The sequence below is a fragment of the Phenylobacterium ferrooxidans genome, assembly GCF_042714595.1.
GTDB lineage: Bacteria > Pseudomonadota > Alphaproteobacteria > Caulobacterales > Caulobacteraceae > Phenylobacterium > Phenylobacterium ferrooxidans.
Map to the genome: position 1 here is coordinate 1 of NZ_JAOTJD010000032.1, position 56,873 is coordinate 56,873.

General features: G+C 68.6%; 50 protein-coding genes (1 of these 50 running past the window's edge). 33 read left to right on the top strand and 17 right to left on the bottom strand.

Annotated elements, in window-relative coordinates:
* Positions 1–179: 179 nt before the first annotated feature.
* Complete coding sequence (pbpC, locus tag OCL97_RS15655) at positions 180–2,393, bottom strand: multimodular transpeptidase-transglycosylase PbpC (RefSeq protein ID WP_377370820.1); 2,214 nt, start codon at positions 2,391–2,393, stop codon at positions 180–182.
* Positions 2,394–2,447: 54 nt separating this feature from the next.
* Here pbpC and OCL97_RS15660 point away from each other — a divergent pair, with 54 nt between their 5' ends.
* The gene (locus OCL97_RS15660; RefSeq protein ID WP_304779065.1) at positions 2,448–2,912 is read left to right on the top strand and encodes a YcgN family cysteine cluster protein; all 465 of its coding nucleotides are present in this window, start codon (positions 2,448–2,450) and stop codon (positions 2,910–2,912) included.
* On the opposite strand, the gene OCL97_RS15665 is transcribed toward OCL97_RS15660, so the two are convergent.
* Positions 2,909–3,319, bottom strand: coding sequence for a DUF805 domain-containing protein (locus tag OCL97_RS15665; RefSeq protein WP_377370822.1), 411 nt, complete (start codon positions 3,317–3,319; stop codon positions 2,909–2,911). The genes OCL97_RS15660 and OCL97_RS15665 overlap by 4 nt on opposite strands.
* Before the next feature lie 147 nt (positions 3,320–3,466).
* Between OCL97_RS15665 and OCL97_RS15670 the strand changes: the two genes are divergently transcribed.
* Together OCL97_RS15670 and chrA are read left to right on the top strand one after the other, a co-directional pair.
* Positions 3,467–4,396 (top strand): DnaJ C-terminal domain-containing protein, encoded by a 930-nt coding sequence (locus tag OCL97_RS15670; protein WP_377370823.1) that lies wholly within the window; start codon positions 3,467–3,469, stop codon positions 4,394–4,396.
* Positions 4,397–4,639: 243 nt separating this feature from the next.
* Positions 4,640–6,031 (top strand): chromate efflux transporter, encoded by a 1,392-nt coding sequence (gene chrA / locus OCL97_RS15675; protein WP_377370824.1) that lies wholly within the window; start codon positions 4,640–4,642, stop codon positions 6,029–6,031.
* A 39-nt stretch (positions 6,032–6,070) separates the two neighbouring features.
* Here the strand turns inward: chrA and OCL97_RS15680 are convergent, their stop codons facing one another.
* Positions 6,071–7,147, bottom strand: coding sequence for a sensor histidine kinase (locus OCL97_RS15680; protein ID WP_377370825.1), 1,077 nt, complete (start codon positions 7,145–7,147; stop codon positions 6,071–6,073).
* 246 nt (positions 7,148–7,393) lie between these two features.
* On the opposite strand from OCL97_RS15680, the gene OCL97_RS15685 reads away from it, so the two are divergent.
* From OCL97_RS15685 to OCL97_RS15755, 15 genes are all read left to right on the top strand, one after another.
* A complete protein-coding gene (locus tag OCL97_RS15685) occupies positions 7,394–7,729 on the top strand; it encodes a PepSY domain-containing protein (protein ID WP_304779051.1) in 336 nt (111 codons plus the stop codon).
* Positions 7,730–7,800: 71 nt separating this feature from the next.
* Positions 7,801–8,493, top strand: a complete 693-nt coding sequence (locus OCL97_RS15690) for a response regulator transcription factor (protein WP_304779048.1) — start codon at positions 7,801–7,803, stop codon at positions 8,491–8,493.
* Positions 8,490–9,878, top strand: coding sequence for an ATP-binding protein (locus OCL97_RS15695; protein ID WP_377370826.1), 1,389 nt, complete (start codon positions 8,490–8,492; stop codon positions 9,876–9,878). The genes OCL97_RS15690 and OCL97_RS15695 overlap by 4 nt, the downstream gene beginning before the upstream one ends.
* Before the next feature lie 85 nt (positions 9,879–9,963).
* The gene (locus tag OCL97_RS15700; RefSeq protein ID WP_377370827.1) at positions 9,964–11,343 is read left to right on the top strand and encodes a hypothetical protein; all 1,380 of its coding nucleotides are present in this window, start codon (positions 9,964–9,966) and stop codon (positions 11,341–11,343) included.
* A gap of 507 nt (positions 11,344–11,850) precedes the next feature.
* Positions 11,851–12,930, top strand: coding sequence for a hypothetical protein (locus tag OCL97_RS15705; RefSeq protein WP_377370828.1), 1,080 nt, complete (start codon positions 11,851–11,853; stop codon positions 12,928–12,930).
* Positions 12,927–13,835 (top strand): antitoxin, encoded by a 909-nt coding sequence (locus tag OCL97_RS15710; protein WP_377370829.1) that lies wholly within the window; start codon positions 12,927–12,929, stop codon positions 13,833–13,835. The genes OCL97_RS15705 and OCL97_RS15710 overlap by 4 nt, the downstream gene beginning before the upstream one ends.
* Before the next feature lie 250 nt (positions 13,836–14,085).
* The gene (gene ccmI / locus OCL97_RS15715; protein WP_377370830.1) at positions 14,086–15,165 is read left to right on the top strand and encodes a c-type cytochrome biogenesis protein CcmI; all 1,080 of its coding nucleotides are present in this window, start codon (positions 14,086–14,088) and stop codon (positions 15,163–15,165) included.
* On the top strand, positions 15,162–15,662 hold the full coding sequence (gene ccmE / locus OCL97_RS15720) for a cytochrome c maturation protein CcmE (RefSeq protein WP_377370831.1): 501 nt from the start codon (positions 15,162–15,164) through the stop codon (positions 15,660–15,662). The genes ccmI and ccmE overlap by 4 nt, the downstream gene beginning before the upstream one ends.
* Positions 15,659–17,620, top strand: coding sequence for a heme lyase CcmF/NrfE family subunit (locus OCL97_RS15725; protein WP_377370832.1), 1,962 nt, complete (start codon positions 15,659–15,661; stop codon positions 17,618–17,620). The genes ccmE and OCL97_RS15725 overlap by 4 nt, the downstream gene beginning before the upstream one ends.
* The gene (locus OCL97_RS15730; protein WP_377370833.1) at positions 17,617–18,063 is read left to right on the top strand and encodes a cytochrome c-type biogenesis protein; all 447 of its coding nucleotides are present in this window, start codon (positions 17,617–17,619) and stop codon (positions 18,061–18,063) included. Before OCL97_RS15725 ends, OCL97_RS15730 begins: the two co-directional genes overlap by 4 nt.
* Positions 18,064–18,200: 137 nt before the next feature.
* The gene (locus OCL97_RS15735) at positions 18,201–19,757 is read left to right on the top strand and encodes a Do family serine endopeptidase (RefSeq protein ID WP_377370834.1); all 1,557 of its coding nucleotides are present in this window, start codon (positions 18,201–18,203) and stop codon (positions 19,755–19,757) included.
* A 27-nt stretch (positions 19,758–19,784) separates the two neighbouring features.
* Positions 19,785–20,456 carry a response regulator transcription factor gene (locus OCL97_RS15740; RefSeq protein ID WP_304698862.1) on the top strand — a complete coding sequence of 224 codons (672 nt, stop codon included), beginning with the start codon at positions 19,785–19,787 and terminating at the stop codon, positions 20,454–20,456.
* Between the two features lie 310 nt (positions 20,457–20,766).
* Positions 20,767–22,170 (top strand): sensor histidine kinase, encoded by a 1,404-nt coding sequence (locus tag OCL97_RS15745; RefSeq protein WP_304698864.1) that lies wholly within the window; start codon positions 20,767–20,769, stop codon positions 22,168–22,170.
* Positions 22,171–22,207: 37 nt separating this feature from the next.
* A complete protein-coding gene (locus tag OCL97_RS15750) occupies positions 22,208–22,471 on the top strand; it encodes a BrnT family toxin (RefSeq protein WP_377370860.1) in 264 nt (87 codons plus the stop codon).
* A complete protein-coding gene (locus tag OCL97_RS15755; RefSeq protein WP_377370835.1) occupies positions 22,458–22,727 on the top strand; it encodes a BrnA antitoxin family protein in 270 nt (89 codons plus the stop codon). Before OCL97_RS15750 ends, OCL97_RS15755 begins: the two co-directional genes overlap by 14 nt.
* A 361-nt stretch (positions 22,728–23,088) precedes the next feature.
* Here OCL97_RS15755 and OCL97_RS15760 read toward each other — a convergent pair whose 3' ends face one another.
* Positions 23,089–23,607, bottom strand: a complete 519-nt coding sequence (locus OCL97_RS15760; RefSeq protein WP_377370836.1) for a hypothetical protein — start codon at positions 23,605–23,607, stop codon at positions 23,089–23,091.
* Between OCL97_RS15760 and OCL97_RS15765 the strand changes: the two genes are divergently transcribed.
* Entirely contained in the window at positions 23,567–24,061 is a 495-nt protein-coding gene (locus OCL97_RS15765) for a class I adenylate-forming enzyme family protein (protein WP_377370837.1), read from the top strand. The genes OCL97_RS15760 and OCL97_RS15765 overlap by 41 nt on opposite strands.
* 188 nt (positions 24,062–24,249) lie before the next feature.
* On the top strand, positions 24,250–25,539 hold the full coding sequence (locus OCL97_RS15770) for an MFS transporter (RefSeq protein ID WP_377370838.1): 1,290 nt from the start codon (positions 24,250–24,252) through the stop codon (positions 25,537–25,539).
* A 7-nt stretch (positions 25,540–25,546) separates the two neighbouring features.
* On the opposite strand, the gene OCL97_RS15775 is transcribed toward OCL97_RS15770, so the two are convergent.
* Entirely contained in the window at positions 25,547–26,221 is a 675-nt protein-coding gene (locus tag OCL97_RS15775; RefSeq protein ID WP_377370839.1) for a DsbA family oxidoreductase, read from the bottom strand.
* Positions 26,222–26,448: 227 nt separating this feature from the next.
* Here OCL97_RS15775 and OCL97_RS15780 point away from each other — a divergent pair, with 227 nt between their 5' ends.
* The 5 genes from OCL97_RS15780 (at position 26,449) to OCL97_RS15800 (ending at position 31,327) form a co-directional block, all read left to right on the top strand.
* Positions 26,449–29,346, top strand: a complete 2,898-nt coding sequence (locus OCL97_RS15780; protein ID WP_377370840.1) for a bifunctional [glutamine synthetase] adenylyltransferase/[glutamine synthetase]-adenylyl-L-tyrosine phosphorylase — start codon at positions 26,449–26,451, stop codon at positions 29,344–29,346.
* 65 nt (positions 29,347–29,411) lie between these two features.
* Complete coding sequence (locus OCL97_RS15785; RefSeq protein WP_304779003.1) at positions 29,412–29,831, top strand: EF-hand domain-containing protein; 420 nt, start codon at positions 29,412–29,414, stop codon at positions 29,829–29,831.
* Between the two features lie 35 nt (positions 29,832–29,866).
* Positions 29,867–30,412, top strand: coding sequence for an RNA polymerase sigma factor (locus OCL97_RS15790; RefSeq protein ID WP_304779001.1), 546 nt, complete (start codon positions 29,867–29,869; stop codon positions 30,410–30,412).
* Positions 30,413–30,422: 10 nt separating this feature from the next.
* On the top strand, positions 30,423–30,845 hold the full coding sequence (locus OCL97_RS15795) for a hypothetical protein (protein ID WP_377370841.1): 423 nt from the start codon (positions 30,423–30,425) through the stop codon (positions 30,843–30,845).
* Positions 30,845–31,327 (top strand): periplasmic heavy metal sensor, encoded by a 483-nt coding sequence (locus OCL97_RS15800; protein WP_377370842.1) that lies wholly within the window; start codon positions 30,845–30,847, stop codon positions 31,325–31,327. The genes OCL97_RS15795 and OCL97_RS15800 overlap by 1 nt, the downstream gene beginning before the upstream one ends.
* On the opposite strand, the gene OCL97_RS15805 is transcribed toward OCL97_RS15800, so the two are convergent.
* The 3 genes from OCL97_RS15805 to pepN all read right to left on the bottom strand — a co-directional run bounded on the left by OCL97_RS15805 (position 31,324) and on the right by pepN (position 37,202).
* Entirely contained in the window at positions 31,324–33,855 is a 2,532-nt protein-coding gene (locus tag OCL97_RS15805) for a sensor histidine kinase (protein WP_377370843.1), read from the bottom strand. The two genes, OCL97_RS15800 and OCL97_RS15805, sit on opposite strands and share 4 nt — an antisense overlap.
* Positions 33,856–33,955: 100 nt before the next feature.
* Positions 33,956–34,474, bottom strand: a complete 519-nt coding sequence (locus OCL97_RS15810) for a response regulator (protein WP_304778989.1) — start codon at positions 34,472–34,474, stop codon at positions 33,956–33,958.
* 109 nt (positions 34,475–34,583) lie between these two features.
* Positions 34,584–37,202 (bottom strand): aminopeptidase N, encoded by a 2,619-nt coding sequence (gene pepN / locus OCL97_RS15815; RefSeq protein WP_377370845.1) that lies wholly within the window; start codon positions 37,200–37,202, stop codon positions 34,584–34,586.
* 195 nt (positions 37,203–37,397) lie between these two features.
* Between pepN and OCL97_RS15820 the strand changes: the two genes are divergently transcribed.
* Positions 37,398–38,045 (top strand): OmpW/AlkL family protein, encoded by a 648-nt coding sequence (locus OCL97_RS15820; RefSeq protein WP_304778983.1) that lies wholly within the window; start codon positions 37,398–37,400, stop codon positions 38,043–38,045.
* 4 nt (positions 38,046–38,049) lie between these two features.
* Here the strand turns inward: OCL97_RS15820 and OCL97_RS15825 are convergent, their stop codons facing one another.
* Positions 38,050–38,625 (bottom strand): hypothetical protein, encoded by a 576-nt coding sequence (locus OCL97_RS15825; RefSeq protein WP_304778981.1) that lies wholly within the window; start codon positions 38,623–38,625, stop codon positions 38,050–38,052.
* Between the two features lie 143 nt (positions 38,626–38,768).
* Here OCL97_RS15825 and OCL97_RS15830 point away from each other — a divergent pair, with 143 nt between their 5' ends.
* Entirely contained in the window at positions 38,769–39,890 is a 1,122-nt protein-coding gene (locus OCL97_RS15830) for an acyl-CoA dehydrogenase family protein (RefSeq protein ID WP_377370846.1), read from the top strand.
* Positions 39,891–39,903: 13 nt separating this feature from the next.
* Positions 39,904–41,130, top strand: coding sequence for an acyl-CoA dehydrogenase family protein (locus OCL97_RS15835; protein ID WP_377370847.1), 1,227 nt, complete (start codon positions 39,904–39,906; stop codon positions 41,128–41,130).
* Here the strand turns inward: OCL97_RS15835 and OCL97_RS15840 are convergent.
* A complete protein-coding gene (locus OCL97_RS15840) occupies positions 41,127–42,347 on the bottom strand; it encodes a glycosyltransferase (RefSeq protein WP_377370848.1) in 1,221 nt (406 codons plus the stop codon). The two genes, OCL97_RS15835 and OCL97_RS15840, sit on opposite strands and share 4 nt — an antisense overlap.
* A 101-nt stretch (positions 42,348–42,448) precedes the next feature.
* Complete coding sequence (locus OCL97_RS15845) at positions 42,449–44,128, bottom strand: vWA domain-containing protein (protein ID WP_377370849.1); 1,680 nt, start codon at positions 44,126–44,128, stop codon at positions 42,449–42,451.
* Positions 44,129–44,426: 298 nt separating this feature from the next.
* Between OCL97_RS15845 and OCL97_RS15850 the strand changes: the two genes are divergently transcribed.
* Positions 44,427–45,893: a tetratricopeptide repeat protein gene (locus tag OCL97_RS15850; protein ID WP_377370850.1), complete on the top strand. Its 1,467-nt coding sequence runs from the start codon at positions 44,427–44,429 to the stop codon at positions 45,891–45,893.
* Entirely contained in the window at positions 45,890–47,365 is a 1,476-nt protein-coding gene (locus tag OCL97_RS15855) for a right-handed parallel beta-helix repeat-containing protein (protein ID WP_377370851.1), read from the top strand. Before OCL97_RS15850 ends, OCL97_RS15855 begins: the two co-directional genes overlap by 4 nt.
* Here OCL97_RS15855 and OCL97_RS15860 read toward each other — a convergent pair.
* Both OCL97_RS15860 and OCL97_RS15865 read right to left on the bottom strand, forming a co-directional pair.
* Complete coding sequence (locus tag OCL97_RS15860) at positions 47,359–47,997, bottom strand: amidase family protein (RefSeq protein ID WP_377370852.1); 639 nt, start codon at positions 47,995–47,997, stop codon at positions 47,359–47,361. The two genes, OCL97_RS15855 and OCL97_RS15860, sit on opposite strands and share 7 nt — an antisense overlap.
* Positions 47,998–48,095: 98 nt before the next feature.
* Complete coding sequence (locus OCL97_RS15865; protein ID WP_304778962.1) at positions 48,096–48,278, bottom strand: CsbD family protein; 183 nt, start codon at positions 48,276–48,278, stop codon at positions 48,096–48,098.
* Positions 48,279–48,575: 297 nt separating this feature from the next.
* Between OCL97_RS15865 and ettA the strand changes: the two genes are divergently transcribed.
* Positions 48,576–50,243: an energy-dependent translational throttle protein EttA gene (ettA, locus tag OCL97_RS15870; RefSeq protein ID WP_304778960.1), complete on the top strand. Its 1,668-nt coding sequence runs from the start codon at positions 48,576–48,578 to the stop codon at positions 50,241–50,243.
* 3 nt (positions 50,244–50,246) lie between these two features.
* Here ettA and ygiD read toward each other — a convergent pair whose 3' ends face one another.
* Positions 50,247–51,020 (bottom strand): 4,5-DOPA-extradiol-dioxygenase, encoded by a 774-nt coding sequence (gene ygiD / locus OCL97_RS15875; protein ID WP_377370853.1) that lies wholly within the window; start codon positions 51,018–51,020, stop codon positions 50,247–50,249.
* 113 nt (positions 51,021–51,133) lie between these two features.
* On the bottom strand, positions 51,134–52,246 hold the full coding sequence (locus OCL97_RS15880; RefSeq protein ID WP_377370854.1) for a saccharopine dehydrogenase family protein: 1,113 nt from the start codon (positions 52,244–52,246) through the stop codon (positions 51,134–51,136).
* Between the two features lie 93 nt (positions 52,247–52,339).
* On the opposite strand from OCL97_RS15880, the gene OCL97_RS15885 reads away from it, so the two are divergent.
* Both OCL97_RS15885 and OCL97_RS15890 read left to right on the top strand, forming a co-directional pair.
* The gene (locus tag OCL97_RS15885) at positions 52,340–52,792 is read left to right on the top strand and encodes an Lrp/AsnC family transcriptional regulator (RefSeq protein ID WP_377370855.1); all 453 of its coding nucleotides are present in this window, start codon (positions 52,340–52,342) and stop codon (positions 52,790–52,792) included.
* A 75-nt stretch (positions 52,793–52,867) separates the two neighbouring features.
* On the top strand, positions 52,868–54,211 hold the full coding sequence (locus OCL97_RS15890) for a cytochrome P450 (RefSeq protein WP_377370857.1): 1,344 nt from the start codon (positions 52,868–52,870) through the stop codon (positions 54,209–54,211).
* Positions 54,212–54,683: 472 nt separating this feature from the next.
* Here OCL97_RS15890 and OCL97_RS15895 read toward each other — a convergent pair whose 3' ends face one another.
* Positions 54,684–55,742, bottom strand: coding sequence for a hypothetical protein (locus tag OCL97_RS15895; RefSeq protein ID WP_377370858.1), 1,059 nt, complete (start codon positions 55,740–55,742; stop codon positions 54,684–54,686).
* A gap of 288 nt (positions 55,743–56,030) precedes the next feature.
* Positions 56,031–56,873: the 3' portion of an MFS transporter gene (locus tag OCL97_RS15900; protein WP_377370859.1), read on the bottom strand. It continues 405 nt past the right edge of the window; only the last 843 of its 1,248 coding nucleotides appear in the window; its start codon lies off the right edge, out of view; it ends in the stop codon at positions 56,031–56,033.

Sequence of the window (56,873 nt, forward strand, 5' to 3'; positions counted from 1 at the left end):
GCTCGTAGAGCCGTCCCATGACAACACCTCCGCCAATGCAGGGTGTTGCACTTCGTTTGAGAACTCAGGGGACCCAGATTCATCTAGAGCAGCTCGAGATGATCCTCGGTTCGGCCGGGCGATATGAGGACCAAGCGGGCTTCATCTGGATCCCGGCCTTCGCCGGGACGAGCGGAAGACTAGAATGGAATCTCCTCGATCGACGGCGGCTCCACCGGCGGCTTGGGTTCGATGGGCTCAGGCGGGATCGCGGCCTGGGCGTCGCGGGCGGCGGCGGAGAATTCCTCGGCCAGGCCCTCATAGAAGTCGTTGCGCGGATCGGCCTCCAAATCGGGCTCGGGATCGGGCAGCAGCCAGTCGAAGTCGCGGACCGGCAGCTTGTCGTGCGCCACCATCATGAACTCCCGCCAGATGGAGGCCGACATGACCCCGCCGGTGATCTTGTTCATCGGCTTGTCGTCGTCGTTGCCCACCCAGACCCCGGCCACATAGTCGGGCGTGAAGCCCACGAACCAGGCGTCGCGCCAGTTCTGGCTGGTGCCGGTCTTGCCCGCCGCCGGCCGGCCGAAATTGGCCCGGGTGCCGGTGCCGCCGGTGATCACCTTCTTCATCATCTTCACCATCATGCTGGCGCGCGCGATGTCGTAGGCGGGCACGGGCGAAGAGGTCTGGTGCAGGAAGACCGGCTGGCCGCTGATCGTCTTGATTTCGTCGACCATGTACGGGGTGACCCGGGCGCCCCCGGTCTGGAAGACCTGGAAGCCGGAGACCATCTCGATCAGCGGCACCTCGTAGGAGCCGAGCGCCACCGACAGGTTCGGGCTGGCCGGAATGGTGGTGATGCCAAAGCGCCGCGCCAGTTCGGCCACGCCCGGACCGCCGACCTCCTGGGCCAGTTTCACCGCCACGGTGTTGATGGAGCGGGCCAGCGCAGTGTCGATGGTCACCGCGCCGCGATAGCCGCCGCCGTAGTTCTCGGGCTTCCAGTCGCCGAACTTCACCGGACCGTCGATGCGCACATCGGTGGGCATGACGCCCTTTTCCAGGGCTGCGGCATAGACGAAGGGCTTGAAGGACGAGCCCGGCTGCCGCCTGGCCTGGACCGCGCGGTTGAAGACGCTGGCGTTGTAGTCGAGCCCGCCGACCATGGTGCGGATGGCGCCCTCCGAGGAGATCGCCACCATGCTGGCCTGGGAGGCGCCGGCCGCCTTACCCTCACCGGCGATGGCCTTGCGCAGGATGTTGGCGCCGGTCGCCTGCAGCTTGGGGTCGATGGTCAGCCGCACCATCAGGTCGGGCGAGTTGGGCCCCACCAGCTTCAGCACCTCGTTGGTGGCGTAGTCCAGCGCGTAGCCCATGTCCCCGTCATTGGCCAAGGCGCTGGGGCTGATCAGCGGCGGCCGGGCGGCGGCGGTCGCGGCGTCCTCGGCGGTGATCCAGCCCTCGCCCACCATGCGCTCCAGCACCAGGCGCTGGCGCTCCAGGGCTCCGGACATGTTGCGGTTCAGCGCCATGCGCGAGGGCGCCTTGGGCAGGCTGGCCAGCAGGGCGGCTTCCGCCAGGTTCAGCTGGCTGGCGGGCTTGCCGAAATAGGTGCGCGAGGCGCCGTCGATGCCGAAGGTGTTGGCCCCGAAATAGATGCGGTTGAGGTACAGCTCCAGCACCTCGTCCTTGGTCAGCATCTTCTCCAGGCGCTGGGCCATGACGGCCTCCTGGATCTTCCGCGTCATGGTCTGGTCGGGCGTCAGGAACAGGCCCTTGGCCAGTTGCTGTGACAGGGTCGAGCCGCCCTCGACGACCCGGCCCGCGGCATAGTTGGCCCGCGCGGCGCGCAGGATGGCCCAGGGGTCGATGGCGCCGTGATGGTAGAAGCGGCGGTCCTCGGCGGCCAGGAAGGCGCGGGGCACATAGTCGGGCAACTGGTTCAGCGACACCCGGTCGCCGTACTTGGGCCCGCGCGAGGCGATCAGCGCCCCGGTCTTGTCGAAGAACTTGATCGCCGGGGCCCGGTTGATCGCATACAGCGCCTCGCGCTCGGGCAGAGCGGGGATGTCCTTCAGATAGACCTGCTGCACATAGACCGCGCCGCCCAGCACCAGCAGGACGGTGACCGCGGCCACCACCACAAGGGTGGTCCACAGCCATTTGAGGTTCCTGGCCTTGCGCGGCCCGCCGCCGCCGCCGAACCCGGAACCGCCCCCGCCGGAGCCGCCGCGCTTGGCCTTGGGCGGCTTTTCCGTCTTCACCTTGGCCTTCTTCGACTTCGGCAGATCGGCCCGGAAGTGTTCGTCGGCCGCCGGTTCAGGCGCGGGCTCGCGCGCCGGCGCGCCCGGCGTCTGCGGGCCGGGCCTGGAGTCCGGGAACTTGTAAGGGTCGAGATTCCAGTCGGGCACGGGTCAAACTAACAAGGGGCGGCAGGGACGCTTTTGGTTTAGGACGCCCATAGCATGGCGACGAGACCTTACTGGGAAACGAAATCACTCCGCCAGATGACGGGGCCGGAGTGGGAAAGCCTATGCGACGGTTGCGGGCTTTGCTGCCTCGTTCGCTTCGAGGATGAGGATTCCGGCGAGATCATCCCCACCCGCGTGCATTGCCGATTGCTCGACGCCGGGACCTGCACCTGCAGTAACTATGTTGGGCGAAAGAAACATGTCCCCGACTGCATTAAACTGACGCCGCAGAACGTCGACCAGCTCCAGTGGATGCCGCTGTCCTGCGCCTACCGGCGGATCAATGAGGGCCGGGGCCTGGCCGACTGGCACCCGCTGATCTCCGGCGATCCGGAGAGCGTCCACCGCGCCGGCGTCTCCGTTCGGGGCGAGACCATCAGCGAGGACGAGCTCGAAGACCCTGAGGACGCCATGGCCTATGTCGCCTACGACCTCATGGAAGAGCGCGGCGACGACTAGGCCTTCGTCTTGGCCAGCCCGATCCACAGGGTCGCGCCCAGGAACGCCGCCACCCCCGCCAGCGGCCCGAAGAATCCGATCATCGTGGTCGGCGCTGGGCCGCGTCCGTCCAGCGCCCCCACCAGGAAGGCGACGCTGGCCAGGCCCGCGATCAGCAGCGCCGCGGGGATCGCCGCCAGGAAGCGGGAGCGCCCGGCGTCCTCCAGCCGCTTGGCCGCCAGGCACAGCCAGACGAACAGGCAGGCCAGAGCCAGGTAGAAGCGCATCTGTAACGGATGGATCGTCCCGGCCATGTAGTTTGCGAGGTCCGCCGCGAAGGCGGCCAGCAACACCACCAGCAGGCCGCGCCAGAAGCTGAGCCGGCCGATGCGGCCCCGGGGCCAGAGGAAGAGTTTGACGATGCTCATGGCGCCCCGATCCGGATGGGTGGAGGCTAACGGTTCGGCGCCGGCCCGCGCATGTGGCATTTTTATCACATCCGCTCTTGCGCCTGGGTCCAAACAGCCTAATTGAAGGCCACGCGTTCTCCCTGCGAACTGGAAGGTTTTTCTCTCTTGGCTGGCGATCCCTATCAGGAACTTGGCGTGACCCGTGGCGCGAGCGCCGACGAGGTCCGCAAGGCGTTCCGCAAGCTGGCCAAGAAGCATCACCCCGACACCAATCCGGGGGACAAGGCCTCGGAAGAAAAGTTCAAGCGGGTCAGCGCCGCCTTCGACATCGTCGGCGACCCCGACAAGCGCAAGAAGTTCGACGCCGGCGAGATCGACGCCGACGGCCGTGAGACCTCCCGTGGCTTCGGCGGCGGCGGTGGCGGCGGGCCTTGGGGCCAGCCCGGCGGCGGCTGGAGCCCTCGCGGCCAGGCCGAGGGACCCGACGTCGATCTCAACGACATCCTTAGCGAAATCCTCGGCCGCAGCGCGCGCGGCGGCGCCCAGGGCGGGCAGGGCGGCGGCTTCGGCGGCTTCTCCCAGCGCGGCGCCGATGTGCGCGCCAAGCTCGAGATCGACCTGGAAGACACCATCCACGGCCCCAAGAAGCGCATCGCCTTCTCCGACGGCCGCACCATCGACGTCTCTATCCCCAAGGGAGCGGAGGAGGGCCAGACCCTGCGCCTCAAGGGGCAGGGCTCACCGGGACGGGCAGGGCCGGGCGACGCCTTCATCGAGCTCACCATTCGGCCCCACCCGATCTTCCGGCGCGAGGGCGACAACCTGGTGATGGACCTGCCGGTCTCGATCCCCGACGCCATCCTCGGCGGCAAGGTCCAGGCGCCGACCCCCGACGGCCCCGTCAATGTCTCGGTTCCAAAGGGCGGTGGGTCGTCCCTGCGCCTCAAGGGCCGGGGTCTGTCGGACGCCAAGGGCAAGCGTGGCGACCTCCTGGCCCGCATCGTCCTGATGCTGCCGGAGGCCATCGACCCCGAGCTGGAGGCCTTCGCCGAGACCTGGCGCGCCGAGCGGCCCTATACTCCGCGGCGGCGCTAGAGGGCGCGTTCCGGCGGCGTCCAAAACGCAGCCTCCGGTCGATCAGGACCCGTCGCCTCCCACCGGTTGCCATTCGCGTGGCTTTGCCATAGCCGTGGAAGACCGGGAGAGGGCGGTGTCCCGGACAGGCCTGGCCCAACGACCGCGCATCTCCGCAGGGAGCAGGCGCATGGCTTGTGGCCGACCATCATACTTAAGCTTCACCCCTCAGATGACGGCTCTCGCCGTTCCGAGGGCGCCCCGATGAGCGAGACCTCAGTCCGCCCGCCCGCCGTTCCATTCGGGGAGGCGGTGAAGACCTGGGCGCGCATCGCGGCCCTCAGCTTCGGCGGCCCGGCCGGCCAGATCGCGGTGATGCACCGCATCCTGGTGGAGGAGAAGCGGTGGCTCGGGGAGCGGCGGTTCCTGCACGCCCTCAACTACTGCATGCTGCTTCCGGGGCCCGAGGCCCAGCAGCTCGCCATCTATATCGGCTGGCTGATGCATCGGACGGCGGGGGGGCTGGTGGCCGGCCTGCTGTTCGTGCTTCCGGGCTTCCTGGCGATCATGGCGCTCAGCATCCTCTATGCGCTGTACGGAGGCGCGGGCCCGGTCAGCGCGCTCTTCTTCGGCCTCAAGGCTGCGGTGCTGGTGGTGGTTCTCCAGGCGGTGATCCGGGTCGGCGGCCGGTCGCTCAGGAACCCCGTCATGATCGGGCTCGCGGCCGCGGCGTTCGTCGGCATCTACGCCTTCGACATTCCATTCCCGGTCATCATCCTGGCTGCGGGACTTATCGGCTTCCTCGGCGGCCGGGCCCGGATGAAGTCGTTCCTCGTCGGCGGCGGCCACGGTCCGAAGGTGACCCATGAGGTGGCGGACGCCGACACCGTGTTGGGCGAGGAGACGCCGGACCACGCGCGACCCCACCTGATCTGGGCGCTTCAGACCGGCGCCGTCCTGGCGCTGCTGTGGCTCGCGCCCGTCCTCGGGCTCGGCCTCGCCTTCGGATGGGACAACGTCTTTTCCGAGATCGCGGTGTTCTTCTCGAAGATGGCGGTGGTCACCTTCGGCGGTGCCTACGCTGTCCTGGCCTATGTCGCCCAGGAGGCGGTGCAGACCTATGGTTGGCTCAAGCCCGGCGAGATGCTCGACGGCCTGGGCATGGCCGAGACTACGCCGGGCCCCCTGATCATCGTCACCCAGTTCGTTGGCTTCATGGGCGCCTACAGGAACGCCGCCGGCATGGACCCGCTCACCGCGGGCGTGCTGGGGGGCATCCTCACCACCTGGGTGACCTTCGTCCCCTGTTTCCTTTGGATATTCCTCGGCGCCCCCTTCGTCGAAGCCCTGCGGGGCGCCAGGGCGCTCAACGCCGCGCTGGCGGCGATCACCGCGGCTGTGGTGGGGGTGATCCTCAATCTCGCCATCTGGTTTGCGCTCCACGTCCTGTTCGCCCAGGTGGCCTCCGTCCGGATCGGCGCCATGACCCTGGACGTCCCGGACCTGGCGTCGGTGAACCTTCCGGGCCTGCTGCTGTCCTTGGCCGCCGGGGTTGCGGCGTTCCGATTCAAGGTGGGCGTCATTCCCTTGCTGCTGGGCTGCGCCGGGGCGGGTGTGGCCTATTATCTGGCGACCGGCGGGGCGCCGCCCTCCTGAACCGACGCGACAGGGCGGCGACGCGGCGCGCCCGAACCCTCAGGCCGCGTCGGCCCAGTCGAAGGTGATCTCCACCTGCATGCCCTGGCCGGGGGAGGAGGTGACGTTCATGTGCGCCCTGGCGTTCTGCAGCAGGGAGCGGACGATCAGGGCCGAGAGCTTGCCCTGCTTGGGCCAGACATAGCCCTCGGGCAGGCCCACACCATCATCAGCCACCAGGACGCGGCAGCCTCCGCCCGTCTCGCTGGTGCTGTGCAGGGTGATGGTTCCGCCGTCGCGGCCCTGGAACGCGTGCTTGAGCGTGTTGGTCAGCAGTTCGTTGACCACCAGGCCCGTGGGCATGGCGACATCGAGGGAGACCAGCCAGGTGTCCACCTGCATATCGAGGTGGATGCCCTCGACGGCATGGGCGCGCATCACCGCCGATGCGATTTCACTGAGATAGATGCCGAGATCGACGACGCCCTCACCGGCTGAATCCCCCAGCGCGCGATACAGCAGGCCCAGGGCCTCCACCCGACCGGCCAAGCGGTCAAAACCCTCGCCGGTGGAAAGATCGGTGACCCCGCGGGCCTCCACCCGGATCAGGGCGGTGATCATCTGCAGATTGTTCTTCACCCGATGCTGCAGCTCCAGCAGTTGGGTGTCCTTCTCCCTGACCTGCTCCTCCAGGGTGGTGAGCATCGAAGGGTCCCGCTTGGCGGCCGCGATCAGCGCCACCAGCCGGAAGGCGGGCTTGCCTTCGTCGTCCTCAATGATGTTGGACCAGGCGTCCACCATCATCCCGACATCGCCATGCGGCATGTTGAAGGACCCGAGATAGTCGCGCCCCTTGGCGATCGCCTCTCCCATCGACCCGGGGGACTGGGGCGGCGCCGCCTCCCCGGGGAGGCTTTGCCAGCCCTGGCCGAGCACGGTGGTGTTCAGCTGGCCCGAGAGCCGCTCGAACTCCAGATTCGCGTAGATCACCCGTTCGACAGGGCTCAGTTCCGAAACCGCCACCGCGATCGGCACCTGGTCGAGGAACTGCTTGAAACGTTCGTTTCCGAGGGCCACCGCGAGGTCAGGGCTGTCTAGCAGCTGCTCGATGCTGGTTTGGGACTCGTCTGGGGGCATCTGTACCGTGGGCCTGCCGGTATGGCGCTTCTCCCGACCTCTTCTAAGAGGTCTCGCCGGCTTAGGCTATCGGCGCCGTCGACGGCCTCCCCGCCGGAGCACGCCCATTCGAACCCGCCAGGACGGCGGCGGCCCTGTCCCCCCGCGTTCGCCTTCCGCGCGGCTTCGACGTGACAGAGCGTCGCACCGCCTGCATAACCCCTCTATTCAGGCTGGGTTCAGTCGCGGGGCTCTAAACCTCTGGGCATGAAGCGTTCACTCGCCATAGCCGTCCTTCTCCTGGCGCTCACCCCGGTGGTGTCCCAGGCGCAGGGCTATCCGGACTACGGGCGGCCGTCCTACGGCGCCCGTGGCGACCAGGACCAGGCGCGCGCCGCCGTGCGCGGCGGCCGTCAGGTGCCATTGTCCCAGGTCATCAGCCGCATCGCCGCGCGCACCCCCGGCCGTCAGCTCAACACCACCATGGGCGACTATTCCGGCCGCCCCGCCTATTTCGTTCAATGGCAGACCCCCGACGGGCGGGTGATGATCTTCATCGTCGACGCCGAGAGCGGTCAGATTCTGTCGCGCGAAGGCGGCTAGGCTTTTAGTTTGAGCGTGACGGGCGCCGAGACCGGCTTCCACTTTCGGCTGTCACGCTCTGGAGGGACTCCATGCGTATCCTACTCGTCGAAGACGATCCGGACCTCTCGCGGCAACTGAAGTCCGCCCTGGGCGACGCCGGCTACGCCGTCGATCACGCGGGCGACGGCGAGGAAGCCCAGTTCCTGGGCGAGACCGAACCCTATGACGCCGTCATCCTCGATCTCGGCCTGCCCAAGGTGGACGGGGTGTCGGTGCTGGAGCGCTGGCGGCGGGGCAATGTCGCCACCCCGGTGCTGATCCTCACCGCCCGCGGCGCCTGGAGCGAGAAGGTCGCGGGCTTCGACGCCGGCGCCGATGACTATCTCACCAAGCCCTTCCATACCGAGGAGCTGCTGGCCCGCCTGCGGGCCCTGCTGCGCCGCTCCGCCGGCCACGCCGCCCCTAGCCTGTCGGTGGGCGGCCTGCGCCTGGACCCCCGCGCGGCGCGCGCCACGGTCAATGGCGAGCCCCTGCGGCTCACCTCCCTGGAATACCGCCTGCTGCACTATCTGATGATGCATCAGGGCCGGGTGATCAGCCGCACCGAGCTGGTGGAGCACCTCTACGACCAGGACTTCGACCGGGATTCCAACACCATCGAGGTGTTCATCGGCCGGGTTCGCAAGAAGATCGGCGCCGACCGCATCGATACGGTGCGCGGCCTGGGCTACCGCCTGACCGCCCCGCCTGAAGAGCTGGAGGACCAGGCGGCCGGCGCGTGAAATTCGAGTTCCTTCGCCGTCCGTCCCTTGTCCGCCGGCTGGTGATCCTGGCCGCCGGCTGGTCGCTGGCGGTGCTGCTGGTGACGGCCCTGGTGCTCTCCATGCTGTTCCAGCAGGCGGCGATCCGCCGGTTCGACCAGGGCCTGGCCGAGTTGATCGACAACCTCACCGCCGGCGCCACCATCGACCAGGCCACCAAGCGACCGGTCGGTCCGGCCTTCACCGACCTGCGGGCCCTGCGCGCCTATTCCGGCAAGTACTGGCAGATCAGCGAGCCGGTGAACGGGGTGCTGCGGGCCCGCGTCCGCTCCCGCTCCCTGTGGGACAGCGAGCTGAAGTCGCCCCCGGATCTCGCCCTGCGGCTGGCGGCTGACCCCGGCAAGCCGATCTTCTACGACACCCGCGGCCCCCTGAACGAACCCCTGCGCGCCATGGCCACCCGGGCCGAGCTGCCGGGCGGCGAGGCGCCGGTGGTGTTCATGGCCGCCGAGGACCGCAGCCCGGTCGACCGGGATATCCGCAACTTCGTCACCGCAACGTCGGTGGCCTTCCTGCTGCTGGGGATCGGCATGGTTGCCGCCGTGGTGATCCAGGTCCGGGTGGGCCTGAACCCGCTGTTCGCCCTGCGCCACGAGGTGGCCTATGTCCGGCGCGGCAAGCGCGAGCGGATCGAGGGCGCCTATCCTACCGAACTGAAGCCCCTGGCCGATGAGCTCAACGCCCTGATGGCGCACAACCAGGAGGTCGTGGAACGGCAGCGGACCCACGTCGGCAACCTGGCCCATGCGCTCAAGACCCCGCTGTCGGTGATGCTGGCCGAGTCCCAGGCCCAGCCCGGCCCCCTGGCCGACGTGGTGACCCGCCAGTCGGAGGCTATGCGCCAGCAGGTCGACCACCACCTGCGCCGCGCGCGCGCCGCCGCCCGCACCCAGGGCTCGGGGGAGCGCACCTCCGTCGCCGATGTGCTGGACGAACTCTCGCGGACCCTGGAGCGCATCTTCCAGGACAAGGGCGTCACCATCGACTGGGACGCCGCCGACGACCTCTATTTCCTGGGCGAGCGGCAGGACCTGCTGGAGCTGGCGGGCAACGCCATGGAGAACGCCGCCAAGTGGTGCGTGGCCCGGGTCCGGGTCCGCGCCGAGATGGTCTCGCCCGAGTGGCTGAGGCTCTCGGTCGAGGACGATGGGCCGGGGCTGACCCCCGCCGAGCGCGAGGCCGCCGTGCAGCGCGGCGCCCGCCTGGACGAAAGCGCGCCGGGCTCCGGCCTCGGGCTCAACATCATTGACGAGCTCGCCCGCGCCTATGGCGGCGCGCTGAAGCTGGACCAGGCCAGGCTGGGCGGTCTTTCGGTGGTTTTGGAGCTGCCTCGGGCCGAGGCTTGATTCCTCAGTCTTTGGAAAGCCTTAACTCGCCTGGAACCATGTTCTCCAGTGACGCGTGTTCCCTGATCGCGTCTGGAGCGTTCCCATGTCCGGTCTGTCCGACCGCAAGATCGAAATCGTGCGTCACCTGGTCGAATCCGCCCCCGACAAGATCGTGGGCGGATTGCAGAACGCTTTGGCGTCGGCCTCCGGCGACTCGGTCCTGGCCGGAGTCCGCCGTCTGGTGGAGAGCGAGGTGGCCGACCGCCGCCTGCGCAACGCCGTCCTGTCCCCCATCGCCCCCCTCTGCGTGGCCCGCGCCGCCGAGCCGAACCAGATCATCTTCCCGCCCCGCGTCCTGGCCCTCATCTGGCGCGGCCTGAAGGAGACCTGCCCCACCGAGGTCCTGAAGGCTGAACGGACCCTCACCGACTATCGGGCCGACGAGACCTCCACCGAACCCTTCGACATCCTGGCGGCCGCCGCCGTCGACGCCCTGCGCGAGCGTCAGCAGCGCGACTTCGCCGCCGCCGCCGACCTGGCCGACGCCAGCCGCGAGAACGGCGCCGAGCTGCTGATCTCCTGCCTGGCCCTGTCGCCCATCATTCGCGAGGCCACCCTGCGGCTGCCCGAATGGATCAGCCGCACCACCGACGAACGCGCCGCCGCCGCCCGCCTGGCCTACAAGGACGCCGTCGCCATCTCCGACGACGCCGGCCCGCGGTTCTTCACGATGCTGGCCGCCCAGCTCGCCGAGCCCTGGACTATCCTGCGGATCGTCTCGGCGGTGATGGACCGTCCCACCGAACACTACCTGGCCGCCTCGGAGTTCTCGACCTTCGCCGAGCAGCTGATGGACGACATCGACAAGAACCTCATCAAGGTGGCTCAGCTTGACCTGGCCGGCGGGCCCCAGGCCGGCCGCGACGCCGGCGCGGTCGTCGAACTAATCACCCTGCAGATCGCCGAGATCGAGAACTCGGTCGAACTCGGCAAGGAAGGCGGCTGGGGCGGCCGCGTCCAGAAGCAGAAGAAGAGCCTGGCCGGCGTGGTCGAGGGCCGCCTGCGCGAGTGCGACAAGATCATCGGCCAGGCCCTGCCGTCCCACAGCGTGCGCGTCGCCCGCATGATGAAGAGCCTGCCCCGCCTGACCGGCGAGCCCGACGAGAAGGCCGTCACCCGAGCCATCACCCTGCTGACCTTCCTGGAGTCGGTTCGCTCCAGCGCCAACTATGGCGGCTTCGCCTCCACCCGCACCAAGGTGGTGGAGAAGGTCGGCGAGACCATCGACGACTATGTCGAGGAGGTCCTGGCCCTGTTGCGCGAGGGTGATGTCCCCGATCCCGAGGTGGCCCGCGTCTTCCTGGGCGTGGCGGCCGACTGCTCGACCCTGCTGCGCGACGCGCGCGCCGGCGACGTGATCCGCCGCCGCGCCGCCGCCGCCCTGGGGGCGGTCAAGCCCGCGGCCGACAGCGCGGCTGCCTAGGGTCAGTCTTCCTGTTTCTCAGATGCTCGCAGGGCGCTGAGAGACGCGCCGAAAAATCGACTTGCGGCGCCCTGGCCAACTTCGCTTCCCGGTCCGTCGCGGAGGTTGAAAGCGAAGCTGACTGACGTCGGCTTGGGGCTCTATGCGGACGTCGGGAACGTCCGCTCGTCGACCGGATGGAGGCCGCGCCGAGACAGGTCCGGACCGGGCTCGGAGCTGGCGTCCGCGACGTCGGCTTTCAGGCCGAATTACCGAGTGTGATGGCTTGTTGCGGAAGTGGCTAGTGAACTGTGGGGCGATTCCGCCTGTGAACAGACTTCGCTCGAGCCGCAGATGGAGGCCGCTTCGCCGGGAGTGAACGTTCGTCCAGAGCTAGGTCGTTCGGCTCAGACAGGAAGTGGCGGGCCGACTCGTTTCGGAGCCGCTATCCGGAATTTACTGCGCAGTGAATATTGACATATTTCCGAATATTCGCCATAAGTCCTATATTCACTGGACAAAAAATATATGGATTCGCTCGAACATTGGGGTCGCGACAGGCTGCTCTCGACCTTCACGGACGCGTTGGAAGAGATTTCGGCTGCTGTCGGAGTGGTCGAACGGGAGCCGCATGGCCGAGGTCAAGCGGCCGACGCGATTGTCGATGTTGAGATTGGCGATCGTCGCTTACGGCTCGTCATCGAAGTCAAGCGTACGGCCTATCCGCGCGACGTACGTGAAGCCGCCTACCAGCTCGGCCGATATCTCTCCGAAGCACAATTCGGACAGGCGATCGTGCCCGTGCTGATCGCTGAGTCTATCTCGACCGGCGGGCGTGAAATCCTGCGCCGGGAGGGGATCGGCTATTTCGACACTGGCGGCAGTCTGTTCCTCAAGGCGCCTGGCGTTTTCGTCCTGATCGATAAGCCGGTGGGCAAGACCGCCGAAAAGGCGCTGGCGACCGTCTTTACGGGGCGACGATCGCAGGCCCTGCAGGCAGTCTGGGCGATGGAAGGCCGAGCGTTCGGCGTCAATGAAATCGCCAAGCGGGCTCATGTCTCGGCGGCCACGGCTTCGGAGACCCTGACCGCGCTCGACAGGTACGATTGGGTGAGTTCCCTAGGCTCCGGGCCCTCGAAATCCCGGCGGCTCGTCAATCCTAGAGGCTTGCTAGACGCTTGGTCCGAGCACCAGCGCACCGCGAAGACGCCGCCGGTCCGTCGCTATTTCGTGCCGGGCGCAGACGTCGCAAGTCTGATCGGCCGCCTCGACGAGGCCTGCCGTGCCGAACGTAGTCGATATGCGATCACTGGAGAGGCGGCGGCGCAGGTCTATGCGCCCTATCTGTCGAACGTCTCGCAGCTGGTCTGCCGCATGCCGGCTGGGCCGCAGGCGGCCGCCGTACTGGAGCGGCTTGGAGCTCGGGCCGTTCGAGAGGGCTGGAACCTCGGCGTTATCGAGACAGATGGCGGTTTCGTTTTCGCTGAAGCCATCGAGGGCGCGTGCTTCTCTAGTCCGCTGCAGACCTATCTTGATCTCCTCCAGGGCGCCGGTCGGGCACGCGAACTCGCCGATCACCTTCGGGCACAACGTCTGGAGCGACCGTGAGCAAGCCGAAATTCGCCGACCTGTTCGACAAGCAGGTCGGTCCGGATGCCGAGCGCGTACTCGTGACCCTGCTCCGTAATCTGGGCCCCTGGCGCAAATCCATCGTCCTCGTCGGGGGCCTCGCCCCTGCTTATCTCGTAAGGCGGCGCGAGCCTGACGTCCCCGCGCATGCCGGCACGGGCGATCTGGATGTGGTTGTGGACCTGAAAATCCTCACAGAGACGGACGCTTACTGGAAGCTCGAAGAAAATCTTGAGGACATGGGGTTCAAGCGCCTCCAAAATTCTGATGGCCGGCCAGTCAACTGGCGCTGGACGATCACGCTTGAGGGCGGGCGCGTGCTGATCCTGGAGTTTCTCGCTGACCATCCAGACCCTGGTGGTGACAAGGTCCTTTCGCTACCGACCGAGGGAAAGGTCTCGGCCGTCCACATCCCATATGCCTCCATGGTGTTTGATCTTCACGATCAGATCGAGGTGACGGCCGAGTTGATCGGCGGTGGAGGTCGGGCGACGGAGACAATCGCCTACGCCAACATCGTGAGCTTTACGTGCCTCAAAGCCTTCGCTTTCGATCATCGCGCAGAACGCAAGGACGCCCATGATCTCGTCTACTGCCTTGAACATATCGAAGGCAGCGTCGATGCAGCGATCCCGAAGTTCGTGGAGGCCCTGAACGGTGTCCACCGTGACACCATCCTCAAGGCATTGGCCCTCCTGCGTTCCCGCTTTGCGCCAAATGTGGACGAGGGCCATCTCTTTGACGGACCCGTAGCGGTCGCCCTTTTCGAGTTGGGGGACGCCGATGCCGACCGAGACGCAAGGCTGCTGCGCCAGCGCGGGGCCAACGCCGTGATTGAGCGCCTTCTGGCCGGACTTGTCGGAGCAATGGAGGCGGCGGGTTAGGGATGAAGGTTCACTTTCCAGCCGAAGGCCAAGGTCCGGAAGTGGCGCAGATCGGACATTGACCGAGGTCAGTTCCGCTTCCCGCCATTGCGGACGTCGGGAGGTGAGGTTCGTCGCAACCTCTGCATCGCACCCTCTCGAGCCCTCAAGTCGGTCCTCGTTTTGGCGAACCGGCGCGTAGCGCGTTTGGCGTGGGCTGCGTAATCTTACGGACCTCGCGCTGGTCGCCGGTTTCGTCTAAACGCCCCTCATGATCGCCTTCTGGATCGCCGCCGGCCTCATCTCCGCCGCCGCGGCCGGCCTTGTCCTGCACGCCGCCGCGCAAGCCGCGCGCAACGCCGGGTCCCAGGATCCGACGCTGGACCTCTATCGCCGCCAGCTCGGCGAGATCGACGACCTCGCCGACCGGGGCCTGATCGCCGAGGGCGAGCGCAAGGGCGCCCATGCCGAGGCCGCGCGGCGCCTGCTCCACGCCGCCGACGCCACGGCCCGGCCCTGGACCGCCGACACCGGCCTGCGCAAGCCGGTCCTGGCCGTGGCCGCCGTCACGCCGCTGATCGCGCTTGGCCTCTATTTCTGGGTCGGCTCCCCGGGCTTCGCCGACCAGACCTTCAAGTCCCGCCTGGCCGCCTGGCGAGCCACCGATCCGGCCGCGCTCTCGGCGCCGGAGATGGCCGCGGTCCTCCAGACCATGACGGTGGAGCGGCCCAAGGACCCCGAGGGCTTCCGCTACCTGGCCATGGCCCACGCCGCCTCCGACAACCCCTCGGCCGCCGCCCGGGCCCTGCGCCGCGCCATCACCCTCGATCCCAAGCGCCCCGACCTCTGGAGCCTGCTGGGGGAGGCCCTGGTGGCCCAGGGCGGCGGCGAGGTCACCCCCCAGGCCCAGCGCGCCTTCGAGCGGGCCCTGACCCTCGACCCCAAGGCCGTCACCCCGCGCTTCCACCTGGCCCGCGCCCGCATCGCGGCGGGCGACAAGGCCGGCGGCGTCGCCGCCTGGCGCGCCCTGCAGGCCGACCTGCCGATGACCGACCCCCGCCGCGGCGCCCTGGCATCCGCCATCTCCCAGGCCGAGAACGCCCCGGTGACCGAAGCCCCCGCCATGCCGCAGATGGACGCCATCCGCGGCATGGTCGCCGGCCTCGCCGCCAGGCTGGAGGCCAACCCCAGTGACGGCGAGGGCTGGGTGCGGCTGGTGAGGTCCTACGCCGTGCTTGGCGACGCCGAGAAGCGCGACACGGCCCTGGCCACCGCCCGCAAGCGGTTCGCCGCCGATCCCGACCTGCTCCAGGCCCTCGACGCGGCCGCCAAGACGGAACCCATGACATGAGCGGCTGGCTGCCCAAGTCCCCCAAGGCGCGCCGCCGCCTGACCCTGCTGGCGGCCATCGCGCCGGTCCTGGCGCTCGCCGTCGGCCTGACCCTGTGGGGCCTCTCGGACTCCATCTCCTTCTTCTACACCCCCAGCCAGGCCGACGCCGCCAAGCCGCCCGCCGGCCGCACCGTCCAGCTGGGCGGGCTGGTGGAGGCGGGCAGCGTGGTCAAGCACCCTGACGGCCGGGTGGAGTTCACCGTCCGCGACTCCCTCGCCGCCGACCGCATCGTCTTCCAGGGCGACCTGCCCGACCTGTTCCGCGAGGGGCAGGGCATCGTCGCCACTGGCGCCTACCGCGAGGACGGCGTCTTCCAGGCCAAGCAGGTCCTGGCCAAGCACGACGAACGCTACATGCCCCGCGAGGTCTCCAAGGCGTTAAAGGAACAGGGCGAGTGGCGCGGCGACGGCGAAAAGCCCGGCTACGACGCGCCCCGGAAGTCCCCCGTCACATGATCGCCGAGACCGGCGCCTTCGCCCTGATCCTCGCCCTGGTGCTGTCCCTGGCCCAGGTCGTCCTGTCCGTGGCCGGCCGCTGGCGGCGCGCCAGCGTCCTGGCCGGCGCCGGCGCCGGAGCGGCGCTCGCGGCCTTCGCCTGCGTCGCCGTGGCCTTCGCCGCCCTGATGCACGCCTTCGTCACCTCCGACTTCTCGGTGGCCAATGTCACGGCCAACTCCCACACCGAAAAGCCCATGCTCTACAAGGTGGCCGGAACCTGGGGCAGCCACGAGGGCTCCATGCTGCTCTGGTGCCTGGCCCTGACCGGCTTCGGCGCCGCGGTCGCGGGTTTCCGGCGCGGCCTGCCGCCAGGCCTCAAGGCGGTCACCGTGGCCACCCAGGGCGCCATCGGCACGGTGTTCCTGGCCTATACGGTCTTGGCCTCCAACCCCTTCCAGCGCCTGGCCCAGATCCCCATCGAGGGCCGCTCCCTGAACCCCCTGCTGCAGGACCCGGCGCTCGCCTTCCACCCGCCCGCCCTCTATGCGGGCTATGTCGGCATGTCGGTGGTCTTCTCCCTGGCCGTCGGCGCCCTGGTGGAGGGGCGCGCCGACGCCGCCTGGGCCCGCTGGGTCCGGCCCTGGACCCTGATGGCCTGGAGCCTGCTCACCGTCGGCATCACGCTCGGCGCCTTCTGGGCCTATTACGAGCTCGGCTGGGGCGGCTGGTGGTTCTGGGACCCGGTGGAGAACGCCAGCTTCATGCCCTGGCTGATCGCCACGGCCCTGCTGCATTCGGCCATCGTCACCGAAAAGCGCGGCGCCCTGGCCGGCTGGACCGTCTTCCTGGCGCTCGCGGCCTTCACCTTCTCCATGCTGGGCGCCTTCCTGGTGCGCTCGGGCGTGCTCACCAGCGTCCACGCCTTCGCCGTCGACCCCACCCGCGGCGTCCTGCTGCTGATGATCCTGGGGGTCACCGCCGGCGCGGGCTTCACCCTCTTCGCCTGGCGGGCGCCGGCGCTGAGCCCTGGCGGCGTCTTCGCCCCCGTCAGCCGCGAGAGCGCCCTGGTGCTCAACAACATCCTGCTGGCGGCGGCCACGGTCACCGTCCTGCTGGGCACCCTCTATCCCCTGATCCGCGAGGCCGCGACGGGGGAGGCGATCTCGGTGGGCCCGCCCTTCTTCAACCTCACCTTCACCCCGCTGATGGCCGCCCTGCTGATCCTGCTGCCGGCCGGCCCCCTGCTGGCCTGGAAGCGCGGCGACGCGCTCGGCGTGGCCCAGCGCCTCTGGGTCGCGGCCCTCATCGCCGTCGCCTGCGGCCTGCTGGCCTTCGCCGTGGTCAGCCCTCGCAAGGCCATGGCCAGCGCCGGCCTGGCCATGGGCGCCTGGCTGATCATCGGCGCCCTGGTGGAGCTGGCCGAGCGCACCCGGGCCTTCCGCGGCTCGCGCGCCGAGACCTGGCGGCGGCTCACCGGCCTGCCGCGCGGCGCCTGGGGCATGACCTTCGCCCACCTCGGCCTGGGCGTCTTCGTCCTGGGCGCCTGTTTCGAGACCGCCTGGAAGGCCGAGGCCGCCGAGACCCTGGCCATCGGCCAGACCCTCAATGTCGGCGCCTATGAGCTGACCCTGGACCGCATCCAGGGTGTCGATGGCCCCAACTACGACGCCGAGCGCGCCACCATCACCGCGCGGCGCGACGGCGCCCTGGTCTGCACCCCCAGGCCCGAGCGCCGCTTCTACCCCACCGGCGGCCAGACCACCTCGGAGGTCGCCATCTGCACCCAGGGCGCGAGCCACCTCTACGTGGTGCTGGGCGAGCGCCGCCCCGGCGAGGTCTGGCTGGTGCGCGCCTACTGGAACCCCTGGGCCCTGCTGATCTTCCTGGGTCCCGCCATCATGGCGCTGGGCGGCCTCATCTCGATCTCGGACCGCCGCCTGCGGCTGGCCGTGGGACGCCGGGCGGTGGCCGAATGAAAAAGCTGCTGGTCCTGTTCGCCGCCGTCTTCTGCATGGCCGCGGCCTCCGACCCCTCCGAGCGCCTGCCCGATCCCGGCCAGGAGGCCCGCGCCCGGGCCATCTTCGCCGAGGTCCGCTGCCTGGTCTGCCAGAACGAGTCCATCGACGACTCCTCGGCCGAACTGGCCGCCGACCTGCGTCTCCTGGTCCGCGACCAGATCCGGTCGGGCAAGTCCGACGATCAGGTCCGCACCTATCTCACCGACCGCTACGGCGAGTTCGTCCTGCTCAAGCCGGCCTTCTCCTGGGGCAACGCCGTCCTCTGGGGCGCCCCTTTTGTCGTGGTGATCCTGGGGGTCCTGCTGCTGCTGCGGAACCTTCGCACGCCGCGTCCGTACGCCGAATTGTCCGAGGCCGAGGCCGCTCGCCTCGCCGCTCTCGCTGACAAGGAACAGACGTGACACGATTGCGCCCAATATCGGTCGCCTTGATGCTGGCAGCGTGACCTAAACGTAACTTGCACGTGGGTTGCGGTCTAAGGCATCGACCCTAGGTTTGTTGGAGCCCGGTGCGGGCCCAAATGGAAATTGAAGGCATTATGACCTCGAAGAAGAACGGCTATCTCTGGGGCGCCATCGCCGGCGTCAGCATCGCCACCGCCGCCGTCGCCGGGGCCCGTGTGGGCCAGCCCGACAGCACGCTGGACCGCACCATGCTGCTCAAGGCCTCCACCGCCCCGATCTTCGCCCCGCCCCCCGGCGCGCCGTTGTCCTTCGCCGACATCTTCGAGAAGGTGTCCCCGGCGGTGGTCTCCATCAACGTCACCTCCAAGGTCGACGCCTCGGCCCTGCGCCGCCAGATCCCCGGCCTGCCCTTCGACATCGTTCCCCGCGGCGCCCCGGAGGGCGAGGACGGCGACAGCGAAGGCGGCACGACCGGGCGAGGCCAGCCCCGCCTGCCCACCCAGCAATCCTCGGGCTCGGGCTTCTTCATCTCGGCCGACGGCTACATCGTCACCAACAACCACGTCGTGGAGAACGCCGAGGAGATCAAGGTCGTGCTCAAGGACGAGCGCGAACTGGAAGCCGTCGTGGTCGGCCGCGACGAGGGCACCGATCTGGCGGTCCTCAAGGTCAAGGGCGGCAACTTCCCCTTCGTGAACTTCGAGAACTCCGCCAAGCCCCGGGTCGGCGACTGGGTCATCACCGTCGGCAATCCCTTCGGCCTGGGCGGCACCGCCACGGCGGGCATCATCTCGGCCTATGGCCGTGACATCGGCGAGACCTTCGTCGACTACATCCAGATCGACGCCCCCATCAACCGGGGCAATTCCGGCGGCCCGACCTTCGACGTCTTTGGCCGGGTGATCGGGGTCAACACCGCGATCTTCTCCCCCTCGGGCGGCTCGGTGGGCATCGGCTTCGCCATCCCCTCCGACGTGGCCGACGCCACCACCAAGGCCCTGATCTCGGGCGGCAAGATCACCCGCGGCTATATCGGCGCCTCGATCCAGAACTACACCGCCGAGATGGCCGACGCCCAGGGCCTGCCCGGCCAGAAGGGCGCCATCGTCGCCGACCTGGTCCCCGGCGGCCCCTCGGCCAAGGCCGGCCTGACCCCGGGCGACGTCGTGGTGGCCGTCAACGGCGTCACGGTGAAGACCTCCTCGGAACTCACCCGCGAGGTGGCCAAGGCCCGCGCCGGCGACACCCTGAGCCTCGAAGTGCTCCGCGACGGCAAGCGCCGCACCGTGGACATCCGCTCGGGCGTGCGCCCCACCGAAAAGGAGCTGGCCGCCAACGACAATTCCGGCAGCCCCCGCAGCTCCGGCGGCCCCTCCGGTCCGGCCGTCCAGCTCCCGGCCGTCCTTGGCCTGAAGCTCACCCCTCTGGACGCCGCGGCCCGCACCCGCCTGAACATCGACACCCCCCTGCGTGGCGTGGTGGTGGACAGCGTCGACCAGTCCTCCGACGCCGCCCAGCGCGGCCTGCGCAAGAACGACGTCATCACCCAGGCGGGCGGCCGTCCTGTGGCGTCGGCCTCGGACTTCTCCGCGGCGGTCGAGGCCGCCAAACGCAGCGGTCGTCCCAGCATCCTGATCGGCGTCTACCGCGCCGGCCGGACCACCTTCCTGCCGATCAAGGTTTCCGGCTAAGCTCCGGATTCTTGAAGGGGGAAAGCCATGCGGATTCTGATCGTCGAGGACGACCTTGAGGCGGCCGAGGCCATGGACCGCGGCCTCACCGAGGGCGGCCACGCCTGTGTCCGCGCCGCCGACGGGGAGGAGGGCCTCAAGGCCGCCCGCGACGGCGAGTTCGACGTGATGATCGTCGACCGCATGATGCCCAAGATGGACGGGGTCACCCTGGTGGAGACCATCCGCCGCGAGGGCGACCAGACCCCGGTGCTCTTCCTCTCGGCGCTCGGCGAGATCAACGACCGCGTCACCGGCCTCCAGGCCGGCGGCGACGACTATCTGGTCAAGCCCTACGCCTTCGCCGAGCTCAGCGCCCGGGTCCAGGCCCTGTCGCGCCGCCGCGAGACCGGCTCGGTTCAGACCCTGCTGCGGGTCGGCGAGCTGGAGATGGACCTCATCGGCCGCTCGGTTTGCCGCCAGGGCAAGGAGATCGACCTCCAGCCGCGCGAGTTCCAACTGCTGGAATTCATGATGCGCCACGCCGGCCAGTCGGTGACCCGCACCATGCTGCTGGAGAAGGTCTGGGAATACCACTTCGACCCCCAGACCAACGTCATCGACGTCCACGTCTCGCGCCTGCGCTCCAAGATCGACAAGGGCTTCGACCGCGCCATGCTGCTGACCGTCCGCGGGGCGGGCTACCGCCTGGAGCCGTAGGGGCGGGTCACACATGATCTGCGGCGCCCCCCCATCCGCTCATCCCGGCGCAGGCCGGGACCCAGATTCATTCTCCGAAGTTCGGTCTGATCCACCGTTCGTGTGGTTCGTGTGGTTCGTGGTTCCAAGTCTTCCGGCCGCGACGCCGCGAGGCCCATCAAGACTGTCCACGAACCACACGAACCACACGAACAAGGTCGCGCCATTTCGTCGAACACAACGTGACCCCTCATCCGTCGCGCCGTCGCGCGACACCTTCTTCCGCAAGGGGAGAAGGGTCACGGAACTGGCCGCCTAGATGTCCCCCGGCATGCGCCTCCCGCGGCTGTTCCGCACGACGCCCTTCCGGCTGACCCTGCTGTTCCTGGCCCTGTTCGGGGCCGCGGCCAGCGCCTTCCTGGCCTATATCTATGTCGCCACCGCCGGCGAGGCGACGCGGCGCACCGACCAGGAAATCACCCGCGAGATGAACTCCCTGGTCGCGGCCTATGAGCGGGCCGGCGTCGATGCGGTGAACCAGTCCCTGATCGAGCGGGCGGCCAGCGAGCGGCCCTTCCTCTACCTGCTGATGAAGTCGGACGGCACCCGCATCTCCGGCTCCATCGCCGAGTCGCCCCTGGAGGACATCAACGCCGTCCCGGCCCGCGCCAGTTTCTCGGTCACCGACTTCGACGTCGAGGGTCGGCCCATCAAGCATCCGGCCCGTGGCTTCCAGGAGCATCTGCGGGGCGGGGAGATCCTGTTCGTCGGCGCCGACGTCAGCGAGGACCAGGCCTATGTGGGCAAGATCGTCAACGCCCTGCGCGGCGCGGGCACCCTGGTGGTGGTCCTGGGCCTGATGGGCGGGGTGCTGGTCAGCCGTAATGTCAGCCGCTCCATGGCCGGCCTCACCGACGTGGTCACCGCCGTGCGCAACGGCGACCTGGGCGCGCGCGCGCCGGTGCGCGGGACCCGCGACGAGTTCGACGAGCTGGCCGAGGGCCTCAACGAGATGCTCGATCGGCTGGAGCGCTCCATGGCCGGCCACCGCCACGCCGGTGACGCCATCGCCCACGACCTGCGCTCGCCGCTCACCCGCCTGCGCGCCCGGCTGGAGGTGGCCTATCTGGACGTGGAAGCCGGCAAGGGCGACCCCGAACAGGCGCTGGGCCAGGCGCTGGAAGACACCGACGGGGTGCTCAAGACCTTCGGCGCGGTCCTGGCCATCGCCCGGCTGCAGGCCGCGGGCTCGGCGCCGGACCAGGTCCTCTTCGACCCGGCCCAGCTCGCCGCCGACATCGCCGAACTCTACGAGCCCCTCTGCGAGGACGCCGGCCTCGACTTCCAGGCCGAGATGGCCGAGGGGCTGCAGGCGCGCGGCAACCAGGAATTCCTGGCCCAGGCCCTGGCCAACCTGCTCGACAACGCCGTGAAGTACACCCCCTCGGGCGGCGCCATCATGCTGCGCGTGCGCCGCCGCTCCTCGGGCGAGATCGAGTTCTCCATCACCGACACCGGCCCCGGCGTGCCCGAGGAAGACCGCCCCCGCGTGGTCGAACGCTTCGTGCGCCTGGAAAACAGCCGTAGCCAACCCGGCGCCGGCCTCGGCCTCTCCCTGGTCGGCGCCGTCGCCGAAGCCCACGGCGGCCGGCTGGAACTGGCGGAAGGGCCGGGCAAGGTCGGCGAAATCGGCCCGGGGCTGCGGGTGGCCCTGATCCTGCCGAGGGCGGGGTAGGTGACAGGCCAAGGCTAATCGTATATACAGAATACCGATTGTCTTCGATCCGAGCAAAGACGCCACGAACATCGCGAAGCACGGCTTGTCCCTGGCGGACGCCGAAGCTTTTGATTTCGAGACCGCCCTGATCCTGATCGATGATCGGCGCGACTATGGTGAGGTGCGCTATCGGGCCTGGAGTAGGATCGATGGCGTGGGCTTCATGCTCGTCTTCACGCAGGTCGATGACGAGACTATCCGGGCGATCAGCTTTAGACGCGCCCATGCGAAGGAGATGAGACGCCATGGCCCCGCATGAGCCCGGCTTCGACGAAGACAATCCTGAATGGACGGACGAGGATTTCGCCCGAGCCAGGCCGGCGAAGGATGTCCTGCCCGAAAAGGTCTTCGACGCCCTGACACGCCGCCGTGGGCCGCAGAAAACGCCGGCCAAGACGCCGATTTCTCTTCGCCTCAGCAGTGAGGTGATCGAACACTTCCGCGCTGGCGGCGCCGGCTGGCAGACCCGCATCGACGAGGCCTTGAAAGAGGTTATCGCTCGCAAGATCGCCTGAAGGCGCAGCCCAATGTCGCGAACGACCAAGCTAGCCATTCTGGTGTTTGGCGGAGGGCTCTACCTTTTGCTCGGTTGGATGGTGACGGTGTTCGTCGCCACGCTGTCGGCTTGGGCGAACGGACCATGTGAGACCAATGATTGCCCAGAAGGCGTGCCCTCGGCTTGGGCATTTGGGGTGCCAATCTTCTTCATCGCTTCCCTCGTCGCGATGGCGATTCTGAGCTTCAGGCGCCAAGGTACACGATCACGGAGCGCCGCAGGGTCGGCGCATTAGCCTCCAGCCAGGAACCGGCTGACCCCGACCGGTCGAGAATTACCGGGAATCACGGTGACAGCGCACTTAATCGGCATGCCGGTTCTCACGTCTGACCGGACTGAAACGCTGTCATCGAATTCGGATTCATAGCCGGGGGTCGGAGTTGACCCACCTGTTCGTGTGGTTCGTGGTTCCAAGTCTTGAGATCGCGCCGCCACACAGGCCCAACAGATTGTCCACGAACCCCACGAACGGGCGCGCGACCGTAGGTCGATGGCGCTGATCCGGCCGCGGGCGGGATCAGCGGAATTTGCACAAGGGGCGCCGTGGGAAGCCGTCCGGCCCCGGCGTTCACCAGGGCGAGATAGCGCTCGAAGGCGTCCGCCGGGAGCTCGCCACGGGCCGCGAGCAGGGCGATCATCCGGCCGGCGAGGTCGATGCTGTAGAAGTTGTGGTGCGCCAGCAGCGCCACGGCCTTCATCAGCTCCGGATCCAGGCCGCCGGGCGCCACGGGGTCGCGCACATAGACGATGTCGGCCTCCAGCAGCTGGTTGAACGGGCGTCGGAAGTCGCCGTCGTGCATGACGCGCGGCGAGCTGCAGATCCGCGGCGCCTCGATCATGCGCGGCTACTGGAACCGGCCCGACGCCAACGCCGAAACCGTTGTCGACGGCTGGATGCGCACCGGCGACGTGGCCTATGTGGACGAGGACGGCTTCGTCTACATCGTCGACCGCATCAAGGACCTGGTGATCCGCGGCGGCGAGGACATCGGCTGCGGGGCGGTGGAGTCGGCGCTGCTGGAGCATCCGCAGGCGATCGAGGCCAGCGTTTACGGCGTGCCGGACGCGCGCCTGGGCGAGGAGGGTGGGCGCGACCATCTACGCCCGCGCCGCGGTCGACGAGGCCGAGCTGCGGCCTTCCTGGCGCCGCGCCCGGCGCGGTTCGAGATCCCCCGATACGTCCATTTCGCCAGCGAGCCCCTGCCACGCATCGCCTCGGGCAAGATTCTCAAGCGGCAACTAGAGCATGTCAGGCGCAAGTGGGAACCGGTTCGCCGCCCGGACATGCTCTAACGTCAAGGAGGTAGACCCTTTTTGTCCGGTCAGGTTGAATCAACCTGATCCGGAAAGGGTCTAGGGGATGAGGCGGCCGCGCGGCATGGGGGCGCAGGCGCGGCTTCCCATGGACGGGAAATGGGGTGACATAGCTGGGGATTGCGCCGGCTCCGGCGGCAAGACGCTCCGGAACCGCTCAGCACGCCATGGCCACAGCCGAGATCACCCCGCCCGGCGCCCGCCAGGACGCCTCGCCCACCGGCTTCTCCAGCTATCTCTTCACCCAGGGGGCCTGGTTCCTGGCCTTCGGGCTGCAGATGGTGCTGTTTCCATATCTGGTGCGGGTGGTGCTGCAGGAGGACGAGATCCGCTTTGGCCTCGCCCAGATGTCGATGCAGGCGCCGACGGTCCTGCTGATCCTGCTGGGCGGCTTTGTCGCCGACCGCACGGACATCCGCCGCACCGTGCTGCTGGGCTGCGGTCTCTGCGCGGTGAGTTTCACCGGGCTCGGCCTCTTCGTGGCCGGGGGTCACCTCACCTATGGCGCCCTGATCGCCTACGCCCTGATCATCGGCACGATCGGCGCCTTCGTGACCCCCGCGCGGGACGCGCTGCTGAGCCGCGTCGCCCCCGGCGGCCTGCACCAGGGGGTGGCTTTCGCCACCTTGGCGCAGTTCGGCGGACAGATCCTGGGCATGGCCCTGGCCACGGCCGCCCCCCTGCTGGGGATTCCGGCCCTGCTGTTCGGGCAGGCGGGACTGATGGCCGCCGCGGCGGTCTCGGCCACGAAGATCAGGCCCCGGCCCGCCGGCGAGCGCCGGATCCGGGAGACCGGGGTGCTGCGGTTCATGGCCGGTGAGATCGGCGGCGGCTTCCGCGCGGCGATCGCCTCGCCGGTGATCGGCCCGGTGATCCTCTGCAGCATCGGGATGGGACTGTGTTTCATGGGCGCCTTCGCCGTGCTGCTGCCGCTGATCGTGCAGGACTACTTCCCCCGCGACCTAGCCGGGCCGGCGCGGGCGCAGATCGCCACCGCCCTGGGGGTGTTCAGCCTGACCTTCTGGGTCGGCTCGATGATCTCGGCGACCGCCCTGGTCCGGTTCGGTCACATCCGCCGCAAGGGCCTGGCCTATCTGACCTCGCTGCTGGTGGGCGCCTCCGTCCTGGTGCTGTGCAGCATTCCCATGCCGTTCTGGCTGCTGTGCGCGCTGAACTTCGTCTGGGGCCTGGGCGGCGGGGTGGCGATGACCCTGGGCCGCAGCCTGGTCCAGCAATACGCGCCGCCGGACAAGGTGGCCCGGGTGCTGTCGATCTTCACCCTGGGGATGATGGGCGGGGCGCCGGCTGGGGCGGTGGTCTATGGCGTCTTGGCCCACGCCATCGGGCCCCACGCCGCCATCCTGTTCCCGGGGCTCGGGATGCTGGCGATCGTCGGCGCGGTGACCGCCTTCTCCCGCCTGCGCCACCTGGACGAGGCCCATCCCGAGGCTGGGTGAGGGCGGGCTAGCACCAGCTGGCTTGGTCGGCTTGGGGCTCGTGCAGCAGTTCCTGGACGTTGGCCTCGAGGATGCGGAAGCCGACATTGCCGTAGAGTTTCTGGCGGCCCTCGTTGAGCACGAAGCTGGGGCTGCCCTGGAGGCGCAGAGCCTCGGCGTCCTGGTGATCCGACGCCAGGGCGGCGAAGGCCCGCCCGTCGGCGATCAAGGCCTCGACGCGGGCGATGTCGGCGCCGGCCCGGGCGCCGACATCGCGCTGGACCTCCCAGGTGGCGATGTCGCGGGCCTCGGCGAAGAAGGCCTGGCGCAGGCCGCGCACCGCGGTCTCGGCCGCGCCCGGCGGCCCGCCCCCGGCCGCCTCGTCCAGCTGCGCGGCCTTGAGGAACAGGTGGGCCCCCCAGGAGGAGGCCGGCCGCACGGTCAGCCAGACGGCCGGGTTCAGCTCGATCTCGGGGAAGGCGGCCGCGGACTGCCGCAGGTGGGCGTTGAAACCCTCATAGCCGCCCTTGTCGCCCCAGGCGGCGGGGATCTTGCGGGCGGTGTCGCCGAACACCGGGCAGAACCGGTACTCGATCCGCACCCGGTCGCCGAAGGTCCGCCGCAGGGCGTCGAGCCGCAGCTCGGCGATATAGGCCCAGACGCACAGGACGTCGGTGAAGCAGACGATGGGGACGGGGGTCACTGGCTATCTTCCTCGTGGCTCTGACCCTGGTATAGCCCACCGCGCGCGGCGGGGCAGGGGCGGACGCACGCTTGAGGATCAACACTTGGCGGGACCTCGACGGTCACCTGTTGGCCTTGGTGGGCCGGCGGCGGCCGCCGCAATCCCTTGCGCCCCAAGACCTGGTGGCTGGCTGACCGGCATTTAAACAGCCTTGTCTTCCATCCGTGGCCGCCGACAATGTGCGGATGACTCGCCTGATCGATGGCCTGACCCCCTGCGGCCCCGTCGCCGACCCCAAGGCCGCCGAGCGCGCCCACAGCGTCGTCCGCGCCGCGGCCGAGGAGGGCGGCTGGACCGACCTCCTGGAGCGGGCCTGGCCCGCCCTGGCCCCGGTCTTCGGCGCGTCCCCCTACCTCACCAGCCTGGCCCGCCGCGACCTGCCGCGCCTGCGCGACCTGCTGGAGGCTGACCCCGACGCGCGGTTCGACGACCTGCTGGCCCGCACCGCCGCCCTCGCCGATGTCAGCTACGAGCCCGCCAAGGTGGGCCTGCGCAAGCTCAAGGCCGAGGCCCACCTGCTCATCGCCCTGGCCGATCTGGGCGGGGTCTGGGACTTGGACGCGGTCACCGGCGCCCTCGCCCACTTCGCCGACGCCGCCCTCACCACCGCGCTCACCGTGGCGGCCCGCAGCGAGGTCGAGGCCGGCCGCCAGACCGCCGTGGGGGAGGGGCCGGCGGGACCGGTCCCCGGCTATTTCTGCATCGCCATGGGCAAGCACGGCGCCTACGAACTCAACTATTCCAGTGACATAGACATCTCGGTCTTCTACGAGCCCGAGGCCCTGCCTCTGGTCGAAGGCGTTGAATCCCAAGGCTTCGCCGTCCGCCTGACCAACAAGCTGTCCGAGCTGATGCAGGACAAGACCGGCGACGGCTACGTCTTCCGCACCGACCTGCGCCTGCGCCCCGACCCCTCCTCGACGCCCCTGGCCGTGCCGGTCGCCGCGGCCATGGACTACTACGAAAGCGTCGGCCAGAACTGGGAACGGGCGGCCTTCATCAAGGCCCGCGCCTGCGCCGGCGACACGCCCCGGGGCGAGGCCTTCCTCCAGGAGCTGACCCCCTTCATCTGGCGCAAGAACCTCGACTTCGCGGCCATCGCCGACATCCACTCCATCAAGCGCCAGATCCATGTCCACAAGGTCGACGACCGCCTGCAGGCCAAGGGGATGGACCTCAAGCTGGGGCGCGGCGGCATCCGCGAGATCGAGTTCTACGTCCAGACCCAGCAGCTGATCCTGGGCGGCCGCCACCCCGACCTGCGCTCGCCCCGCACCCTGGACGCCCTGGCCGCCCTCCACGCCGCCGGCCATGTCGCTCCCAAGGCCGCCCAGGAGATGACAGAGGCCTATGGCGTGCTGCGGGCCATCGAGCACCGCATCCAGATGCTGGCCGACGAGCAGACCCACAAGCTTCCGGACTCCGACATCGAGCGCGGCCGGGTCGCGGCCCTGGCCGGGTTCGCCAAGCTCAAGGCCTTCGACAGCGACATCGAGAAGACGCTGAAGGCCGTCAACCGCCGCTATGGCGAGCTCTTCCCCGACGAAGAGCAGCTGTCGTCCCGGTTCGGCAGCCTGATCTTCACCGGGGTCGACGATGATCCGGAAACCCTCGCAACCCTTGCCCGCATGGGGTTCTCGCAGCCGGCCAAGGTGTCCCAGACCATCCGCGGCTGGCATCACGGCCACATCTCGGCGACCCGCACGGAGCGGGGCCGGGAGCTCTTCACCCGCCTGGCCCCGCGCCTGCTTGAAGCGGCCAACGCCACCGGCGCGCCGGACATCGCCTTCCAACGCTTCAGCGACTTCTTCGGCAAGCTGTCGTCCGGCGTGCAGCTGCAGTCCCTGTTTCTGGCCCAGCCGCAGCTGTTCGAGCTGATCGTCCAGGTGATGGCCTACGCGCCGCGCCTGGCCAACACCCTGGCGCGGCGGCCCGCCGCCCTGGACGCCATGCTGGACGGCGACTTCTTCTCCGACATCGCCATCGAGGAGGATCGCCGGGTCATGGCTGCGGCCGTGTCCCAGTCCGACGGCTTCGAAGGCGCCATGGACGCTGTGCGCCGGGTGCATCGCGAGCAGGCCTTCCGCATCGGCGTCCAGGTGATGAGCGGCTCGGCCACCGCCGAGATCGCCGGCCACGCCTTCGCCGACCTCGCCGACCTCTGCATCGACACCCTGGCGCCGGTGTCCCTGACCGAGGCCGAACGCCTGGGCGGGACCTTCCCCGGCCAGGTCGCCGTCGTGGCCCTGGGCAAGTGCGGGTCGAGGGAGATGAGCGCCGGCTCGGACCTCGACCTGATGACCGTCTACCGCGCCGACGAACCGGCCGCCGTCTCGTCGGTGAAGGAGTGGAGCGCCGACCTCTTCTACGGCCGCTTCACCCAGCGCCTGATCGCCGCCCTGTCGACGCCCACCGGGGAGGGGGAGCTCTACGAGGTGGACATGCAGCTGCGCCCCTCCGGCACCAAGGGGCCGGTGGCGGTGAGCTTCGCCGCCTTCGAGGACTATTACGACCGCGAGGCCGAGACCTGGGAGCTGCTGGCCCTGACCCGCGCCCGGGTGGTCTGGGCAAGTTCGGCGGAGTTCGCCCAGGCCGCGACCCAGGCCATCGACACGGCGTTGCGGCGCCCTCGTGAGGCCGGCAAGACCGCCGCCGAGGTCCGCGAGATGCGCCAGCTGCTGGAACAGGAGCGGCCGCCCAAGGGCGACTGGGATCTGAAACTCTCGCCCGGCGGGCTGGTGGACATCGAGTTCGCCGCCCAGTTCCTGCAACTGGTGCACGCCCCGGCCGGTGGCCCCCTCGCGCCCAATACCGCCGAGGCCCTGGGCTTGGTCCTGGCGGCCGGCTTGGCGCAGAAGGGTCCCCTCGCCGACCTGCAGGAGGCCTGGCGGCTGCAGCAGAACCTGACCCAGCTCCTGAAGGTGGCCCTGCCCGACGGCGAGGACCCCGGCGAGGAACCTAAGGCTTTCAAGGCCCTGCTGGCCCGGGCCGGAGGCGTGAAGGACTTCAAGGGCCTGCGCGCCAAGCTCGCCCGCGCCCGCGTCGCCGCCCGGCATGCCTACGACATCATTGTGCAAACTTGAGCGACGGATATGGGCCGACGGACCGTTGAACTCGTGACGGTCCGCAAGCTCGTCGAAAGGATCCTATGAAGCGCCTCCTGATCACCGCCGCCTTCCTGGCCATGGCCAGCTCCGCCCACGCCCAGATGGGCCGGGGACCTGACCTCGACCTGGACAAGGACGGCAAGGTCACCTTGGCCGAGTTCAAGAAGGTCCAGGCCGACTCCATGCTGGGTCGGCTGGACGGCGACAAGGACGGCAGGATCACCAAGGCGGAAAGCAAGTCCATGGAGGCCCTGGCCGCGCGTTTTGGCGGGGCGAAGGCGGCCTCCCGCATCGCCGAGATGTGGAGCAAGGGCGACGCCAACAAGGACGGCGCACTGTCGCGCGCCGAACTCGACGCCGGCTCCAAGCGTCGCTTCGATCAGGTCGACGCCAATCGTGATGGCTGGCTTAGCAAGGACGAACTGGCCACCATGCGCCAGAACCGGGGCCGTGCTGGATAGCCCGCCCATCACCGCCGCCCGGGGCGAGGTCAGGTTTGGACTCAGATCCGGACGAAGAGCTGCTGGCGCGCGTGGCGCGGGGAGATCCCGCCGCGGTGCGGGCGCTCGCCGCCCGCAAGCTGCCGCGCCTGCTCGCCTTGGCCGGGCGGATGCTCGGCGAAGCATCGGAGGCCGAGGACGTGGCGCAGGAGGCGATGATCCGCGCGTGGCGTCAGGCGCCGACCTGGGCGCCGGGCGCGGCCCGTTTCGACACCTGGCTGCACCGGGTGACCCTCAACCTTTGCTACGACAGGCTGCGTCGCCGCCGAGAAATTCCAACCGAGACGCCACCCGAGCAGTCCGACGAGGGGCCGGCGCCCGACCGGGGGCTGGAGGCCTCAGATGTCGGTCGACGGGTGGCCGCGGCCATGGCTGTCCTGCCGGACCGCCAGCGGGAGGCGGTCGCGCTGTGCCACTATCAGGAGATGACCAATATCGAGGCCGCAGCGGTCATGGGTGTCAGTGTCGAGGCCCTGGAGAGTCTGCTGTCGCGGGGCCGGCGGGCCCTGCGGTCGGCGCTCTCGGATATGATGGCGCCATGAGGGGGCAGGCATGACGCGGGAGCGGTTCCTGGAACTGGCGGAGGCCCATGGCGGGTCGACGGCGCGCTGGCCGGCCGCCGAGCGCGAGGCGGCCGCAGCGCTCATGGCGGCGGCGCCGGACTTCGCCCGCGAAGCGCTCGCCGACGCCGACCGCCTCGACGCGGTCCTGGACGCCTGGGCGCCGCTCAGCGTCCCGCACGGGATGCGCGAGGCCGTGATCGCGGCGGCGCCGACCGCACGGTCTCGGTGGAACCTGCGGACCTGGCTGCTGGGCGCCGGTGTGGGGGCCGGCCTGGCCGGGGCCTGCGCGGCGGGCCTGGTGGCTGGAGTCGCGCTGTCGGCGAACCTCTCCTCCGCCACCGACGCGCCCGAGGCGCTGAGCGCCGCCATGATCGGCTACGACGATCTCCCAGAGACGAGCGAAGGCGCCTGATGCCCAGCCAACGCACCCTTACCGTGGCCCTGGTGGCGTCGGTCGCCCTCAACCTCTTCGTCATCGGCGCGGTGGTGGGCGGTGTCGTCGTCGGCCACCGCGTGCGGGAAGCGGCGCAGGCCCCCGAGCGTCCCCGCCAGCCGCTATGGAGAGCGGCCGACGCCCTGCCTCCTGAGCGCCAGCGAGCCTATCGCCAGTTGCTGCGGGCCGAGGCCGGTGGGGTGGGCGGGCAGATGAGCGAAGCCCGCCAAGCGCGGCGGGAAGCCTGGGCCGATCTCGGCGCCCAGCCCCTGGACGGCCCCGCCATCTCCAGACGCCTGGCCGAGGCTCGGGCGCTTGAGATGACCGCGCGCGGCGGTGTGGAGGATCGCATCGTGGCCTTCGCAGCCACCCTGCCGCCGGCGGAACGCGCGGAGCTGGCCAAGGGCTTGGCGCGGAGTGGGCCAGGCGGCCGTGGCCCGCGCGAACGCCGGCAACCCTAGGCGGCGGCGACCCCGGCCAGGGCCGCGCCGGTCTGGCGGATCGGCAGGGAGAAGCTGACCATGGTGCCCTCGCCGGGCGCGCTCTGCATATCCAGCGCCCCTCCGTGCATCTCCACCAGGGACTTGGTGAGCGCCAGGCCCAGCCCCGTCCCCTGAGTGGTCTTGGAGTGCTGGTTCTCCACCTGCTCGAAGGGCCGCGCCAAGCGCGCGAGGTCGTCCTCGGCGATGCCGATGCCGGTGTCCTGAACGCTGATGCGGATGCGCTCGCCCAGGGGGTCGTGACGCCCCTCGGCGCGGATGGTCACCCGGCCTCCGCGCGGCGTGAACTTGATGGCGTTGGAGAGCAGGTTCAGCAGGATCTGCTTGACCGCCCGATAGTCGGCCTCGATCTCCGGCAGGTGCTGCGGGAAGTCGATGGCCAGGGCCAGGCCGGTCGCCTCGGCGCGGTTGCGCACCAGCCGCACAGCGTCCTCGGCCACCTCCTCCAGGGCGATGGGCTCGAACTTCAGGCTCATCTTGCCCGCCTCGATCTTCGACATGTCGAGGATGTCGTTGATCAGGGCCAGCAGGTGCTGGCCCGACGACAGGATGTCCTGTGAGTAGCCCTTGTAGCGCTGGTCGCCCAGCGGACCGAACATCTCCTGGACCATGATCTCGGAGAAGCCGTTGATGGCGTTCAACGGGGTGCGCAGCTCGTGGCTCATATTGGCCAGGAACTCGGACTTGGCCTTGTTGGCCCCCTCGGCCCGGACCTTCTCCATCTCGTACTTGCGCGCCAGCTCGGAGAGCTGTTCCTGGCTGCGTTCTAGGCCGACAACGGCCTTCTGCAGCGCCTCTTCGTTCAGGCGCCGCGCCTCTTCCTGGGTCTTGATGGCGGTGATGTCGGCGGCGCTCATCACCAGGCCGCCCTCGGCGGTTCGGCGCTCGGAGATCTGGATCCAGCGGCCGTCATTGAGCTCGGCCTCACGCACGCCCTTGCGGCCGTCCGACGCGTCCATCTCCTGCTTGATGGCCAACTGTGCGAAGCGGTTCACCTGCTCGCGCGACGCGCCGGGCTTCAGCAGCCGAGGCTCAAGCGAGAAGAAAGTCCGGTAGTTCTTGTTGCACATCAGCAGGCGGCCGTTGCGGTCCCAGAGGACGAAGGCCTCCGACACGCTCTCGATGGCGTCGCGCAGGCGGTTCTCGGCGGCCTGGGCGCGGGCCTGGGCCATGCGCTCCTCGGTGACATCCAGGGCGACGCCGATGATCCGCGAGTAGCCGTCCCGGTCCTTGTCGCCAAAGGCCTGGCCCCGGGCGTCGATCCAGGTGGGTCTTCCGCCCTGCATGGAAGGGACGCGGAACGAGACGTCGAAGCCGCCATAGACTGCGGCGGTGGAGAGCGCCTGGCGCAGGCGGTCGCGGTGGTCGGCCGACACCCGCTCCAGCACCGCCTGGCCATCGACGATGCCGCCGCCGCCCCAGCCGAAGATAGCGCCGGTGACGTCAGACATGAACATCTTGTCGTTGGACAGGTCCCATTCCCAGATTCCGCAGCGCGCCGCCTCCACCGCCAGCCGGAACCGCTGCTCGGAATCGACGAAGGCTTTCTGAGCGTTCTCCACCCGGTTGCTCTGGTTGAGCAGCAGCAGGCCCAGAAGGAAGGCCGCGGCCAACGGGGTCAGCAGCCAGGCCAGTTGCTCGGTAGAGGTCTGGATCTCCATGGGCGCGGAGCTCGCCCCGGCCAGCACATAGAGGCTTCCGCCGAGGGCGGGACGGGCGGCGAGGTCCAGTGAGGCGCCGTCCGGCCCCTGGGCCCGGCTCAGGCCGCCGTCCAGCTTCAGCTCTTCCGGCGTGGTGGCGAAGGCGGCGTTGACGGTGTCGGCCGCGACGACGCCGTTGGCCGGGCTGGCGACGAGGATGCGCCCCTCCGGGGTGGCGACGGCCTCGGGCCTGGTCTTGGAGAGCCAGGCGCCGAGATGGGTCGGATCTCCAGCCGCCACGATCCAGCGCTGGCCCTTGGTGGTGGCCGCCGAGGTGGCGGCGGCCAGGGCCGGGGCGCTCTGGCTGGTGACGCCCTGCCAGACTTCGCGCTTGGAGTCCTCGGCGCCCTTGGCCAGTTCCTTCCAGTCGAGGCCACCCGGCGGGCCGGCGACCGCCACGATTTCATTGTCGGAGATCACCGCGATGGCCACGGCGGCGCCTGCTGAGGCGCGCAGGCCGCTCTCGGCGGCGGCCATGGGCTGGTCGCCGTCCCGCTGAAGGGCCTCGCGCGCCGCCAGTAGTCCGCCGCGCAGAGCCGCGGCCTCGGCGTCCAGGTGAGCGGCCACGGCCTCGGCTCGGCTGGGCAGGGCGGCGTTGGCGGCGGTGGTGATCTGCGGCTCGCGCTGGATACGCGCCACCGCGAAGGCCGTGTAGACCGCCAGCAGCAGCAGGGTGGAGAGGATGGCGATGCGGGCGAAGGTTTGGGTCGGCAGCGCTCGGACGCCGGGCGCGTTGTCGCGCCCCTGAGGCCGAATGGCCTCGGCGTCCTCACCCCCGCGTCTGGCCAACGCCCGTCGCTCCTAAACCCGAGTCACCCAATATGCGAGTCTAGGCGAGCGCTCCCCCCGCGTCACGAGAGTCATAGGGTCACAGCGCTGTCGGCGGTCGCTATTTGCGCCTGCGGTCCTTGCGGCGCTCCGGACCCTTGTACTTCGGGTCGTCCACCCGCCGCCGGTCGGGGCCGAAATAGCCGGAGCTTGACCGCACATAGGCGCGCGGATGATCGATCACCGACATGATCCGCTTCATCAGGTCCGCGGGGGTGAAGGGCTTCACGCAAAACTCGTTCACCCCGGAGTCGCGGGCGGCGTAGACCCGCTGGCGGTCAGCGTGGCCGGTCAGCATGATGATCGGCACATAGGGCGTAGGGCTGGTGTCTTCGTGGCGCAACCACCGGGCCAGGGTGACCCCTTCTTCCTCGCCCATCATGTAGTCGAGGATGATGATGTCGATCATCGCCGCGCCCGGCAGGGTGCTGGCTTTGATCTTGGCCTTGGCTTCGGTGATGGTCTTGGCTTCCACGACGGAATCCACCCCGAACCCGCGCAGCATCGTCTTGACCAAGTCGATGGCGTGAATGTTGTCGTCCACCACCATGAAATTGATGCGGCTAAGCGAGACGGACATGTACGGCTGTTTCCCTAGGTCAGGCCCGTGGGCGCCAGTCTGCGCCAGCATCGTCCACCCGGCTGATTTTCAACAAGATTCGGGTCGGCGGCAATCTCCGATACCGGGCCTAGTCCGCGAGGGCCTTGGTCGCCAGCTCATAGACGTTCTTGGATAGGCCTTCGGTGGCGGCGATACGCTGGAGCTCCGCCCTCATCAATGCCCCCAGTTCGGGGACATAGCGACGCCAGCCGCCCAGCCGCTCGACGAACCGCGCGGCGGTCATGGGATTGAACCCGTCCACCACCAGGATGATGTCGGCCAGGAAGCGGTAGCCGGCCCCGCTGGGGTCGTGGAAGCGGGCCGGATTGCCTGTGGCGAAGCCGGAGACCAGGGCCCGCAGGCGATTGGGGTTCTTCTGGTCGAAGGCGGGGTGGGCGGTGAGACCCATGACCCGACCAAGAGCCCCATCAGAGGGGTCGCGGCCCTGCAGAGAGAACCACTTGTCGATGACCAGGGGCTCGCTCTTCCAGCGTTCGTAGAAGTCCGCCAGGGCCGCATCGAAGGCTTCGCCGCCCAACAGCATGAGGGCGTTCAGGCCGCCCATGGCGTCGGTCATGTTGATCGCCGCCCGATAGTGGCCGTCAGCCAGGGTGGCGATCTCGGCTCGGGGGTTTGCGGCAAGCAGGTCCAGTGCGGCGTTGCGCAGGGCGCGGCGCCCTGCGCTCGCGGCGTCGGGTGAGAACTCGCCGAGCTCCTGCAGGCCGATGTGCAGGCGCTTCAGGTCGTCTTCCAGGTGCAGGGCCAGGCGTGTGCGCAGGGCCTCGCGCGCCTCATGAATGGCGGCGGGGTCGGCGGGCTTCATGGCCATGGCCAGGTCAGCCTCGGAAGGCAGGGCGAGCAGCAGCGCCTTGAACGCCGGATCGGCGGCCTGGTCGGCTAGGCCGCGGCCCAGGGCCTCGGCATAGCGTTCTTCGCCCACCTCGTCGGGCCTGCCGGCGGCGCGGCTTGAGATTAGGGCGCGGGCCAGATCCTGACCGGCCTCCCACCGGTTGAACAGGTCCGGGTCACCGGCGAGTTGGACGTAGCGGTCCTTGGGCTGGGCGTCGGTTTCCAGAGTCACGGGCGCCGAGAAGCCGCGCAGGGCCGAGACCACGGGCGCGGACTCGACGCCGGTGAAGGTGACGCTGGTGGAGGCGCCGTTCAGCACCACCACGGTCTCGTCCAGGGCTGTCCCGTCGCGCAGGAAGGCCTGGGTGCGGCCCTCGCCGTCCAGAAGGCCGATGCGCACCGGTAGCGGCAGGGGGCGCTTGGTGGGTTGGCCAGGCGTCGGCGCGGTGGCCTGGGTCAGGTCGATTTTCAGGGTGCGGGCGTCGGCGTCATAGCTGTGCTTCAAGCTGAGGTTCGGCGTGCCGGCCTGCTCGTACCAAGCGAAGAACTCGGTCAGATCCTCACCGGTGACGTCGGCGAAGCAGCGGATGAACTCCTCCACCGTGGTGGCATGGCCGTCCCATCGGTCGAAATAGAGATCCATCCCTTCTCGGAATTTCTCATCCCCGATCAGGGTCTTGAGCATCCGGATCACTTCGGCGCCCTTCTCGTAGATGGTCGCGGTGTAGAAGTTGTCGATCTTCAGATAGCTGCCGGGGCGCACCGGGTGCGCCAGGGGCCCCTGGTCCTCGGAGAACTGCCGGGCGCGCAGGGTCTTCACGTCCTTGATGCGCTGGACCGCCTCGCCGCGCATGTCGGCCGAGAAGCTCTGGTCGCGGAAGACGGTCAAGCCCTCCTTCAGGCACAGCTGGAACCAGTCGCGGCAGGTGATGCGGTCGCCAGTCCAGTTGTGGAAGTACTCGTGGGCCACGACGCTTTCGATGCGCTCATAGTCGAGGTCCGTGGCGGTCGCCGGGTCGGCCAGCAGCAGGGAGGAGTTGAAGATGTTCAGCCCCTTGTTCTCCATGGCCCCGAAGTTGAAGTCGCGCACGGCGACGATCATAAACAGGTCCAGGTCGTATTCGCGGCCGAACACCTCCTCGTCCCACTTCATCGAGCGCTTCAGCGCGTCCATGGCGTAGGCGGCCCGGTCGGACATGCCGGGGTCCACATAGATCTTCAGGTCGACGGCGCGGCCGCTCATGGTCACCAGCTTGTCGGCCAGTTCGTCCAACTCGCCGGCCACCAGGGCGAACAGATAGGCGGGCTTGGGGAAGGGGTCGTTCCAGACAGCGTAGTGACGGCCGCCGGGCATGACGCCGGATTCCATCAGGTTGCCGTTGGAGAGCAGGCGGTGGAAAGCCTTGTCGGCCTCGACCCGCACGGTGAAGCGCGACAGTACGTCGGGGCGGTCGGCGAACCAGGTGATCTTGCGGAAGCCCTCGGCCTCGCACTGGGTGCAGAAGCGGCCGCCGGACATGTAGAGCCCGTCGAGGGCCTTGTTGGCCTCCGGGTCGATCTCGACCTCGGTTTCCAGCACGAAGCTGTCGGGGACATTGGGCACGGTCAGGTATTCGGCGTCGATGGTGCGCTCACTCTCGTCCAGCACCTTGCCGTCCACGGCCACCGAGATCGGCCTGAGCCGTTCGCCATTCAGCACCAGGGGCTCGGTGTGCTCGCCGTTGCGGGTGATCGACAGGCGCGCCTTCACCCGGGTGGCGTTGGGCGCCAGGTCGAAGACCAATTCGGTCGTGTCGATCCGGAAAGCGGGCGGGCGGTAGTCGGTGAGCCGGATGGGCTGGGGAGTCTCTGTGCGCATCCCCAAGGATTTAGGCCATCCCGGTCGCCAGGGCGAGCGCCGCGGCTGCGAAAGTCGCGCCGACCGCCGTGTCGCCTGCGCCACGCGCAACAGGCTTCAAACGGTTGTTTGAGTTTTGTCAAAGCTGAGCTTGCGAGATGGCGCGATGTCCCCGCCAGCACGGCGCTCCCTCCGTGCCTTGAGGGGAAAAAGAAGATGAAAGTCACCACCTACGCCCTGGCCCTTGGCGCGGCGCTCGCCCTGGCCGGAACCGCCCAGGCCCAGGACTTCCAGGTCAAGGAAAAGGGTCTCCTGATGCTGAACGTCCGCGCCACGGCGATCTCGCCGACGGCCGACGACGCCATCACCACCGCCGCCGGCGCGCCCACCGGCCTGCACGTCGATGTCAAGGACGACTACAAGCCGTCGCTGGGCCTGTCCTACTTCCTCACCGACCACGTCGCGGTCGAGGTGATCGCCACCACCAGCCAGCACACCATCAAGGCGCAGGGGCCGGGAACCGACGTCACCGTGCACAAGACCTGGGTCCTGCCGCCGGTGGTCTCGCTGCAGTATCATTTCGCACCGACCGCCAAGGTCAGCCCCTATGTGGGCGCCGGCGTGAACTACATGCTGTTCCACAGCGGCAAGGATCAGAACGGCTTCAAGGTGAAGCTGGACGACGGCTTCGGCTACGCCCTGCAGGCCGGCGTCGATGTCGCCGTCAAGGGACCGTGGAGCGCCAACGTCGACGTCAAGAAGGTGTTCTTCGAGACCGACGCCAAGATCAACGGCGGCGCGCTGAAGTCCAAGGTGAAGCTTGACCCCTGGGTGCTCTCGGTGGGCTTCGGCTACAAGTTCTAGCCCGCTACTCGGCGGCGTGGGGAGCCGATTCAGCTATCGGCTCATCCACGCTGGCCGGGACCTCCTTGAGGTACTGGTCGATCTTCATCGCCTGCTCGGCCAGGCGCTGCAACTCGGGGGGCGCGCCAGGAGTCTCCTCGATCACCGCCATCAGGCCCCGGGCGACGAACAGCAGGCGGGTTGACGAGGCGATCAGCCGGGCCTGGAACTCGATCTTGTGAGGATCGCGGTCGTACTCGGCGCCCGGTGTGCGCCAGCCGCCCCAATCATTGGCGTCGGTGACCACCACCGGGTAGCTGCCGGGATAGGGGTGGTGGCGGCAGTTTTCCGGCGTCTGCCACTTGTTGCGGGCACGCAGCAGCCGCCAGTTGGCGCCGTCCTCGGCCAATGTGTCGTCGGGCTCCTGCTCGGGCTTCAGCTCGTGGGCCTGGAAGTCGCGGCCCAGGCCGACGTCGTAGGTGACCCGCACGGGCTCGTCGAAGCCGCGCGCCCAGACCGGCACCAACTTCTCGATGACCGCCCAGGCGCCAACGCTCTCGACCCAGACGCGCTGGTTCTTCTGGAATATCGCCTTGGCCATCCGCACGCCCTTCGAGCTCACCCACAGGGTCCGCATAAGACCCTGAAATCCTTGACGCAAGGTCAATCTTTCCACGGCCCGCGAGGCGCGTATGTTGACGCGCGAGGAAACTTCAACCGGCCGAAATCGGCGGATGGGCGAGCATGAATTTCGATTTTTCGGACGACCAAAAATTCCTGAAGGCCGAGGCGCGCAAGTTCCTGGAGGCCAACTGCCCCACCAGCCGCGCCCGGGGCGTCCTGGAAGACAGCGCCGCAGGCTATGACGCGGCCCTCTGGAGATCGGTGGCCGCCCAGGGCTGGCTGGGGGCGGCGATCCCCGAGGAATTCGGCGGCCTGGGTCTTGGTCACCTGGAACTCTGCGTGATCGCCGAGGAGCTGGGACGTGCGGTCGCGCCGATCCCGTTCGCCTCCACCGTCTACTTCCTGGCCGAGGCCGTGATGCTGGCCGGCAGCCAGGAGCAGAAGGCCGACCTGCTGCCCAGGATCGCCGCCGGCGAGATCATCGGGGCCATCGCGACCTCGGAAGGCCCCGGCGCGACGACGGCGGCCACGCTTCAGTCGACCGTCACTGAGGGCAAGCTCACCGGGGTGAAGATCCCGGTCACCGATGGCGGCATCGCCGACGTGGCGCTCGTCCTGGCGAAGGAGGGCGGCAAGCCTGGCCTGTTCCTGGTGGAGCTGACCGGCGAGGGTGTCACGCGCGAGGCGGTGAAGACGCTCGATCCCACCCGCGACGCCGCCAAGCTGACCTTCAAGGACGTCCCGGCTCGCCGCGTGGGCGCCGTGGGCGCCGGCATGGAGCTGGTGGAGCAGATCTTCGACCGGGCCGCGGTCCTCATCGCCTTCGAGCAATGCGGCGGATCGGACCGCTGTCTGGAGATGGCCAAGGAATATGCGCTCGAGCGCTACGCCTTCGGTCGGGTCATCGCCTCGTACCAGGCCATCAAGCACAAGCTGGCCGACATGTACGTCAAGAACGAGCTGGCGCGATCCAACGCTTACTACGGGGCCTGGGCGCTCAACACCAATGCGCCCGAGCTACCGGTGGCGGCCAGCGCCGCCCGCATCGCGGCGTCAGACGCCTACTGGTTCGCCTCGAAGGAAAATATCCAGACCCACGGCGGCATCGGCTTCACCTGGGAGATGGACTGTCACCTCTTCTACCGCCGTTCGCGGCAGCTCAGCCTGGTGGCCGGGGCGCCCCGAGTCTGGAAAGAACGCCTCGTCAGCCACCTCGAACGCCGCAACGCGGCGGCCGCCTAAGGGACCTCGGATCATGGATTTCAACGACAGCCCCGACGAAGCGGCCTATCGCCAGCAGGTCCGCGATTGGCTCGACGCCAACGCCCCCAAGACCCGCATCGCCGGTGACCCTGAGGGTGGCGACGGCCTTGCCGCCTCTAAGGCCTGGCAGGCCAAGAAGGCCGAAGCCGGCTACGCCTGCATCACCTGGCCCAAGGAGTGGGGCGGGCAGGGCGGAACCCCGGTGCAGAACGTAATCTTCAGCCAGGAGGAGGCCCGGTACCCGATCCCCGGCAATCCGTTCCAGATCGGCCTGGGGATGTGCGTTCCCACGGTGATGACTTTCGCCGACGAGGAGACCAAGAAGCGCTTTGTCGGCCCCGCCCTGCGCGGCGAGGAGATCTGGAGCCAGCTGTTCTCGGAACCCTCCGGCGGCTCGGACGTCGCCGCCTCGCGGACCAAGGCTGAACGCGCCCCGGACGGCTCCGGCGACTGGATCATCTCGGGCCAGAAGGTGTGGACGACCGGCGCCCAGTTCTCGGACTTCGGGATCGTCATCACCCGGACCAGCCCGGACAAGCCCAAGCACAAGGGCCTGACCATGTTCTGGATCGACATGAAGGACCCCGGCGTCGAGGTGAAGCCCATCCACCAGATGTCGGGCGGGTCGGGATTCAACGAGGTGTTCTTCACCGACGTCCGGGTCAAGGACAGCCAAAGGCTGGGGGCTGTCGACGAGGGCTGGAAGGTCAGCCTGGTGACCCTGATGAACGAGCGGCTGGCGGTGGGCGGTCAGACCGGAGCCGGGTGGCAACAATTCATGGAGGCGGCGCGCAATACGCCCGGCCTTGATGGCGGCTCGGCCCTGCAGGACGGGGCGCTGCGGGAGAAGCTGGCGGACTGGTACGTCCAGGCCGAGGGCCTGAAACACACCCGCAACCGCACGATGACGGCGCTGTCGCGGGGGCAGACGCCAGGGCCGGAGAGTTCGATCGGCAAGATCATCTCGGCGGTTCAGATGCAGGAACTCGGCAATACAGCCATCGAGATGCTGGATCAGTACGGCATCATTGACGATCCGGAACTGGCCTCGCTGAACGGCGCCTTCCACTTCTCGCTGATGTTCGGGCCGGGCCTTCGCATCGCGGGCGGCACCGACGAGATCCTGCGCAACATCATCGCCGAGCGGGTGCTGGGCCTGCCGGGCGACATCCGGGTCGACAAGGACGTGCCCTTCAAGGACATGCCCACCGGCCGTTAGGCGCGCCAGGCGAGGGGTTGCGGCGCCGCGGAGTTCATCACCAGCTCCCCATAGAGCCGGGTGAGGCCTTCGAAGGTCCGCTCCCAACTATGGCGCAGCTCGGCGCGGGCGCGGGCGGCGGCCGACAGCGCGCCCAGGTCGCGGGCGAACAGGGCTTCGATGGCGTCGGCGAGGCCGCCTGGATCGACGTCGTGGGCGAGCTGGCCGACCTCGTTGTCGATCAGCTCGGAGACACCGCCGCGCGACGGGCCCACCACCGGCAGGCCGGCGGCCAAGGCCTCCAGGATCACCAGGCCGAAGGGCTCGTTCTCGTTGGCGTGGACGCAGGCGTCGCAACTGGCGATTAGGCTGGCCAGGGCGACCGGGTCGGACTCGTAGTCCAGGCTGATGACCCGGGGCGAGATGCGCACATCCTTGCCCGCGCCCACGAGGACCAAGTGGTAGGGCTCGCCCAGGCGCTCGACGGCGCAGACGATGGACTCGATGTTCTTCTCCCGCGCCGGGCGGCCAGCGAAGACCAGGATGCGGGCGTCCCAGGGCAGGCCCAGGCGTTGGCGCAGGCCGCCGGGATCGGCTCTCCGAGGGTGGAAGAGCTCTGTGTCCACGCCAAGCATCTGGACGCTCACCTTTTCCACGCCGGCCTCGGCTAGACGGAGGGCCATGTGGCGGCTGGGGGCCACCACGCGGTCGAAGCGATGATAGATGTCGGCCCAGCGCTTCATCGCCGGGGCTTGGGCCCATTCACCAAAGTGCAGGGCGGCGAGCGCCGCGGCGTCTGTGTGGCAGAAGCCCACGACCGGGACGCCCAGCGCCTCGCCAGCGTCGAGGGCCGCATGACCGGGCACAAAGATGTCGCCGGCTTCGATGATATCGGGCGCCAGCATCCGCAGCACCGTCTCCCACTTCGCCGTGCTGGCCGGCATGCGATAGCCGTCGCCGAAGGGAAGGCGCGCGGCGGCCACGGTGACCACGCCGGGTTCGGCCAATCCTGTCGTTGCGCCCGGCGTCACCAGGGTGTGGCGAATGTCGGGACGGCGTTTGGCCAGCCATGCCTGCTTGGCGCCCAGGTACCGCTTCACCCCGCCGGAGCGCGGCGCGTACATCATGGTGGTGTCGATCAGGTGGAAGCCCACCCGGCCAGGAGCGCCGAAATAGGGCGCCTCGGAAGGGTCCAGGCGGATCAGGTTGTCCTGGTCTGGAGCGGTGACGTCGTACAAGCGAGCGCCCTTGTCTTGAGGTGGTCCTCCTCAGGCAACGAACGGCGCGACCGTTTGTTGCGGCCGCGCCCGTGTGGAAGGACGAACTCAGTGCGGCCGTCTTAGTTTCCCGATTCGTTGACGGTTTTTGTCTCCCCGGCGGCGCGCGCCAATTGCACGAACTCCGCTCTCAGGCCGTAGGGGTCGGACCCGCGGGCGGTCTGGGCCAGGTCGCCCACCGCCTTCCAGCCGAAGTCGGGCGACAGCCAGGGGTCGCCGCGCAGCTTCTGGCCAAACCCGGCGACGGCGAGCGCCCAGCGGGTCGCCTCGGGCGCGTCGAGAACCCGAGCATAGGTGTCGCCGGCGCCGATCGGGCGTTCGATCAGCTTGGAGGTCTGACCGCCCGGCAGCTTGTAGCGGACTTTCAGGAAGGCGATCTCGCCACCGGACGCGGCGCGAGGCGCCGGGGCGCCGTAGCGAAGGGGGTCGCTGGAAGGCCGGGCCCCGGCCGGCGTCACCTCATAGAGCGCGGTGACCGACGTGCCGGAGCCCACCTCGCCGGCGTCCACTCGGTCATTGTTGAAGTCCTCGCGGTTCAACAGCCGGGTCTCGTAGCCGATCAGCCGGTACTCGCTGGCCGCCCTGGGGTTGAACTCCACCTGGATCTTCACGTCGTCGGCGATGGGGAACAGCGAGCCGGAGAAGTCGTCGCGGAAACTCTTGCGCGCCTCGTTCAGGGTGTCGATGTAGCCGGCGGTCCCGTTGCCGTTCTGAGCCAGGGCCTGCATCAGGGTGTCGTTGTAATTGCCCTCGCCCAGGCCGTAGACCGAGAGGTAGACGCCGGTCTTGCGCTTGGCGGCTACGAAGTCCGTAAGCTTGGCGGGGTCGGCGACGCCGACATTGAAATCGCCGTCGGTCATCAGGATCACCCGGTTGACCGCCTTGGCGTCGAAGTTCTGCACCGCCAGGTCATAGGCCAGGGCCAGGCCCTGGCCGCCGGCGGTGGAACCCCCGGATTCCAGGGCGCCGAGCGCGCAGCGCATCTTCAGCTTTTCCCGCCCGCTCGTCGGGGCCAGCACAGCCCCCGCCGAGCCGGCATAGGCCACCATGGAGACCCGGTCCTGGGGGCGGAGCTGGTCCACCAGCAGGTTCAGGGCCTTCCGCGCCAGGGGCAGCTTGTTCTCGGCCGACATCGAGCCGGACGTGTCGATCAGGAACACCAGGTTGAGCGGCGGCTCCTGGGCGCGAGGGATGTCGTAGCCCTGCAGGCCGATGTGGACGATCTGGCGGTCGGTCGACCAGGGGGAGGGGGTCACCGCGACGAAGGGTTTGAAGGGGACCTGGGCGTCGGTGGGCTGTGCGTAGCCATAGTCGAAATAGTTGATCAGTTCCTCGACCCGCACCGCGTCGCGGGGCGGGCTCTGGCCGTCATTGAGGAACCGACGGACATTGGCGTAGGCGGCGGTGTCCACATCCACAGAGAAGGTAGAGACCGGCTCCTGGGCCGTCTGCTTGATCGGGTTGGCCTGGGCGTTGGGGTAGCGTTCGGTATTGACCTCGCCAGGCATGGGGCCGGGCCGATAGGCGCCGGCGGGCAACATCTCCTGCATAGGAGCGGCCCTGGCGGCCGGATAGGGCGTGGGCGGGGGCGGCGCCATGGCCATCGAGGGCGCGTACATCACGCCGCCGCCAATGCGGCCGCGTCGACTGTAAAAATCACGCCGATCATCGGCCTTGGGGAAGCCCAGGGCCTCGCAGGCGGCGGGGGTGGCGGTCCCGTCTCGAATCGCCGGGGCCGCCATCGGAGCGGCGGGCGCCGCGCCGGACGCCACAACTGTAAGCAAGCAAAGCGAGACGCGACTTAAGTTCCGTAAAGCGGCCATCGTTCTCAGCGCTCCGAATAAGTCCCTCAAGGTGCAGCTTGGCGCGCCATCTGCGGCGAAAACGCGACGAACTGACGGCCTGGCGGAGGCAGCGTTGTTCACTCGCCATTCAGGCGAGTCTTAACAGTTTGAAACGTCACCGTCCCAAGCTTGACAGGGGGCGGGGGCAAGACGCTAGTGGACAGTTCAACTATGGTTAACGCTTAAGGGGGAGCGCATGGCCATTTTCCATGAAGCAGCCCTCGGCATGCGTCGCGTCGCCCGCGTGGGCCTGACCTTGGCGGTCCTGGCCGCCATCATCCCGCTCAGCGGCGGCTGCCAGCCCAAGGACAGTCCTGACGGCGGCGGCGGCCGAAGCGGCGGCCACGCCGTGGGCGGGCCAGCCTGCCCGCGCCCCCAGGCGGGTATCGGCGTGCAGCCGCAATTCAACGCCCAGGAACAGGAGATCCGCGCCCTCCGGCGTCAGGGGTTCCAGGGGGATTTCTTCGCGCAGATCGACCTGGCCCGGCGCTATTCAGGCCGCGACGCCCAGGAGAAGAACCTGGCCGATCCAGTGGAGTCCGCCGTCTGGTACGAGATGGCGCTGTCCAACCCCGACGGCTATGCGCCGATCGTCGCCGGCGTCGATCCCAAGAAGGGCAGCCGTGGCGGCGCGGGCAACAAGCTCAACGACTGCCGCGCGGCGGAACGCCGGGGCGCCTATCTGGCCCTCGACCGCATGCTCGACCGCATGAGTTCCGACGAGCGCCAGCAGGTGCGTGACCGAGTGATCTATGTGCTTTCCAGCCAGGGCGCCGCGGGCTTCCGTACCCTGGCGCGCCTGCACGACGCCGCGTTTGGTCCGTTCGGCGATCCGTCTGATGGCTCGCCGGTGGACGCCCGCGACCTGAACCAGGTCAAGCCGCCGGCCGCTGCGACCCTGTTCACCCGCAACGACGTCGACGTCTATCTGTACAACTATCTCGCCGCCCAGGACGGCGACGTCGCGGGCTATGTGATGCTGAAGGACTTCGAGAGGTCTTCGGCCGAGCGGGCCTCCCTGGGATCCGACGCCGAGGCCAAGGCGCGGCGCTGGGTGCCCCCCTATGAGTTCTATCCGCCCCAGGCGCCTGACAGCGGCGTGCCCCATTCCGACGAGGCGGCCACCCTGGCCGAGGCCGAGGGCGTGGCCTTGGCTCGTATCGATGAGCTGCCCTTCCAGCACGTCGGCGCGGCCCTGGCCTATCTGCGGGTGATCCCGCAACCGGTCGGGTCTCTGAGCCAGATCTCGCCGGGCGATGTCCAGACCTTCCAGGCCATGCTGGGACGTCCCACCACCGGGGTGTTCACCCCTCAGGAAAAGGTGCGCGCCATCCAGTACGCGGCGGTGAACGGATCGTCGCGGTCACAGCTGGCCCTGGCCGTCATGTACGCCGAGGGCGTGGGTGTGGCGCGGGACTATGCGCGCGCCTTCCACTGGTTCGCGGAGGCTGACCGGCAGGGTAGCGCCGAGGCCAAGTACGCCATGTCGACCTATTTCTCGCTTGGTGTCTCCGGCGTGGCCGACCAGGACAAGGCCGCAGCCGTCTCCTACCAGATCGATGGCGCCCTTGCGGGCTTCAAGCCGTCGGCCCAGCGCCTGCGCGAAGTGCTGGCCCAGGTGGCGCGCACGCCGCGCCGTCCCACAGAAGGAACCTACCGGTGATCGCAATCGCCCTTCGCCGCCTGGCGGGCCTTGGCGCCGCCGCAGCCTGCGTCCTGTGCCTGGGTGTGGCCGGCGAGGCCCAGGCCCTTCCTGACGCCAAGATCGACCAGCAGATCCGGCCGAACTTCGGCATCCTGCTGGCGCCGCCGCTGCGCCACACCTATCGCCCCAGCGCCTGGAAGCCCCGGCGCGGCCATGGCGGCTACGGCCAGGGTGGCTACGGCCAGGGTGGCGGCTATCCTGGCTCCGGCGGTGTCCGCCGACCGCTCTACCTGGACTCCATCACCGTCGACTGCGCCGACGGCAGCGGCGGCGGCTCGCAGCTGGCCGACGCCATCTACAACCTCGCCGACAACGGCGTGCTCTACATCCGCTCGCGCGGCGGGGTTTGCCGCGAGACCCTAGAGATCGATCACCCGGTGATCATCGCCGGCGAGGGGCCGCCCGCCTTCGGCAATGTCGGCTCCGGCGTCGCCAAGCTGAGCCCGCCCGATGGGGCCCCCTGCATCCGGATCGCGCCCGGAGTGAAGGGCGTGGAGATCCGCGACCTGGTGATCGAGGCCAACCAGGGCGGCCGCAGCGCCTGTATCGAGGCGCAGGACGCAGATGTGGCCCTGATCCGCTCGTCGGTCCGCTACCAGGGCGACGCCTCGGCGATCTTCGTCCAGGGCGGCAGTCTGATCATGCGCAACAGCGTCGTCGAGGCGCGCACCAATGACGCCGCCATCCTGGCCGACGGCGCGGCGGTGGACATTCTGCAGTCCAAAATCAGCGCCGACGTGCGTGGCCTGGACATCACGCCCGCCCCTGGCCAGAGCCGGCTGGTGCAGGTGGGGGTGACTTCTCCGGGACCCGGCCTGCCGGGTTCGACGGCCATCACGGTGCGTGACCAGCGCAGCGGCGCCGGCAGCCTGCTGATCGCCAACAGCGTCATCCGCAACTGGATCACGGGGGTCTATGTCGACCGGGGCGCCGAGGTGGAGCTGACCCGCAACCGCATCATTCGCGTACGCCGCGGCGTGCTGTCGGACTACGGCAAGGTGCGCGTGCGCCAGAACGCCATCGCCGCCGATGAGTACGGAGCCTACTTCGCCGGCGGCCGCCCCGAGGTCGCGGGCAATCGCTTCATCGGCGCCGGTGTGAACTATGAGCGCGGCGTTGAGCCGATCACCGAGCCTAACTATGTCTATTCCCCGCAGGGTTGCGACTACCGCATGCCCCCCGGGGCCTATTGCCGGCCGATGACCGAGGCGCCCAGGGCGATCACCGACGAAAGCGGCTTCGACGCGTCGGGCCGCTATGGCTGGGAGGTCGACGGCTACGAACGCGGCTACGCCCGCGATGGCGCCCCAACCGCCCGGCCGCCGATCCCGTCGCGCAAGTCCAGGTTCGGCCGCCCGCCGCCGCCGCCGGCGGCCTATCCCTCGGGCTATTCGAACGCGCCGCCGCTGATGGGCGGGCCAGGCTACTGAATATCGAAGGCTGGCGAGCCGTTGACCGTGGCTGGGAAGGTCGGCGCGCGCCGTGCCTTGGTCGCCTGTTCAAAGGCGTAGCCTAGGGAGAGCAGCCGGGCCTCTGACCAGGCGGTTCCGATGAAGGAGAGCCCCACCGGAAGGCCCTCCACAAAGCCCATGGGCACGGTGAGGTGCGGATAGCCCGCTACGGCCGGCAGGGTGGAGGGTGAGCCCAGCCACCGGCCCCCGTTGATACGGTCCACCACCGAGGCGGGTCCGCCGCTCTCCGCCACCAGCACCTCGACCTTGGCGTCGCTCAGCAGCTTGTCGATGCCCTGGGGACCCGCCAGCCGCTTGGCGTCGGCCTTGGCCTTCAGATAGGTCGGGTCGTTCAGGCCGGGCGACGCCTGGGCTTCCAGAAAGATTTCCTGGCCGAACAGTGCGGTTTCACGGGGCTCGGCGGCATTGAAGGCGATCAACTCGGCCAGGGTGCGGGTCTTGACCTGGGCAGGCGCGGTGGAGGCGAGGTAGGCGTTCACGCCCGCCTTGAACTCAACCCTCAGCACCAGGTCCTCCAAGTCGTCGATCACCTTGCCGTCGGGGGGCGTGACCTCCACCAGCACCGCGCCGGTTGGCGGTTGACCAGACACGACGAGGGCCGCGCTCTCATCGAACGCGGCCCTGCCTGCGGTTCCGCCGATCCTGGGGGGAGGGGGAGCGAAACCTGTCTTTAAATTGGGTTGTCGGCCTACTTCTTCAAGACGTCGCGGGCGGCGTCCTTGAGGTTACCGACGCCCTTTTGAATCTTGCCGGCGGCGCGTTCGCCGGCGCCCTCGGCCTCCAAGCGTTCGTTGCCGGTCAGCTTGCCGGCGGCTTGTTTGATGGAACCGGAGGCGTCCTTGGCGGCGCCCTTGGCGATGTCCTTGTGCATGGCGATCTCCTGACTGATTGCGGCGGGGCGGGGGAACGCCCGTCGCCCTCTCTACGCATGGGCGCGGGAAGTTGTTCCCGTCAGCGCCGCAAGGTGCGCGCGGCCCTCGGTCTTCCGGCCGCTTCTAGCGGCGGAAGCAAGATGAGAGACGCCGATGTCGCCTACTGCAACGCTGGTCCTGAGGGATCGTCGCTCGCCGTTTCTCGGGTTCCACCGCGCCGACATTGCGCAAGACGCCCCCGACCGCTATCTCCGCACCCGAATTCCCCTCTTTCGAAGAGCGAGCGCGGACGCCCCATGGCGCAGCAGTACATTTATCAGATGCAGGGCCTGACCAAGGCCTTCCCCGGCGGCAAGAAGGTGTTCGAGAACATCTGGCTGTCGTTCTATTCCGACGCCAAGATCGGCGTGGTCGGGGTCAACGGCTCGGGCAAGTCCACCCTGCTGAAGATCATCGCCGGGGTGGACAAGGAGTTCAACGGCGAGGCCAAGGCCGCCGACGGCGTCAAGATGGGCTACCTGGAGCAGGAGCCCCACCTCGACGAGCAGCTCAACGTCTGGGGCAACATCATCTCGTGGTGCGAAGAGAAGAAGATCTTCGATCGCTACAACGAGGTCGCCGCCAAGCTGGGCGAGGACTACACCGACGAACTCATGGAGGAGATGACCGCCCTCCAGGAGAAGATCGACGCCGCCGACATCTGGGACATCGATTCCAAGATCGAGATGGCCGCCGACGCCCTCCGCTGCCCGCCCAACGACTGGTCGGTGGACAACCTGTCGGGCGGTGAGAAGCGCCGCATCGCCCTGGCCCGCCTGCTGCTGTCCAAGCCGGACATGCTGCTGCTGGACGAGCCCACTAACCACCTCGACGCCGAGTCCGTGGCCTGGCTGCAGCACCACCTGGAAGCCTTCCCGGGCTGCGTCATCCTGGTGACCCACGACCGCTATTTCCTCGACCAGGTGACCAAGTGGACCCTGGAACTCGACCGCGGCAAGGGCCTACCCTACGAGGGCAACTATTCCGGCTGGCTGGAGCAGAAGACCAAGCGGATCGTCCAGGAGCAGTCGGAATCCGAGGCTCGCCAGCGCGCCATGACCCGCGAACTGGAATGGGTGCGCTCGGGCGCCAAGGCCCGCCAGGCCAAGTCCAAGGCCCGCCTGGCGGCCTATGACGAGATGGTCCGCGAGCAGGAGACCTCGCGTCTGGCCCAGACCACCGCCACGATCCAGATCCCGCCCGGCCCGCGCCTGGGCAATGTGGTCCTCGAGGTCGAGAACCTCGAGAAGGCCTATGGCGACAAGGTGCTGTTCAAGGACCTGACCTTCAAGCTGCCGCCCAACGGCATCGTTGGCGTGATTGGGCCGAACGGGGCCGGCAAGTCGACCCTGTTCAAGCTGATCACCGGCCAGGAAACCCCGGACGCCGGGACCTTCCGGGTCGGCGAGACCGTGAAGCTGGCCTATGTGGACCAGAGCCGCGACGCGCTGGATCCCACCAAGACCGTCTGGCAGGAGATCTCCGGCGGCCTCGACGTGCTGGCCGTGGGCAAGCGGGAGATCAACACTCGTTCCTATGTCGGCTCGTTCAATTTCCGCGGCGGCGACCAGCAGAAGAAGGTCGGGCAGCTCTCGGGCGGGGAGCGCAACCGCGTTCACCTGGCCAAGACCCTGACCACCGGCGGAAACCTGATCCTACTCGATGAGCCCACCAACGACCTGGACATCGAGACCCTGCAGAACCTGGAAGAGGCGCTGGAAGAGTTCGCCGGCTGCGCCGTGATCATCTCCCACGATCGCTGGTTCCTGGACCGTCTGGCCACCCACATCCTGGCCTTCGAGGGCGACAGCCACGTGGAATGGTTCGAGGGCAACTTCGAGGCCTATGAAGAGGACAAGAAGCGCCGCCTGGGCGCCGACAGCCTCATCCCCCACCGGCTCAAGTTCCAGAAGTTCGCGCGGTAGGGATCAGCCGATCTTCACGCCCAGCATGCTGATCGCGCCCAGGTCGATGTGGTCGTTGAAGAGGGTGACCGGCTCGCCCGGCTCACTCGCCCCCAGGACGTAGAGCAGCGGCAGGTAGTGCTCGTCGACGGCCATCTCGGCCTCCGGGCCGAGGCCTCTGGGGTCTATCAGGGCGGCGTGGTCCCAGGCCGAGAGCCGTCCGCGCACTGCGTCGTGGAAACGCTGGGCCCAGGCCAGCGGCGCGGCGTTCTCCGCGCGAACGGCGGCGCGCAGGTTATGGACCACGTCGCCAGACCCCAGGATCAGCACACCTTCATCGCGCAGGGGCGCCAGGCGTCTGCCGATATCGTAGAGGGCCGACATGGGCTGGCTGAGGTCCATGGCCAGTTGCACGACGGGGACGTCGGCGTCTGGGTACATGTGGGCCAGCACCGACCATGCCCCGTGGTCGAGGCCCCAGTCCTGGTCGGCGCGCACAGCCAGGGGCGCCAGCAGATCGGCGGCGCGGGCGGCCAGGGCGGTGTCGCCCGGCGCGGGATATCGCATGTCGAACAGGGCCTGCGGGAAGCCGCCGAAGTCGTGGATGGTCTTGGGCGCGGACATGGCGGTCACCGCCGTCTCGCTCAGACCCCAGTGGGCGGAAATCGCCAGGATCGCCTTGGGACGAGGCAGACCGGCGGCGACGCCGCCCCAGGCCTCGGCGTTGGGGCCGCCGAGGGCGTTCATCGGTGTGCCGTGACCGACGAAGACCACGGGCATGCGGGAGGTGTTGTTCATGTCCTCCATATGGCTACAGCGAGGGTCACGCCAAGAGCGGGGCCTGGAACGCTGCGTCGCCCGGAGTGCAACGGCCAGGGCGCGGACGGGGGCAGGGACGGCTGGCGGGCTCTTCAGGCGACCTTGGCGATCGGGGTCGTGAGGTCGCCCGGCTGCCGGTAGGCCTTGCCGAAGCGGTTGGCGAGGACGTCGGCGAGCGCGATCTCCTCCTGGCGGACATAGCCCTGGCTGGGCAAGCGGCCAGCGGCGAGCAGGTCGAGGACCGTGCAGATGGCCGCCGCCGTGGTGACCTGGATGGCGCTCCAGAAGCCCGCGCCGTGATGTTCGCCCATGACCTTGCCGGCATAGCTCTCCTGCATCAGCCGGCCGTCCCGCCAGCCCGAGGCGGTGACGAAGAACACCACCACGTCCTGTTCGGTGCCGGGAACCGCGCCCTCCAGGACGTCCTTCAGGAGGTCGCGGCGATGCCGCAGGTCGAGGTCGTTCAGCAGGGTCCGCATCAGGGCGCAGTGGCCCGGATAGCGGACCGATTTGTAGTTCAGATTCCTGGCCTTACCGGCCAGAACCTCGGCCAGGGATCCCAGGCCGCCGGAGGTGTTGAAGGCCTCGTAGGTGACGCCGTCGAGGCTGAAGGTTTCCAGGCCTTCGAGGGCCGGGACCTCCCGCAGCTCGCCCTCCACCAAGGCTTCGCAGGGTTCGCAGTACTCATTGATCACCCCCTCGGTGGACCAGGTGAGATTGTAGCCCAGGCTGTTGGAGGGGTAGCGGGGCAGGGCGCCGACCCGCAGGCGCAACTCGTCGATCCGGTCGAAGCTCCGCGCCAGGTCCGCCCCGGCGATGGAGATGAAGCCGGGAGCCAGGCCGCACTGGGGGATGAAGGCGCCCTTCGCCTTTGCGGCCAGGGCCTTGACCCGGCGGGTGGTGGCGACGTCCTCGGTGAGGTCGAGGTAGTGGCAGCCGACCCGGGCGGCGGCCTCGGCGACCAGGCCCGTCAGGTGGAAGGGGGCGGCGGAGAGGACGGCGAAGGCGCCGGCCAGGGCGGCGTCCAGGGCGCCTGCGTCGGCGACGTCCAGCACACATGGTGACAGCCGCGGATGGAAGACAACGGCCTCTAGCGCGGCCGGTGACCGGTCGATCAGGGTCACGGCGTAGTCGCCGCACTCGGCCAGCATCTGGGCGATGACGCCGCCGATCTTGCCGCCGCCGATGACCACGATCCTGCGCATGCTGTCGCTCCCCGGGTTGGAGCTTGACGATGGGGCGGTTTGGGGGCGATCTGAACAGGCAGAGTGTCGGATATGCGCAGCCGGATAAGCAATATGACCAGTACGGCCGACGATATGAAGCTGGACGCCCGGGACCTGGCCCTGGTCAGGCTGTTGGAGACCGACTCCCGTCTGCCCACCTCGACGCTCGCCAAACGGCTCGGCGTGTCGCGTACGACGGTGCAGACCCGCATTGACCGACTTGTGACCGCCGAGGTCATCGCAGGGTTCACCATCCGTCTGGGAAAACCCTTGGAATCCAGGATCGTACGCGGACATGTCCTGGTGACGGCGGCGCCCAAGGCGGCCCGACATATAGAGGCCAGTCTGCGCACCATGCCGCAGGTGGAGGCCCTGCACTCGGTGTCGGGCCCGTTCGACATGATCGTCCAGGTGGCCGCCGCCTCCATCGGGGAGCTGGACCAGGTGCTGGACGACATCGGCCTGATCGACGGGGTGGAGCGCACGACCTCGTCGATCATCCTGTCGACGCGAATTCGCAGGTGACGTAAGGGCGCCGTTTGCGTTGCGTAGGGTCACGCGGCGTAGGAGATTCCCCGCAAAACAACCGGAGACACCGCCATGCTTCTGATCAGTGACACCGTGGAAGTCGGCGGCGCCAAGGGCCCCGCGCACAAGCCGGTCTATCCGGCCAGCCCCGTCGAGCTGTGGAACCCGGAGGCCTTCACCAAGGGGCCGCCGATGGGCGCCTTCGCCCAGATGCGCAAGGCCTCCCCCATCGCCTGGATGGACGAGCCCGAGGACCGGCCGGGCTTCTGGGCCCTGACCCGGCATGAGGACGTCATGCGGGTGAACGCCGACTACGAGACCTTCTCCTCGCAGCGCGGCGGCATCCTGATGAGCCACCAGCGCTCCGACATGCAGCTGGCCCGCGCCAGCCTGGACACCATGATCAACATGGACGCGCCCATGCACATGCAGCTGCGCCGCGAGCACATGCCCTATTTCACGCCCGCCTATCTGCGCGGGCTGAACGACCGGGTGGAGGGCGAGGTGACCCGCCTGCTGGACGCCATGGCCAAGCAGGGCCGGGTCGACCTGGTGCAGGCCGTCTCGGCCCACCTGCCGCTGTTCACCCTGTGTGAAATCCTCGGCGTGCCCTTAGAAGACCGGCCCAAGTTCCTGACCTGGATGCATTATCTGGAGCTGGCCAACTCCTTCGCCGCCGAGCGCGCCGGCGGTGGCGGCGGTCTGGAGGCGGCCGCGGCCGAGGTGCCGCCGGAGATGCAGGCCTTCCTCGACGCCTTCAAGAACGCCATCCAGGAGATGTTCGACTACGGCCGGCACATGCTGCACAAGCGCCGCCTGGACCCGCAGGCCGACCTGATGAGCGCCATCGCCAAGGCCCAGGTGGACGGCGACCTGCTGGCCGACGAGTACCTCGACGGCTCGTGGCTGCTGATCGTGTTCGCCGGCAACGACACCACCCGCAACACCATCTCAGGCTCGATGCAGCTGCTCAGCGACTTCCCCGACGAGAAGGCCAAGCTGATCGCCAAGCCCGAGCTGATGCCGAACGCCGTGAACGAGTTCATCCGCATGATCAGCCCGGTGATCTATATGCGCCGCACCGCCACCCGCGACGTGGAGGTGGCCGGCCAGCAGATCGCCGAGGGCGAGAAGGTGATCATGTACTACGGCTCGGCCAACCGCGACGCCGCGGTGTTCGCCGACCCCGACCGCCTGGACGTGACCCGGGCCAACGCCGACAAGCACATCGCCTTCGGCTACGGCCCCCACACCTGCATCGGCAAGCGCGTCGCCCAGCTGCAGCTGGAGGCGGTCTACCGCCAGATGCTGGGCCGCTTCCCGGACATCCATCAGTCGGGGCCGATGGACGTGGCGCCGAACAACTTCGTCTATGCGATCCGGTCCATGCCGGTGGAGTTCACGCCGGAGGGGTAGGGGCTCTTCTCCTCGCCCGCGGCAGGGGTGAGGATGGGTGAGGGGGCCTCCGCGCAGCGGAGGTCTTCCTGCGCCGCGCGGGCGTCGCGGCCGCAAGACTTGGAACCACGAACCACACGAACCACACGAACAGGGGGCGGGACCAGAGGGCTCGCCAATTTCATGGCGTGGCCTAATTTCGCAAGGCTAAGCCGCGTTAGGTCCGACATGGGCTCATTGTTTCCGTTGGGAAGATCTGCATCCGGGTAGCCGGGCGAGATGAGCGGCACGTCGCCGGCGACGGGAAAGACCCGGACGAGGTGTGTTCCGCGTCGTGACAGCCTGAAATTACGGTGACAGTGCACAAATTCAGCGACCTCGCCTTACCTGCGAAGGCAGGGATTGAGTGCACCGTCACCGTAATTCCGATCTCACGTGATCGGACGCGCGCACGACTTCCCTCGCCTAAAGCTGGGGCGCCCTTCCGAGCCGGTCATTGCTTGACCTGGGTCGGCTTGGCCAACGCTTCCCGGAGCTTCTTTTCGTTGCTGCAGGCATCCTTGGAGACTTGGGCGGGACCAAGCTTGCAGGCCTTGCCAAAGGCATCCGCCGCAGCTGGGTAATTTGGGGCCGACTGTTTGATCAATACGCTCCCAAGCGTGACGCAGCCCAGACTGAAGTTTAGGTCGCAGGCCTTCGACGCATAACGCTTCGCCTCGGCCAGCGCGCCTGGGCCTTGAGGCCCGCTATAGGCCCTGTATGCCATCAATGTGCAGGCCTTCGCGTCGCCACCCTCGCACTGGGCCTTTTGCGCGGCCTCAGCCGTGACGACCGCGGGCGGTTGTTTTCCGAGCTTCTCGCACGCGGGCCGATATCCGCGCGAGCAAAGGGTTTCCTGGACCGCGACCACGGCGCCTTGGTCCAGGTTTGCAAGAAGGTTCTCCGCGTCGTGGCAGGCCTGGGTTGATTGCTCAAGCTGGGCGGGGGTGGCCAGCGCCGTGCAGCGCTTGGCCAATATGCGGCCGCCCTGGAGGAAGATCTGGTTGGCGTCCGGGATCCGATTTCCCGCCGCGAACTTGGCCTCGACATCCCGCAGGAGCTTCAGGAACACCGAATAGTTGATGCAGCCATAGCCAATTTCACGGTCCGGGCTGCATCGCGCCTGAAATAGCGATGCGGCCTTGATGGCGTAGTTCCGACGCGTCGCCGCGACGGGTGCGGGAAGGTAGGGCACGATGTTCTGATGACGGGCAAGCGTTGAGCAGCCATCGGCATCGTTCTTTGCGCAGGCCTTTTGAAGCAGATCGACCCCTTCGCGGTACGTCCTGGCTGCGGTTTGGCGCCACTCGTCTGCCTTCGCGCCGGTTTTCCGGCTTTGCTCGCAGGCGGCCCGATTGCCCTGCAGGCAGGAAACCATGAACGGGTCGGTTGGCCCCCCCGACACGAGCGCGGCCCCTACAAGCTTGCTGTCACCTTCCTGATACTCGGGCGTCGACCCGGGTTCGGGCGGCAAGCCCTGCGCGGCTGCGGCGCCCCCAAACAAGACCGCCATTAGTATGGCGCCTGCCCACATCGCCCGTCGCATGACATCCCCCACCGATTTAGCCGGCGGTTGAGCTTATCACGCCTCCTCGGAGTTAAACCTCACAGGCGGAATTCAGCAACTCAACGGTTCAGGAATTACGGTGACAGTGCACCAAATTCAGCGACCTCGGCTTACCTGCGAAGGCAGGGATTGAGTGTACCGTCACCGTAATTCTGAGCGCGGCTCGCGACGAGCTGCATGCTAATTAATGCACTGTCACCGTAATCCCTGAACGGGGAGAGGAGGGGACGGTGGTCAGTCGGCGTCCAGCTCGATCACCTTCACGCGGCGCAGGGCGGGTGAGGTCAGAGCGACGAGAGGTCCCACCGCCAGGCCGGCGGCGGCGATGAACAGGGTCTCGCGGACGCCGATGAGGCTGCCGAGCGCGCCGAGGGCCAGGGCGCCCACCAGCATGGTCCCGCCGCCGGCGGCCTTGAAGGCGCCGGCCGCGCGGCCCAGGGTTTCCTGGGGCAGGACCGTCTGGCGCAGAGACGCCGCGAGGACTTCGTGGATGACGGAGGTGGAGTCACCCAGGAGCTGGGAGACGATCAGTATGGCCATGCCGAGGATCGGGGCGGCGGGCGACAGGGGGATCAGCAGGGCGCTGGCGGCCGAGGCCAGGGCCATGATCAGGATGGCCGGGCCCGCCCCCAGGCGCCTGGCCACCGGGGCCGCCAGCCCCGCGCCGATCAGGGCGCCGAGGCCGCCAAAGGCCACGGTGATCCCCAGCATGACGGGCGTCAGCTCGAGGGTGCGCAGAGCAAACAGCACGTAGAGCGCCGCGAAGCCGCCGCCGAACAGGCCGTTGCAGGCGGTCATCACCAGCAGGGGCCGGACGCGGGGCTCGGCCCAGGTGACGCGGAAGCCCTGGGTCAGGTCGGCGACCCAGTGCTGGGGCGCGACGGGCGCAGGCTCGGGCTCGACCTTCCGGATGCCGGCGAGGAAGACGGCCGAGACCAGATAGGTCACCGCATTGACCGCGATGGCGAAGGGGGCGGTGAGCAGTTGGAAGAGCAGGCCCGCCAGGGCGGGTCCCCCCAGCTCGGCCACCGACTCCGTGGCCGAGAGCTTGGAATTGCCGTCCACTAGCCGCTCGGT

Bases quoted from the DNA above. Each gene is read 5' to 3' on its own strand.
- OCL97_RS15660 (WP_304779065.1), top strand. From the start codon at position 2,448: ATGGCGACGAGACCTTACTGGGAAACGAAATCACTCCGCCAGATGACG.
- OCL97_RS15665 (WP_377370822.1), bottom strand. From the start codon at position 3,319: ATGAGCATCGTCAAACTCTTCCTCTGGCCCCGGGGCCGCATCGGCCGG.
- chrA (WP_377370824.1), top strand. From the start codon at position 4,640: ATGAGCGAGACCTCAGTCCGCCCGCCCGCCGTTCCATTCGGGGAGGCG.
- OCL97_RS15680 (WP_377370825.1), bottom strand. From the start codon at position 7,147: ATGCCCCCAGACGAGTCCCAAACCAGCATCGAGCAGCTGCTAGACAGC.
- OCL97_RS15685 (WP_304779051.1), top strand. From the start codon at position 7,394: ATGAAGCGTTCACTCGCCATAGCCGTCCTTCTCCTGGCGCTCACCCCG.
- OCL97_RS15690 (WP_304779048.1), top strand. From the start codon at position 7,801: ATGCGTATCCTACTCGTCGAAGACGATCCGGACCTCTCGCGGCAACTG.
- OCL97_RS15700 (WP_377370827.1), top strand. From the start codon at position 9,964: ATGTCCGGTCTGTCCGACCGCAAGATCGAAATCGTGCGTCACCTGGTC.
- OCL97_RS15705 (WP_377370828.1), top strand. From the start codon at position 11,851: ATGGATTCGCTCGAACATTGGGGTCGCGACAGGCTGCTCTCGACCTTC.
- ccmI (WP_377370830.1), top strand. From the start codon at position 14,086: ATGATCGCCTTCTGGATCGCCGCCGGCCTCATCTCCGCCGCCGCGGCC.
- ccmE (WP_377370831.1), top strand. From the start codon at position 15,162: ATGAGCGGCTGGCTGCCCAAGTCCCCCAAGGCGCGCCGCCGCCTGACC.
- OCL97_RS15725 (WP_377370832.1), top strand. From the start codon at position 15,659: ATGATCGCCGAGACCGGCGCCTTCGCCCTGATCCTCGCCCTGGTGCTG.
- OCL97_RS15730 (WP_377370833.1), top strand. From the start codon at position 17,617: ATGAAAAAGCTGCTGGTCCTGTTCGCCGCCGTCTTCTGCATGGCCGCG.
- OCL97_RS15735 (WP_377370834.1), top strand. From the start codon at position 18,201: ATGACCTCGAAGAAGAACGGCTATCTCTGGGGCGCCATCGCCGGCGTC.
- OCL97_RS15740 (WP_304698862.1), top strand. From the start codon at position 19,785: ATGCGGATTCTGATCGTCGAGGACGACCTTGAGGCGGCCGAGGCCATG.
- OCL97_RS15745 (WP_304698864.1), top strand. From the start codon at position 20,767: ATGCGCCTCCCGCGGCTGTTCCGCACGACGCCCTTCCGGCTGACCCTG.
- OCL97_RS15755 (WP_377370835.1), top strand. From the start codon at position 22,458: ATGGCCCCGCATGAGCCCGGCTTCGACGAAGACAATCCTGAATGGACG.
- OCL97_RS15765 (WP_377370837.1), top strand. From the start codon at position 23,567: ATGACGCGCGGCGAGCTGCAGATCCGCGGCGCCTCGATCATGCGCGGC.
- OCL97_RS15760 (WP_377370836.1), bottom strand. From the start codon at position 23,607: ATGATCGAGGCGCCGCGGATCTGCAGCTCGCCGCGCGTCATGCACGAC.
- OCL97_RS15770 (WP_377370838.1), top strand. From the start codon at position 24,250: ATGGCCACAGCCGAGATCACCCCGCCCGGCGCCCGCCAGGACGCCTCG.
- OCL97_RS15780 (WP_377370840.1), top strand. From the start codon at position 26,449: ATGACTCGCCTGATCGATGGCCTGACCCCCTGCGGCCCCGTCGCCGAC.
- OCL97_RS15785 (WP_304779003.1), top strand. From the start codon at position 29,412: ATGAAGCGCCTCCTGATCACCGCCGCCTTCCTGGCCATGGCCAGCTCC.
- OCL97_RS15795 (WP_377370841.1), top strand. From the start codon at position 30,423: ATGACGCGGGAGCGGTTCCTGGAACTGGCGGAGGCCCATGGCGGGTCG.
- OCL97_RS15800 (WP_377370842.1), top strand. From the start codon at position 30,845: ATGCCCAGCCAACGCACCCTTACCGTGGCCCTGGTGGCGTCGGTCGCC.
- OCL97_RS15810 (WP_304778989.1), bottom strand. From the start codon at position 34,474: ATGTCCGTCTCGCTTAGCCGCATCAATTTCATGGTGGTGGACGACAAC.
- pepN (WP_377370845.1), bottom strand. From the start codon at position 37,202: ATGCGCACAGAGACTCCCCAGCCCATCCGGCTCACCGACTACCGCCCG.
- OCL97_RS15820 (WP_304778983.1), top strand. From the start codon at position 37,398: ATGAAAGTCACCACCTACGCCCTGGCCCTTGGCGCGGCGCTCGCCCTG.
- OCL97_RS15825 (WP_304778981.1), bottom strand. From the start codon at position 38,625: ATGGCCAAGGCGATATTCCAGAAGAACCAGCGCGTCTGGGTCGAGAGC.
- OCL97_RS15830 (WP_377370846.1), top strand. From the start codon at position 38,769: ATGAATTTCGATTTTTCGGACGACCAAAAATTCCTGAAGGCCGAGGCG.
- OCL97_RS15835 (WP_377370847.1), top strand. From the start codon at position 39,904: ATGGATTTCAACGACAGCCCCGACGAAGCGGCCTATCGCCAGCAGGTC.
- OCL97_RS15845 (WP_377370849.1), bottom strand. From the start codon at position 44,128: ATGGCGGCCCCGGCGATTCGAGACGGGACCGCCACCCCCGCCGCCTGC.
- OCL97_RS15850 (WP_377370850.1), top strand. From the start codon at position 44,427: ATGGCCATTTTCCATGAAGCAGCCCTCGGCATGCGTCGCGTCGCCCGC.
- OCL97_RS15865 (WP_304778962.1), bottom strand. From the start codon at position 48,278: ATGCACAAGGACATCGCCAAGGGCGCCGCCAAGGACGCCTCCGGTTCC.
- ettA (WP_304778960.1), top strand. From the start codon at position 48,576: ATGGCGCAGCAGTACATTTATCAGATGCAGGGCCTGACCAAGGCCTTC.
- ygiD (WP_377370853.1), bottom strand. From the start codon at position 51,020: ATGAACAACACCTCCCGCATGCCCGTGGTCTTCGTCGGTCACGGCACA.
- OCL97_RS15880 (WP_377370854.1), bottom strand. From the start codon at position 52,246: ATGCGCAGGATCGTGGTCATCGGCGGCGGCAAGATCGGCGGCGTCATC.
- OCL97_RS15885 (WP_377370855.1), top strand. From the start codon at position 52,340: ATGACCAGTACGGCCGACGATATGAAGCTGGACGCCCGGGACCTGGCC.
- OCL97_RS15890 (WP_377370857.1), top strand. From the start codon at position 52,868: ATGCTTCTGATCAGTGACACCGTGGAAGTCGGCGGCGCCAAGGGCCCC.
- OCL97_RS15895 (WP_377370858.1), bottom strand. From the start codon at position 55,742: ATGGCGGTCTTGTTTGGGGGCGCCGCAGCCGCGCAGGGCTTGCCGCCC.